The organism is [Phormidium] sp. LEGE 05292, from assembly GCF_015207735.1.
Taxonomy (GTDB): domain Bacteria; phylum Cyanobacteriota; class Cyanobacteriia; order Cyanobacteriales; family Aerosakkonemataceae; genus Floridanema.
Genome location: NZ_JADEWG010000048.1, coordinates 1 through 43,079, shown reverse-complemented (window position 1 = coordinate 43,079; position 43,079 = coordinate 1). Strand labels below are relative to the sequence as shown.

The following is a 43,079-nucleotide window of genomic DNA, read 5'->3' as shown; positions in this document are numbered from 1 at the left end:
GAGATGGGGAGATGGGGAGATGGGGGAAAATAATTCAACCAACTATTCTTCAACTCTCCCTACCTCCCTACCTTCTGCCTTCTGCTATGAGTTGTCTCATAACTCAATACTCATAAATTAATGCTCAAAACTAACTGCTTTACCTTGTCTGGGCTTGGGTTGGTTGCTGTAAAGTTCTTAAATAAATTATGAGAACAACTGTCACAAATTATAAGAAATGTTAAGCAGATTGTTGTTCAATGATTGCTGATTGGCGGAAGAACAAGGTTTATAGCAGGGTCTATCTGTAGAGAGATGCTGGTGAGAAGAGGGACTTTTAAATTTAATGGTTTATCAGCATATTCATTTGGAAATTTTTCAGGGTTTTGTAGGAACATAAATGGCAACAGGTGAATGTAAAGTTTGTTGAACGATCGCTCATCTTCACCAAAACTTTAATATATACTGAAAACCACCTAGTAAAGAAACTGGGTTGCACAGTACGAGATTTCAGCCAAGTCCAATAATTTGAGATTACTCAAGGAGAGATGGGTATGGTTTTAGCAAAAAGCCTCAACTCAACCAAGTCTTATTCATTTGGCACAATTAAAAGCTTTTTAATTTGGACGTTTACGTTATCGGTTTGCTTGCTGGTAGTAGGTTTTCCGATTGTGATGTTGATGGTGGTTGTGGGATCGGTGTTGTCGATCGCTTTGCAATCAATCATGCCCGTTAGTGCTGTTTTGTTAGTTGCTGGCGGTTTAATTGGTTTGAATGTGTTAACAATTATTGCTGGTGCAGCAATGCTTTCTTTTAAAGGAGTGAATCCCCAAGATGTATCTTGGTTAAATTGGTTGCGTGGTGATGAAAATCCAAGTCATAGTTCTGTGTATGCAGCTTGTCCTTTGACTTGTGATATAGAGTCTTCCATCTAAGGACCCTAGCTAGCCGTTTCTTATAGCGGTTCTATGGCCCGGTAGCAGCCGGGTTTTTTCATGGGAAATTTTAAGTTTTGAGTTTTGACAAAGGTGAAGGGGAGAAGTTTTGAGCTTTGACTTGAGGCAAGGAGCCGAAGGTGAAAGGTGTAAATTGGAAGGCAGTTAATAAAGTCAAGAGTTAGTTTGGTAATTGTTATAAAATATTACGATCGGGTAGTTTACCCGATGTAATTAGCTTGGGATTTTTATGCCTGAAACTATCTACAAAGTCTGTATTATTTTAGGAACGCGACCAGAAGCGATTAAATTAGCTCCGGTTATTCAACAGTTTAAGCGATCGCCTGCTTTTGAGACACAAGTGGTGTTAACAGGTCAGCATCGAGAGATGGTGGCACAAGTGATGCGCTTGTTTAAAATTGATGCCGATCGCGATTTAGAAATTATGCAGCATCAGCAAACGCTGACGGATATTACTTGTCGCAGTTTATCAGGATTAGAAAGTTTATTTACAGAAGTACAACCGGATTTGGCGATCGTTCAAGGAGATACTACTACTGCTTTTGCTGCTGCGTTAGCTGCATTTTATCAAAAGATTCCTGTCGGTCATGTAGAAGCGGGATTGAGAACGGATGATTTATTTAATCCCTACCCAGAAGAAGCGAATCGGCGGTTAATTTCCCAAATTACTCAATTACATTTTGCGCCGACTGCTTTAGCAGTGGAAAATTTGCGACGTTCGGGAGTGGTAGGCGAAATTCACCAAACTGGGAATACAGTAATTGATGCGTTATTAACTGTAGCTAAGCAAAACCCTACTTGTAATATCCCGAATTTGGATTGGCAGAAATATCGCACTTTATTAGCCACAGTTCATCGCCGGGAAAATTGGGGTGAACCATTAAGAGATATTGCGAAAGGTTTCTTGTTAATTTTAAATAAGTTTCCTGATACAGCTTTATTATTACCGTTACATCGTAATCCGACTGTTCGAGAACCTTTAAAAGAAATTTTGGGGAATCATCCGCGAGTTTTTCTGACAGAACCTTTGGATTATACAGAATTAGTGGCTGCGATTCAGGGTTGTTATTTGTTATTAACTGATTCTGGCGGACTTCAGGAAGAAGCACCGAGTTTAGGGAAACCAGTTTTAGTTTTAAGAGAGACTACGGAACGTCCAGAGGCGATCGCAGCTGGAACAGCTAAGTTAGTTGGTACTAATCCCGATCGTATCCTTTCCACTACTACTGAATTATTATGCGATCGGGAGTCTTACCAAACAATGGCAACAGCCGTTAATCCCTTTGGTGATGGTCATGCCGCAGAACGTATTTTACAAATAGTCGAAAATTACTGTCAAACAATATCAAGACTAAATTGCTACAACAATTTTAATTAAACAGCTTAATTAAAATTGTTGGTACTTTTGCCAAAGAATGGCGATCGCAGATCTGATTGCTGAACCAATTGGAGAAAGACGAATTTCAGGTGCAGCACTTTTTTCCCACTGGATGAGCTGTTTTTGAAATGTTTGTTCTTGTTTGGCGCGACGCAGAATTGCTTGACCAATAATTTTATTTTGAATTTCTTCAGTAGAAATGCCTTTTACATTGAGAAAATTCACCAACCTTTGAATACTTTCAAATAATTTTTCTGGTGGTTGAGACATAATTATAATTTCAATTTGTTGCAATACTTCGCGGTACAAACTAATGTTTTCTTGGTTCATTGGTTTTGGTTCTATTTTTGTTATTACTGGAGTACTTGTTGTTACCAGTTCCTCGTTTTTGAGTTCAATTATATTTAGTAAGCCAAGAATTTTTTGACGTTTAATTTGAAGTTTTTGTAACATATTAAAGTAAATTTCTGCTAAACGCGATCGCATCTTTTGGTTATTTACGGGGCGATTACAACTAATCTTTAATAGATAAGCACCTGCTACTGATTCAAAAGATTTAATAATGAATTTTAAATTAGGAAAATCTTGTTCAAGTTTAGCTATTGAAAAAATCAATGCTTCCCAATTTGGTGGTTCTTTAAAGTTAATTTTGATTTGGGAACTATCTTCAAGATATTGTTGTGCTAACTCTCCGGGTTTTAGATTGCGTCCGACGGGATAGCGATCGGTTGGGCTTTTAGTAGCATAATTAAATTGAGTAAAAACATAATCACAATCAATTTGGGAAAGGTCTACATCTTCTAACTGCCAATTATAAATACAACAGCCTGTCATTTGCGATCGATCTAAATTCACCCGAATCAAACTGCTTTCCAAGAACAAACACCCTGTTAAATCAGTTTCACTCAAATTTGTATCGCTCAAATAAGCACCGCTAAGATCGGCTCTTTTCAAGTTAGATCCGCGAAAATTTGCTTCACTTAAATCTGCCCGTAACATTAATACATCTTCCAAAGTAGCCCTTAATAAATAAGCTTTTCTAAAACTAGTTTTTAATAGATAAGAACCAGCTAAATTAGCCCGACTTAAGTCTGCATTATTCAGACAAGCGTCACTCAAATCTGCACCAGTTAGAATTACCCGATGTAAATCTGCTTCGCTCAAATCTGCACCACGCAAACAAACGCCGTTTAAGTTAGCTTCAGTTAAATTAGTTCCAATTAAAGTTGCATCTCGTAAATCGGCTAATTCTAAATTAGCTTCGCGCAAATTTGCCGCATTTAAGTTAGCATTAATTAACTGGGTTTTTCGCAAATTTGCTTCCATTAATTCAGCTTGAATTAATTGCGTTTGAACTAATTTGGCTTGTTCCAAATTACTTTGATCTAGTTTCGCGCCTTGGAAATTTGCGCTAGTGAGATCTGCTTGTTCTAATATTGCCCAATTTAAATCGCAATTTTGTAAATTAGCAAAATGTAAATCTGCTTTAGTTAAGTTTACACCACTTAAAATTGCTTGACTAAGATTAGCATTAGTAAAAGTAACATGGCGCAGGTCTGCTTGGCGAAGACAAGCGTTAGCTAATTGAGCGCGATTAAAAAATGACCAGCTGAGATTAGCACCTGTAAGATTAGCGCCTGTAAGGTTGATGTCTTGTAAGTTGATACCTGTAAGAATAGCTCCACTTAAATCGACACCAGCAAAATCGCGTTCTCCCTGTTTATAGCGAGTGAGAAATTCCTGTATTTCCATTGCTTCTCTTGAAAAAGGAAGGGTTTCTAGCTTTGTTTATTTAATTTTCTGAAGGAAATTCTCTCAGAAATTTGAAAATACAAAGCCAAAAACTTTCCTAGTACCGTAGGTCAACTTTAGTCTAGCCGTATTCCTTTGTTTTATTGATGTAGGGTCTTATACCTAATCTTAAGGAATTAGTTGCAACCTGAACCTTCAGACCCTTTCCCCTTTTCCCCTGTCCCTCTGCTACCTAGATTAGCAATTAAACAAACAGCTTAACTAGTGCAGCACAATAGAAATGATTGAGCAGTTGAAAACACTTAAAAAGCTGGACGGAAAAGCCTTTTTCTCTTCTGCCTTAGAGCCTTCTTGTACTAGGGTAGCCAAACAGGACGAACTCCTGTGATGGGGAGTTCTTCTGGCTGGGCAGTGGTTGATGCTTCGGTGGTATTAATTGAAGAGATTGGTAGTAACCATAAACGACTTGTTACAATGGCTGCATTGTCATCTGTTCGCACTGCGTCAGAGATTCCGGCTGCGGGTTGAGGTGTGATTAATGGTTGATCGAATAATATTGCAATTCCGTCAGGTGACAAATTCATTTGCACTTGTCGCTGATTAGGGGAGAATTCTAATAGCTTTTTAGTTTCTCCGGTTTTGAGGTTAATGGCGGCAATATATGGTTGTTCTTGATATTGTTCACCGGAGACAAGTTTGGTAAAAAGACAATAAAGGGTTTGGTTTGTGGGGTCGAATTTAGCATTTAATATTGAACCATTAATGCGTTGTAATTCTTTTTCTGTTCCTTGAGTATTGACGAGAAATAGCGATCGCGTAAAGTCTTGATTAAATTTTACTGTGGCAGCGGCTAAACCATCTCTTGAAAAAGTTAAAATTGAGCCATATTTGGGCAGAAAATCTAATGGTTGAGCTTGGGAACCTGTTAAGGGAACGATCGCTAATCCTTCGCCTTGAGTAACAGCTAAAGCTTTGCTATCTGGAGTAATTAAAAAGTCGCCTCCGGGTTTTCCTGGTAAGGGTTTTGGTGTAGAATTAGGTTGTAAAGTCCAGATGCCAAACTCGCCTGGGTTGCGCCGACTTACCAGTTGCATCACGATAGTTTGCCCATCAGGAGATAAGTCGAATTTCAAAATTTGATAATCTTTATTGTCTAAAACTAACTTTAGTTTACCTGCTGGTTCTTGAGAGACTGGTTGTTGCTCTGGGGAATTAGTATGAATACCTGTTGTTACTTCATAAAGTTGTTGTTGTAGAGCTCCTTGACGTTGGGAGTTGCGATCGTTTGCGAGAAATAATATGCGATCGCCTTGGGGATAGAATTTAAAATCTGATACTACTAAATCTTTTGGAGTTAAAACAATTGGTTTAGGTTCGGCAGCACTGAGATTAACTAACATTAATTGCCCGGAATTTTCTCCTTCTACACCTATATAAGCGAAGGCGCGATCGCGGGTGCGAAATTTTGCATTAAATGGTTGTAAAATTGCTCCGTTTTTTCCAGAGTTACTATATTTATCAGTAGCTTTTTGTAAAGTTAGTTGATACTCTGTACCATAAGGAGCAGGGGAAATTAAAGTGTAAACTAACCTGCGACCCGCCCAACTAAATTTTCCTGGTAAAGGTGGATTAATTTGTAAATTTTTTTCCACGCTGGCCCGATCCATTGGACGAGTAAAGGTAATCACAAAACGGTCATTTTCTACACCAATTTGTTTATCTTGCCAGGTGAAACTTCTGACGCGAGGTACTGAATGATCTCCCTGAAAAAGGAGAATAGCAATTGCTATCGTCAGTCCCACCATAAGTGTAATGGCAATGCGATCGAGGGATTGAATTGATTTGAATTTGATCGTTCGATTGATCATGAGTAATTGGTGATGGAGGACAATACAAGAAGGCAGAAGGCAGAAGTAAAAAAAGCTAATACAGAGCTGTTACTTATTTTTAACTCTCTAGTTATTTCTCTGATGTTGCACTAAATTTTCCGTCTAATAATTGTAAGGATTTTTCGGTTCGGGAATTGGAGTTATCGAATTAGCGTTAATAACTAACTGACGTTTACCTGATAGAGTTTCTGTGATCATCTCACCTTGTACATTTAACCAGGTATCAGGAGCAAAAGTGCTACGAGATGAGGTCAGTTTAACTGGTAAACCTACTGGATAAGCATCTGCGGCACAGCAGGTAATAACAAATCGAGATATTAATAGATAATTATCTGGCAGTTGCGGGGGATGGATGACAAATCCTTCTACTTTTGCTTTTTGTCCAGTATAAGCATCTGGTTCTGGATAAACATTTAAAGTTCTCACCCAGTCTATTAGAGTACGTTGTTCGGGATGTTTGGCGGTTTTAAATTCTTTAGGTTGAGCGCGAGTCATTAACAGAGTGTCAGTAACTCCTCGTTGTAAAGCGATTTGGCTAGTGAATATCCGAGGAGAAATAAAAAACCCTAAAATTGCTGCTGTGATTAGGATGATACTGCTTACACCAGGCGGAAATAGAGTAATATGCTGCTCTGATTGTGGGGGAATATAATTTTTCCGAGAGTAGGGTCTTTGTTTGAGATATGGTTTGAGCATTAACCATGCTTTACAGCCACCGATCGTCAATAACCCAAAGCCACCGCAAATTGTTAACCAAAAATAATCGGGGTGAATGAGCAAACCAAGTTGGTCTGTGAACCAATATTTTAACAGCAAAATACCCCAAGCAATAATGCCGATTACATCTAGCCAAGATACTAGAGATTGATTGATTTTCAGTTTTTTCTTGAATGTGAAAGCCATCGGGGAACAAGTGATAGTGAATGGGACAAGATTAGTAAAACAAAGCAGTTGGTTCCAAGGAAATAAATTTTCTACAAAGGTGTTTCACTGTTTAGTTATTTCTGCCACGCTGCATTAGTTGACGATCTAGGTTAATGGTCTTTTATCAGTTATGAGTTTTTAGTAAATCATTTGATAAATCAAGGTAAACAGGAATGTCAGTTGCGCTGCTAAAGCAAAGATATAAATTACGGCTCTTCCCTTAAAGATTGACAACATTAAGCCAATGCCTTTGAGGTCAATCATTGGCCCAAAAATTAAAAATGCGAGTAGGGAAGCGGGGGTAAATGCTGTGGCGAAGGAGAGGGCAAAAAATGAGTCTACTGTAGAGCATATAGAAACTACTGCGGCTAATACCATCATGGCGATGATGGAAGTAATAGGCCCTTGTCCTAAGCTGAGGATTAATTCGCGGGGAACTGCGACTTGAATGGTTGCTGCGATCGCACTTCCCACGATCAAAACTGCTCCAAGTTCGCGCAATTCTTGGACGCTATTCTCTAAAAACAAACCTAGCCGATATTTGATGGATTTTAAGGATTTGGTAGTACCGACACTAGCAGTCATCGGTAATGTAGCTGCATCCATGCGAATAGCTTGACCGGAACCGGAAATTAAGAAGGTTCCTGACTGCAATAAAGCTGGGACAGATTCTTCCTGCGGTGACATCTGTGACCAAAAACCTTGACGTTTTTTGGTCGGGGTAGGCATCGCGTTGGCAACCGATGTTTGCAGTAAAGGTCGCAAGTCTGCTTGAGTGCTAAATACCCAGCCAATAATGGTAGCGATCGCTAAGGAAAGGACGACGCGCAGGACAACAATTTCTGGTTGGTCGCGGAAAGCTGTCCAAGTTGCCCAAATTACAATGGGGTTAACGGTAGGTGCTGCTAGAAGAAAACCGATCGCTACTGATGCGGGTACTCCTTGGGTGATTAAGCGTCTAGCTACGGGTACGTTACCACACTCACAAACTGGAAACAGGAAACCGATTAAACTGCCAACGAAAGCACCCAATAGCGGGTGACGAGGTAAAGCATTTGCCAGCTTGCGTTCGTCAACGAACAGCAGTAGCAAACCAGAGAACAATACTCCCAGTAGTAGAAAGGGCAGAGCTTCTACTAGCAAGCTGAGAAATAGGGTAAAACCATTGTGCAATTGATTCATTAGGTTCCAGGCGGAGGGCGTTGTTTACCAGTGGAGATTGTCAAGATATTTTAACTAATTGATCCTTATTATCAAAACGGTATATCTGCTGACAACAGCAATATAGTGGTAAATAGAGATTGTTGCCAGGGGAGAGGGCTGATTAAAGGCGTTTCTAAGCTAAAGATGAACATGGTGGTTTTCTGGCTGTGATTGGTTTAAGTGTAAATCTTCACCCTTAAGAGGGATCTATTGTTCTGCCTAAAGGTAGATAGTACTTTTATGAGTGACTACTGTCACGAAAATACATTGACGCTAGTCACTGGAAATTATTACCTTAGTTTGTGTAGCGATCTGAAAAAATTTTTACATTTAGAACGATATGTCGCAATTAGCTGAACTGAACTGTAGGTCTTCAAGGTTGATTGAACTCAGTTTTGAGCAATTAAAGCTATTTGAGCCTGTAATGGCACAATATAAGCATTTAGGTTTGGAATTTCAAGGGGCGATCGCCCTAAAACCATCTAATCCAGAGTTTTTTACCCAGTCTGGTAGTTTGGTGCTGATGCCGCAGGGAAATAAAATGCTGATAACGACCACTTTTAAACATCCCGTTGCTTCAGTTCAGGCTCTAGTGTGTGGTAGTGGTTCGATCGTTTTAACTACTTACGACTTTAATGGCAAGTTGCTCGATCGGATCACTCAGTCAGCTGAGATTCCGCAAACTGTGCTATCTACTACACAAACAAAACCTCACTCTAACTGGTTAAAATCAAAGCAAAGAGGCATTACTAAAGTGGAAATACACTCTTGTACTCCGTTTATTTTGTCAAATTTTTGCTTTCAGGGTATGGCTTAAACAAGTCTTGGTTTTTTCAATGGGTGCTTCTACTTAATTATTCATTTGTTTGATTAGTCAATTATCAGGTATTAATTTATCCAATTTTTTTATTTAGCATTCTCAGATCTAACTATTAGTTTAAGTATTTCTAGTGTGATTTTTAATTTACACAGCGAAGTCTTCGGGGTGCGATCGCTATATCCTACACTCTTCATTAAACGAACAGCAGATTCATCAATAATAAATAAATTTTTTGCGTATTATTTTAATAACTGCATATTTACAGCCAAATAATATATCTGAGATTTAATTTTAGGTTAAGAAAAGTTTGTCTTCAATTTAAATTTTGATTTAGCTAAAAATTTAACAAATCTATTTTTAATTTCCGAAATTGCGGTGCTAAATTAGATACAATCTATTATTAAAATTTTTCTGTTGCCCTATAGAGATATTTGCTCATGTTTACATTACAACATTTAACTGACGAAATACCACATTTATCATCATTAGGAATGGAGAACTTGTCTTTAGATTCTACTCTCCAAGAGCTATTGCTATATGATTTGAGTATCGAAAGCAGTCAACCAGGAAAAGAAGTAGCAAAAGCTTTAGAGGTGAATCCGTTGCTACCAGGAGTTATTGTGTTAGAAAAAGGTCAGCTTTTGGGGATGATTTCCCGACGCAAGTTCTTAGAATGTCTGAGCCGACCTTATGGGTTAGAAATATTTATGAAAAGGCCAATCAAATCTTTATATTTATTAGTTCCTAACCATACTTTAGTTGTTCCTTGTTATACGTTAATTGTTGAGACAGCTAAACGGTGTTTGCAGCGTTCTCCAGAGTTAGTTGATGAACCAATAGTAGTGGAAATTGAGCCGCAAGTTTATCGTTTATTAGATATTCATCAATTATTGGTTGCTCAATCCCGCATTCATGAACTAGCAACTAACTTAATCAATGAACAAACTAAATCACAACTCTTGCAAACAGAAAAAATGGCAAGTTTGGGACAAATGGTAGCGGGAGTAGCTCATGAAATTTTAAATCCGGTTAATTTTATTGCTGGAAATTTAGAATATTTAGCCAACTATAGTCAAGATTTTATTGATTTAATTACAGCTTATGAAACAGAAGTAAATCCTATACCTGAAAGTGTCAATAACTTACGACAAGAGATAGAAATTGACTTTTTAAAAGATGATGTACAGCAAATTGTTAATAGTATGCGGTTAGGTACAGAAAGATTAGTAAAAATAGTTAATAGTTTGCGTAATTTTTCTCATATCGGGGATGGACAACAAAAAGCTATAGATATCCATGAATGCTTAGAAAGTACGTTATTAATTTTACATAATCGCATCAAGTACAGCATCGAATTAGTAAAAAATTATGGTAAATTACCGCCTGTTAGCTGTTATTCTGGGCAGTTAAGTCAAGTATTTGTCAACATTATTAACAATGCTATTGATGCGTTAATGGAAAAAGTGTCTATTGCGCCTAAGACCTGGCAAGCACAGATTACAGTTAGTACAGAAGTTGTAGAAGCTGAAGGTAGATTATGGGCAGTCGTTCGCATTAGTGATAATGGTTCAGGTATTCCTTTGGAAATACAGGGACGGATTTTTGAAACTTTTTTTACCACTAAGCCAGTAGGTAAAGGAACTGGGTTAGGATTGGCTATTAGCCATCAAATAATTACCCAAAACCATCGGGGTAAGTTGAATGTGCGATCGCAAAGTAACAAATTAGAAGACTTTTCCTCCAGTATTAGTACTCAGTTCGAGATTATGCTGCCATTAGCTTAATAAAGCAGGCGAGATCAAGCAAAGTAAATATGTTAAAACTCTATGATTTATCGGTAGTTAAAATATGTGAAAGTGGTAGGCTATTGGATGAACTAATGATAGCTTGTCATTAGAGTTATTTAACTTTCATTAGAGATTGTGTCAAAAGAATTTATTTCGTTTCCTTATTTATCTGAAGCAGATAATCAGGATCTCTCTATAGACTCCACCTTGGGGGCATTACCACTATATTCATTTACTGCCGATGTCAACTGTCTTTCGGCTGAGGTTGTGGAACTTTTCGAGAAACATAACAAATTGCCGGGAGTTATCTTATTAGATCGAGGCAAGTTTGTCGGTATGATTTCACGGTTGCGCCTGCTAGAAACTATAATTTTATCTGAAAAACAAGATTTGTTTCTCAAAAAAACACTACAATTTCTTTACAACTACGCTCGCACTGATGTTTTAATTCTTCCTGAGACTACGCCAATTTTAGTAGCAGCACAAATGGCACTGCGGCGATCGTCGGAACTTTTAGGAGAACCGATCGTCGTCCAATCAGAAACGCAGAACCATCAATTATTAGATATTCATGAGTTAAATATTGCTCATTGGCAAATTCGAGGCATTGAAACTCAAGTACGCTACGAAAGGACACAGGTGCAATTAATTCAAAGTGAAAAAATGGCTAATTTAGGGCGTTTGGTGGATGGAGTAGCCCACGAAATTTTAGATCCTGTAGGTTTTATTTGGGGAAACTTAAGCCATATTTCCACTTACACCGAAAGCTTTTTGCAGTTAATTTCCGCTTATGAAAAGTGTTTACCAGAAGCACCAAAAGAAATCACAGAATTAAAAGAAGAGATAGAATTTGACTTTTTACAACAAGACTTACCCAGAGCGATTAACAGTGTCAAAGGTGGTGCAGAACGATTAAAAAAGTTAGTCAGTAGTTTACAAAATTTTTGTCACATAGATGAGGTTTATCCTAAACCTGCTGATTTACACGCTATGTTAGATAGTATAGTTTTATTATTAAAAAGCCGCTTAAAAAGTGAAATTGAAATTATTAAAGAATACGGCGATTTACCACCAGTAACTTGTTTTGTAGGACAACTAAATCAGGTATTTATGAATATTCTTAGTAATGCTGTAGATAATTTATTGAATCAAGCGGCTTATCAAGAGTTTACAAAAGAATTGCGTGGCGACAGACAAAAATTTGTTACGCATAAACCATATATTGTAATTAAAACAACAGTTTTTTCTCCTCAATCTGGATCTAATGCTGAATCTTTAGAATCGCGTTGGATTTCAATTATTATTGGAGATAACGGCCCTAGTTTATCGCCTAGTGCGCTGAAGCAGATTTTAGATTCTTTTTCAGTAAAGAAACGTGCAGAAAAGGAAACTAGCTTAGCAGTTAGTTACCAAATTATTACTGCTAAACATGGGGGAAATTTGTTAATTCGTACACCAGACAGGGAAAATAATTTAAATTCAGAACTATTTTCTAATATGGGCAGAGAGTTTGAAATTCTCCTGCCTCTAGTCTAAAGTTATCAAATACAGGTAGTCCGAGAGCATTAGTCTAAACTTCAGTTATTAAAAATCATTAAATATTCAACAAACATGAAAAAATGTTTTATACTGATAATAAAACCGTTACTTAATTTTGCAAAATTTAACATGAAAAAATTTAAGCATAAATATTTTCAATTACCTATAATTATTAGCTCATTTTAGGTAATTTCTTGAGGTTAAAAAATGAGTTTTATAAACAGAGTCAATGAGCGAAAAATAGCAGAATCAGTAGTGAAAGAACGCAAATTGTCAGTAGAAAGTCTGATTAATAATATACCTGGGGCCATCTATCGGCGGCTATATGATAGTTATTGGACAATGGAATTTATTAGTGATGCGATCGCAGATATTGCTGGCTACTCCGCGCTTGATTTTATAGATAATCAAATTAGAAGTTTTGCTAGTATTATTTATCCTATCGATCGGGAAATTATAGAGCAAAGTATTTACAAAAGTATTAATTGTAAAAAACCTTATATTTTAGAGTATAGAATTATTCATGCAAATGGCAGTATTAAATGGGTATATGAAAAAGGACAGGCAATTCTGGCTAACTTAGGGGACGTTGAATATTTAGACGGAGCAATTTTTGATATTACCGATCGCAAAATAGCAGAATTATCCCTGCAAGAAAGTGAGTATCGTTATTACACGCTGACTAAAACCTCGCCAGTAGGAATATTTCGCCTTGACTTACAGGGAAACTGTTTATACGCCAATCAAAAATGGTGTGAAATAGCAGGAATTACCTTAGAAGAAGCATTAGAAAAAGACTGGATAACAACTATATACTCTGATGACAGAGAGCGATTTTTTCAAGAATTTAACCTGGTAACAAGTAACAAAACATCCTTTAAATTAGAGTTTCGTTTACAGCGAAGTGACAGCAAAATTATTTGGGTATTAGGGCAGATTGTCGCAGAAAAGGATAGTGAAGGTAAAATTTTAGGTTATGTAGGAAGTTTGACAGACATTAGTGAAAATAAACAAATTGAAGAAGAACTTAGGTATAGGGAAGCAAAAATTAAAGCTTTGCTGGATGCGATTCCAGATTTAGTAATTTGCCTGAAAAAAGATGGCACACTTTTAGAACATCAAACTGGGAAAAATAGTTCAATGCCGCTGTTATCTGATATGAAAGTTGGGAATAATATTTACACAATATTACCAGCACGATTAGGGCAACAGTTCATGATTAATATAGAAAAAACTCTTAATACAAAAGAGATGCAAACTTGGGAGTATCAAATATTAATTCATGGTAATTGGCGGTTTCGTGAATGTAGAATGATGGCAAGTGGTAAAGATGAAGTAATAGCAATTATCCGCGATGTTACAGAAAGCAAAATAGTAGAAATTGCATTGCATGAACACCAAAAAGAATTAAAAACATTAATAGAAAATGTCCCGGATATTATTGCTAGATTCGATCGCCAATTACGCCATCTATACGCTAATACTGCCGTTGAAAAAGTAACAGGAATGGCTCCAAAAGTTTTTCTAGGCAAAACTAATCGTGAATTAGGAATGCCCAGGCAATTAGTAAATTATTGGGAAAAATGTATGGAGTATGTATTTGCTAAAGGCAAGGCATCTGAAATAGAATTTGAATACAATACTCCCACAGGAATTAGGTACTATCACGCTAGAATTGTCCCGGAATTTTCCGAGCAAGGGGCAGTTGAAACTATATTAGCAGTGACTCGCGATGTTACCAAACAAAAACTAACAGAAAAAGCTTTAGAACAATCAGAACAAAAATTTTCACTACATATACAAAATAGTCCTGTAGCTGTAATTGAATATAACTTAAATTTTACAATTGTCGAATGGAATCCGGCTGCTGAAAAAATTTTTGGATATACTAAAAATGAAATTATTGGCTATCCTGGTTGGAGACTTATACCAGAAAATGAGCGAGCTTTGGTAGGTGAAATTTGGCATAACTTACTCAACCAAACAGGAGGGTATCGCTCCACTAATAAAAATATTACTAAAGATGGCAAAATTATTATTTGTGAATGGTATAACACTCCTTTAATTGCCGAAAATGGTGACTATATAGGTGTCACTTGTTTGGCAGAAGATATTACCGATCGCGTCCAAGCGGAATTAAGTTTACGCCAGCAAATAGAAAGAGAAAAACTATTATTAACTATTACCCAAAGAATTCATGAATCGTTAAACTTAGAAGAAATTTTAAATACTGGGGTGAGAGAAGTTCGGGAATTAATTAATAGCGATCGAGTTCTAATTTATCGTATTTGGGCTGACGGAACAGGCTGTGTAGTGACAGAAGCAGTAGTTCCTGATTGTGAAACAATTTTAGGCAGAACTTTTCCTGTAGAAGTGTTTCCCTTAGAATATCATCGGCTTTATTCCCAAGGCAGATTTTATGCGATGAGCGATCGCGATTCTGCAAAAATACCAGCTTGTTTAGTAGAATTTCTATACGAATTATCAGTAAGAGCTAAATTAGTAGTGCCATTAATGGCTGGAGAAAATCTTTGGGGATTATTAATTGCTCATCACTGTAGAGACGTGCGGGATTGGCAACCTTCAGAAATCAGTTTGTTGCAACAATTAGCTACTCAATTAGGTATTGCCATTCAACAAGCTTTATTAGTAGAACAAATGGAATTAGCTAATGCTGAATTAAAGCGATTAGCTTGTTTAGATGGCTTAACTCAAGTAGCAAATCGCCGTCACTTCAATGAATATTTAGAAAGGGAATGGCGACGAATGATTAGAGAGCAAAATCCCATAGCTTTAATTTTATGTGATATTGATTATTTCAAACTTTATAATGATACTTATGGGCATTTAGCCGGAGATTCATGCTTGCAGCAAGTTGCTGATGCGATTCAACGTGCAGTCCAACGTCCGGCTGATTTAGTTGCACGTTACGGTGGCGAAGAATTTGCTGTAATTCTCCCTAATACTAACACTGAAGGCGCATTAACTGTAGCAGAAAAAATCCGCACTTATGTAGCAGCATTGCAGATTTCTCATCAGGAATCTCAAACTAGTAAATATGTCACTTTAAGTCTAGGTGTAGCTGTGACTATACCTTGCTTGGAATTTTCATATCAAGAATTAATTAGAAGGGCGGATTTGGGACTTTATGAGGCTAAGTCTCAGGGACGCGATCGCATTATATTAAAAAGTTTTGGTTAATCATATCAATTAATTTTCTTCCGTAAACTCCCATGCTGATTGAAAAAATTCATATTCGCACAACATGGCATAATGATAGATTGGTTCAGCTGTTTCTTTAGTTTCCACATAGCGATCGACTAACGTTTCTAGTGATATTGTTAACGGTACAAATTCCGAGGAACTATAAGTGCGAATCCAGTCAGCATACTGATGTTCAGGAATCCCATTTTTCGCTAATTCTTGCCCTAAAAAAGCATACAATCGCATACAAGGAGCCATTGCTACCGCTGTTAAACCTGCGGCATTATTCCAAGCAGTAGCTAATAGGAAATCTGTATAACGGCGAGTAGCTGGAGAAGGAGAAACTTTTTGCAAATTTACTCCCCATTGTGTAGCATAATTCTGATGTAATTTTAGTTCTTCTAAAACTCCACCAGCTAAGTTGTGAAAAACTAGGAAACTCTCCAAATTAGGCGATCGTACTGCGGCTATACAATAAGCTCTTGCAAAAGCTTCTAAGAAAAAAGCATCCTGTCCAACATAATAACCAAATCGATTTTTCGGTAATGTACCTGTAGCAATTCCCTGCACAAATGGATGTACTAAACAGGCTTGTGCTAAATCTTGATTGGCTTGCCATAATTCTTGAGAAAGAGTCATATTTTTTTTTAACCACAAAGGACGCAAAGGACGCGAAAGAAAAAGATAAGGTTTTGATAATGATTTTAATATTTTTGTACCCGATCGCAATTTTTCCCTTTAAAATTTTAGTGTAAGTTTGGCTATAAACAAGGAGAACAAAGTGCCAAAATGGAAACTTGTCACAGAATTTACGTTTGATAGCGCCCATTATATCAAAGATTATGATGGCCCTTGTGGTCGGATGCACGGACATACTTATAAAGTGCGAATGGAAGCCACATCGTCGAAACTTCACTCATCAGAATTTTGTCCTCATCCAGTAATGGTAGCTGATTTTCGGACTTTACGTTGGGCGAAAAAAGATATTACGAAAGGCGGGTTAGATCATGGGATTTTGAATGAAGTAATGCCAGAAGGTTACGAAACTACGGCAGAAATGATCGCTAAGTTTATTTATGACCAAACTAAGCAAAGATTGCCAGAAGATGTGCAATTAAAAGTAGCTGTATCTGAAACTGCTAATTCTTGGGTTGAATACGAAGATGAGTAAAGTTTTGGCAAATTAACCAGAGTAGGTTGCCGACTTGCCATTGATGACCATAACCTTGTAAATTTTTAAATGTTGGAGCGATCGCAAAACTTAGCCAAATTTAAACCAAAATCAAACATGACAAAATTACAAGCTTTAATTTTTGATGTAGATGGAACTTTAGCTGATACAGAACGAGATGGTCATCGAATTGCATTCAATCAAGCTTTTGCTGAACAGGGTTTTGATTGGCATTGGTCGGAATCATTATATGGTGAATTATTGACTATTGCAGGCGGAAAAGAAAGGATTCAATATTATTTAGAGCAACATCATCCAGATTTTCTGCCTCCATCTGAATGGTCAGAATTTTTGGCAAGTTTGCACAAACTGAAAACAAAATATTACCGAAAATTGCTAACATCTGCGGCAATTCCTCTACGACCTGGAGTAAAACGATTAATTAAAGAAGCAAAAGAACAAGGTTTGCGTTTAGCTATTGCCACCACTAGTGCTTTACCAAATGCAACAGCTTTGTTAGAACAAACTCTCGACCCTGATTGGTTTGAAGTTATTGCTGCTGGCGATATTGTTCCAGCGAAAAAACCAGCGCCAGATGTCTATAATTATGTATTAGATAAAATGGGATTAGCCGCTAATGAATGCTTAGTTTTTGAAGATTCATTTCATGGTTTACAAGCGTCTATTGGCGCAGGTTTAAAAACTATTGTTACTGTTAATAATTATACTAAAGATCAAGATTTTAGTGCTGCTTGTTTGGTGGTAAATCATTTAGGCGAGTTGGATTTACCATGCGAATTTTTAGCAGGAAATATTCCATCAGTGACAGCTAATTATGTAGATTTGGCATTATTAGATCTTTTGCATAGTGATAGCTCAAGTTACTAGGTATGTTGTTGCGCCTCAGCGATCTTTTACAAACAGTCAAGAGTAAAGAAAGATCTTGCACTCCTGAGCAGAGCCTCTGTTTTTCGTTCCCAGGTTCAACCTGGGAACGAGACTAAGGAGGTTCTACTTCCCCCTAACCAGGAATTGCACCATTAAGTTTAGTTTTCAGGTCTGTCCAACTAACTCCGGCTAAGTTGGGAAGCACTACATGAGCAGCTTTTACTCGTTCAGAAGGGCCAAGTCCTACTGCATACATTCCCGCTGCTAAAGCTGCTTCAATACCTGCGGCTGCGTCTTCGACAACTAGGCAATTTTCTGGGGGAATTCCGATTAGTTTGGCGGCGTGTAAAAACAGGTCGGGTGCAGGTTTGGGACTTTGGACGCTGTAGCCATCTGCGATCGCATCTATGCGATTAGCAATTCCTAATTTTTCCACAACTGGACGAGCATTTTTACTAGCTGAACCAATAGCTATTTTAATCCCCGCTTGCTTCAATTCATCTAGTAAATTTAAAGCTCCCGGCAACAAATCGGCAGGAGAAATATTCTCAATTGATTCCACATAATAACCGTTTTTGCGCTCCATCATTTCCAGTAATTTATCTTCCGAAAATGGTTGATCTCCGGCAATTAATAACAGAGATTCTCGCCGGGATATACCTCTTAGTGCTTCGTTTGCTTCTCGATTAAAAGGCAATCCTTCTTCATCTGCTAATCTTTGCCAAGCACGATAATGAAATTCTGCGGTATCAGTGAGAACTCCATCTAAATCGAAAATTACACCTTGAATATCGGGAATTTTATTCATAGCAACAGAGGAACTATTTGGAGAAACTAAATCAAATTCATGCCAATTATCCTGCCAATGTATTTTAAATTTTAAGCGGTTCCAACCAGGGGGTAATTGTGGCTGCGCTACAGGGCCATTTTCTGCAAATTGAACCCCACCAAAACCTAAAACTACAGCTTGCCAAATACCTCCAGCACTAGCGCCATGAATGCCATCATTAGCATTACCTCGGACATCTTCTAAATCTACTAAAGCTGCCTGCATAAATCGCTCATAAGCTTCTTCATTTTTACCTAAATCTGAAGCTAAAATTGCGTGAATTGCAGGCCCTAAAGATGAACCGTAAGTTATATCTGTGCGAGGTGCGTAGTAATCCCAATTTTGCTGCAATGTTTCTTGAGTGTAGGGAATTTCTTTTGATTGGCGCATCAAGTAAAGCAGCATTAAAACATCTGGTTGCTTGAGGACTTGTCGCCTATTTGCTCCTTCAATACTCAAAATTGCTTGCATTGATTTAGTTCGAGGTTCGTAATCTTCTAAATTAATATCTTCTAGCTTAAAGAATCCTTCAAATTGTTCAATCAATGCGCTGGAATCGTCATAGAGAATCCAAAGATTAGTAGCAATATCTTGCCAACGCGATCGCCTTTCCGCAGTTAGTTTTAGTTTAGCTTTCAATTCGGCAAAGCGATCGGGAAAACTACTACTTAACCAATCATAAACTATCAACGCTTTTTCTAAATGCCATTGCGCCATGCGATTAGTAAAAACATTATTGCTGACGTGCTCGTGATACTCATCAGCACCGATTACTTCCCGAATTTCATACCGCTCTTCTTTGGTATTCCACTCAACTCTACTCATCCAAAAAATGGCAGTATCGAGAATAATTTCGGCTCCATAATCTCGCATCCATTCATCATCGCCTGTCGCTTTCCAGTAATACCAAACTGCATAAGCAACATCAGCACTAATGTGAATTTCTCTATCCCGACACCAAATTCTAATTTCTTCACCATAAGGTTGATTAGGAAGTGCCCAACGTGGCGTTACTTCATCTCCACTATCAGCACTTTCCCAAGCATACATTGCTCCTTTATATCCATAATGTGCTGCTTTGCGTCTGGCTCCATTTAATGTGTAATAACGATAGGTTAATAAGTTACGCGCAATCTTTGGTTGGGTAAAAGTAAAGAAAGGCAAAATAAAGATTTCTGTGTCCCAAAAAACATGACCCCGATATCCAAAACCGGAGAGAGTTTTTGCAGGAATACTCACTTTATCATCATAACTAGGCGCACTAATTAGTAGTTGGAATAAGTTGTAACGTACAGCTAATTGCGCTCTAGTATCTCCTTCAATTACAATATCGCTTTGATGCCAAACTTCTCGCCAAGCTGCTTCATTGGCATTTAATAATGTTACGTAGTTAGGTAACTGAGTGAGTTTATTGTGTGCTGATTCTACAGGTGTTTGTGTATCCCGTGATGTGAAAATTGTCATCAGTTTTTCTACTATGACATTGGTTCCGGGAGTGGCGATAAAAGTTGAGCTTATTGTTGGATATCCTGGTGCATTAGTAACTTGTAAGGCAGCATCTATTCCCGAAATTGCCATTTTAAATGCTATGGCTAGATCAATTCTTGAAGCACGAGTACGAGAGTTTAACCAAGTTCCTTGGTCAGTTTTTCCTTGATTAATTAATTCCCAATGATTGTATCCTTGATTTTCCGGATAGCCGTTGATGCTAGCCTGGATTTCTACAGTTACTTCTGAGTCTAAAGGTGTGATTTCAAAGCGCAATGCTAGAACATTTTGCTCTGCTAAACTAGCGAAACGTTCCCAAGAAAGGTCAACAGTTTTGTTACTAGGACTGCGCCAACGTACTCGGCGAGCGAGGGTACCGCGACGTAAATCTAATTGTCTTTGATAATTGAGGATTTGCCCTTGATCTAAGCGAAAGCGATCGCCATCTATAATTACTAAAAATGGCAGCCAATCAGGACAATTAGCCAGTTCAGTATAGACGATCGGAACATCATCATAAACACCGTGAATTAATGTTGATGGTGATGAACGCGGATAGCCTTCTTCAAAACTACCCCTAGTACCCAAATAACCATTGCCAATAGTAAAAACAGTTTCTCTAGAATGTAACTGTTCAGGCTCAAACTGGTTTTCGGTTAAAGTCCAGTCTGTGTAAATTAATGATTGAGTTGGTCGAGCTATATCCATCGGTGCTGGTGTTAGTTTCTGTAAGTATTAGTTTTTGATTTTAGATGAGTAATTCGAGATTGACATCATAGGGAGTTCTTTAATGATTCTGATTTTAAATATTAACTGGGAAAACAACTTCACACTGAAGTAAGGTTGAAGCATTCAGACACATAATCTAGACTTTGAGTAGATAAATTGTGACCGGAACGCTTAACCTCTACCCTTAAAAAAACGTTAAGCTTTTTTGCTCAGAAATTCCTCCCCCTATTTTCATAGATCAATGTTTCTGATGCTGCTCCAGGATAATTTCTGCTCTAGGTTTGTAAATTAAAAAGAAGATCGCTTCTAAGTAACGCAGTAGAGTTCCTTTGCTATTACGAGAGACGTAGTTCCAAAATTGGGAGATTTTGGCGATCGACAAAAGTTTTGTAGTATGCGATTGCCAGTTAAATTCATTACGCACCCTCTGAATCGCTTTTTCTGATACTTCTTGCCAGTATTGAGGATTTTCGGCACAACGGTCGAGAAAATTAATAATTTTTTCCGCAGTTCCCGGCAAATCTGTAGGATTGATTAAGAATCCACTTTCGCCATCTTGAATAATTTCTAGCGCACCGCCAAACTGTGTGGCAAAGGTTGGTAAACCAGAAATCATGGCTTCTAAAATCGTCATTCCGAAGGCTTCAAACCGAGCAAAATGAACAAATATACCTTGAGCATCTGCGATCAATCTATAAACTTCCCCTAACTCCGCATTTGGTAAACGCATCCCTAACCAACGAATACAACCATGAAGCTGATATTGATGAATAATTTCATGTAATCTTTCGATTTCTCTAGCTTCTTCCGGGTTAGTAGCTTCATAACTATGCAGCTTGCTAGTAACTAAGATTAAATTGCAACGTTCTTGCAACTCTTTACTCATGCCAAAACACTCTGCCAACCCCGCTAAATTCTTAATAGAATTAATCGGTGCTAACGCAAAAATTGGTCTTTTATCGGGGTTTTCTAAATGCCCTAAAACTTGTGAATCTTCGCTAGTAAAAAGTAATTCTTTAATCTTTTTACTTTGTTCACTTGAACGATTTTCCGATTGATTGTAGGGGAAAAAGAATTTTTCATCAACTCCAGGAACTAATACATTAAACTTGGGACTAAATAAATTAGCTCCATTTACCACATGATACAAATGTGGCATAGTAAAACAATTGTAAGACTCGTACTGCCCTATAGTATCGGGTGTTCCGACGATTTCTTGGAAGGAAGAAGTAATAATAAAGTCAGCAGCATTCATGCTAATTAAATCAGCCGTAAACTGCGCCGAAAAATGATACTCTTCTTCTAAATCTTGCCAGTACAAGTTACTAAATAAGTATTTGGGTTTTTCTAAAGAATGAGCGATATTGCATTGGGTGACACCTAAACGACTTGCCAACAAGAAAGCGACTAAATTCCCATCGCTGTAATTACCAATAATTAAATTGGGTTTTCCTCCCATCTCTTTGAGTAATTCTTGTTCCGAGTCTAAAGCAAAAGTTTCTAAATATGGCCAAATTTCAAACTTTCTAATCCAGTTTTGCGTAACTTTTGGGTTGAATTCCCGGAAAGGAACGCGCAATATCCAAGCATTTTCTGTTCCAGCAAGTTTTTCTAACCGTAAGTTACATTTTGTCCCTTCACAATTAGGAATCAATCTGGTTAAGATAATTACTTGCGGTTTAATTCCTAAACATTCTAAACCCGCTTGTTTAATCTCTTCTGCTAATCGGTTTTCTAAATTTCTCGCTTGATTAAGTACATAAACAACTTGACCTGCGGTTTCTGGTCTTCCAAGTACTTCTTCTTGACCTACCCAACCGTGAATGGAAATTAATACTACTCGAAAAACAGCCGGAATTCGGGCGACAAATGCTTCTAAAATAGCTGGATCGGGGGTGTCAATTAATCGCTGTAGAAGGGCGAAAGTTTCGCGTACACGGGATGCTGTATTTCCCCAACCTGGTTCAAAACCTAGTGCTTGTAATTCGGCATGAAATTTCTCATAAGGTTCTTCAGATGGTCTTTCAGCAATTAAATTTAAAGCTTGTTTGACTTGCTCTAATAATTCGGTTCCTGATTTGATTTGTTCGTTGATTAGTAAAGGGATATCATCGTATTGATGCCTTTGCAAAACTTCCCACAAAGCTTCTATCCAATAGGTAGGATTAGTTGTTATTTGACTATGCAAAGATCGATGTAAAACTGCTAAACCTTGACCAATATTTCTGGCATCACTAACTTCTGGAGAATTTTGATAAAAGGGGGCGAAGTCAAGTTCTAAAATGCGCGGTTGGTAACTGTTCACTAAACGATCGCGCACATCCAATAAAACTTTTTGATCTTCCTGTTCCCAAGTACTTAAATCTCTAGCGAATCGCCAAGCTTGTTGACTAGCGATTTTGGGACGAACTAAAAACCAAATCTGGTCATCTTCTAAAATTATTTCATGCGTGTAGTTAATTAGCTGTCCTAAAGAAGAAGAATGGAAAAAATAAGCTGGTTTTTCTGATTGGTGGCAGTAATCAGCAAAAGTTTGTAAAATCTCATTTCTGAGGAAATAATTTTTACCAGAGGTGCTTAAAGCGTTCACCAACTGTTCTAGGTCTGTTTTTTGCTCGCTGTTTAAGACAGCCTGAACCATTTCATACATAGTAATTACCCGGTTGAAGGCTGAAGCTTCTAACATTTTTAAATAGACTTACAAATAATTTAAACCTTAAAAGCGAATTTGCGATCGCGCTTTAGGCAGATTAAACATAGATTAATTATTTTTTAAGATTTACCCTCCAAAAAAAATAGTTTTAGTAGAGCTTGTTCAATTTAACCCTGTATTTTTAATTACCAAGTTATAAGTAATGAATTATATAAAACTACAATTGATTTTGCTCTCTTTATCTTAAACAGTCGAGTATTATTCTTATTTAAGCTATATTATTTATGGTTATAGTTAATCTGTTCGTCTAATGTCAACTAATCTAATATCACCTACCTCATCGGATTTTTTAGAGACTTTAACTAAAGCGGCTGCTTTGGGGCAAAAAAGCGCTCGCCCTCCCGCAGCAGAAGTAGTTCAAGCCTTATTAGAAACGGAAAAATTTACCAAACAACAACGAATAAATTACCCTTTAGAATCTTTAATCGGTTCTTGGCGACTGCATTTTGTGGTATCACCGAAAAAGTCGCGTCAGCGATCGGGAGTTAAAATGGGAAATGGGTTTTATGTACCAAAGTTTGTCAAAGCTCAAATTTCCCTTTCTCCTGCCGAAACAGATAGTAATCTCAATCCAAATCAGTTAAAAATTGCCAATCAATTGCACGTTGGCACGATCTCATTTAAGTTTAACGGGCCAGCCAAGTATTTAGGCAAGAAAAACCTTTTAGCTTTTGAATTTACCCAATTTCAACTAGGGTTTTTGGGCTTGACTATTTATAGTGGCGGCTTTCGTGGTGGGGAAAAGAAAAACCAGGAATTTGAGCAAAAACATATCCGAGATTTACCTTTTTTTGCATTCTTCGCCATTAATGAAAAGTACATTGCGGCGCGGGGTAGAGGCGGCGGTTTAGCAATTTGGGTAAAAGAAGTTTGAGGTTAATTTAGGACTTGGAGAGCAGAGAAAACAGATTAAAAATGAAAGCAAAAAATTTGCTAAATTGGATTCAGAAAACAGGGCGTTTTTTCATATTATGTTGCCTACTGTTTTTTTCAATTGTACCTCAAGCTTGGGCGGCGGATTTAGGGAATGGCGAAAAAGTGTTTCAAGCTAATTGTGTAGGTTGTCATGTTAATGGTGGGAACATCATTCGCCGAGGAAAAAACTTGAAGTTAAAAGCTTTGCAAAAAAATGGTTATGGTGATGTAGGAGCGATCGCATCCATTGTCACCAACGGTAAAGCCAATATGTCAGCATATAAAGACCGTTTAACTCAACAAGAAATCGAAAATGTAGCAGCTTACGTCTTAGAACAAGCCCAAAAAGGTTGGCAGAAATAAGCTGTCTTGCAGGGGAACAGGGGGGACAAGGGGACAAGGGGACAAGGGGACAAGGAGAATTTTTACTTCTACCTTGGAGTCTTCTGCCTTCTGCCCTCTGCCTTCTGCCTTTCTTAAGCTGCTTGAGATGGATTTAAAAACCGAGTGGCAAATTTCATCACATCGCCAAGGTCTACATCACTATATTTATCGGCATCTAAAAACGCATTTAAAACCTGATTTCTACCTCCTTGAATTCCTGGTTTACTTGCTCCCATATTCAGTAAACTGATGACACAAGAAATCAGTATAGGTAAAGCGGTTTGAATTTGCTCGGCGCTTAATTTACTTGTTTGAGCGATCGATTGAATCATTTGCTGTTGTACTTGAGGCGGAATTAAAGATGGCAACGCCGATACATTACCACCAGTACCAATAGCTTGATTCATGAGACTTTCTAAATCGCCATCTGCTAGCGATCGTTTTTGTTGTAGTACTGGGCGGAGTAAACTGCCTAAATTTGACACTATGCTTTGCATTTGAGAAGCATCTACTCCGCGATTTGCTGACAATTGATTTACAGTGTTGACAACGTATTCTATCTGAGAAACACTACCTTGCTGGTTAGGATTGTTGATTGAGCTCAAAATCTCAAAGAAGAGTCCCATTGTTTTGTTTCCTGACTTTAATAATTGACTAAATTTTGAGGAGTTGCTGATGATAGTTCGGTTTATTAGATATCTTGCTCCAGTAAGGAGGTAGAACCTCCCAACCCTCGTTACCAGGTTCAACCTGGTAACGAGAAATAGAGGCTCCGCCTCCTAGTGCAAGATCTGGGTCTACACAATGTCCGGTTTTAGACCGATAGCCATTTAGATTTACCTTCTAGAGGTACGCGAACATGGAAAGAGCGAATTAAACGCAACCAGCGACCATCTTCGGTATAGTAACCGACTTCTGCGATGTAGTCGCGATCGCTCACCGGAACACTAACGTGCCGATCCTGTTGTGTTTCTTCGCACACATACTCTTGAGTGTTGTGAGGTTGCTGATAGTCAATATCCAAATTAGTGGCATCATGAACCCGCAGCATAAACTTTTTCCCACCTTGTTGCCGGAGAGCTTCCTGATAATCTTCACTAATTTCCCAGTAAGCGTAAGCATCCTTTGCATTAAAAGGTACGAGGATAATCCGACATTCGCGTTTGAGCGGAGGTTGACCATTTGTGTAAGTATTGTTATCTTGAGAACTCTGTAAAGCGGTTGTTGCAGCTGTTCCCAATCCCACAACTGCGGCTGTACCTCCATTAAGTGTTGCAGTCTTGGCTAAATCTTCAGTTAAATTGGTGGCTGTTTCGCTGGAATCTGTCAATAAATTGGTTGTTACTTTGGCAATATTGCTTACTCCATCCGAAATAACTTGCATTGCATTACCGATAAAACCGGATGATGTGTTTGCGGGTGCGCTTGTAACGCCGTTAGACTTTGCAGAAACCGCTTCTTTTGGTGGACTAACAATTCGCAGGGAAGCAGAACGAGCCAATTTTAGCCATTGACCATCTTTAGTAATGTAGCCTATTTCTGCTATGTAATCGCGATCGCGCTGTGGAATCACAACCTGTAAATTCGCAAATTTGGAATTACATTCATATTCCTGCAAACTATTGGCTGGTTGTCGATCGAAGTCAATACCTGTAATGTCGTAAATTCTCAATAGCAGTTGTTTCCCAGACCTTTGCAACTCTGCTTGTTCTACTTCGGAAATTTCCCAGTAAACATCTGCATTTTTCATGTCACGAACTATTAACCACAAATGATTTTCTGTTGTGGTGAAAGTTGGTGTGTTAACTAAGGAAGTTGCATCTGTACCATTGGTAATAATTCCGTTATCTTTGACTTCGCTGTTGATATGCACTAGTGGAGAACGGGCAATTTTTAGCCATTGTCCATCATCTGTTATGTAACCTAACTCAGCTACATAATCGCGATCGCTCTGCGGAAGTGCAACATATAAATCTGACTTTTCTTCAACACACTCATAATCCCGCACACAATGAGCTTGTTGTGTATCTAAGTCAATGCCTCCAGTGGTGTCATAAAGTCGCAAAACTAACTTTTTATCAACTATTTGTTGTAGTTCTGCCTGTTTTTCTCTGGAAATTTCCCAGGAAGCAAAAGCATCTTGAGAGTTTCTCTGGACTAGAATTAACCGACTTTCTTGAGTAACTGGAGTTTCTGAGGATTGTGATTGAACGATCGTATTAGCTAACCCAACTCCAGCAGCGGCAGCGGCGACTCCTAATGCACCTGTAGTAACACCAGAAATTCCGTTACCTTGGACTTTGCCGTTGATTCGCACTGGTGAAGAACGGGCAATTTTTAGCCATTGTCCATAGTCGGTAACGTAACCAATCTCGGCAGTGTAATCGCGTTCACCCTGCGGAATGGCAATTTGTAAACCTGAGCTTTGTTCGTCGCAGTCGAATTCCCACTCACTATCAGCTGGTTGAGTATCTAAGTCAATGTCTCCCGTAGTGTCATAAAGTCGCAAGACTAGTTTGTTCCCACCTAGTTCTTGTAGTTCTGTCTGTTTTTCAGAAGAAATTTCCCAGGAAGCATAAGCATCTTGAGAGTTTCTTTGGACTAGAGTTAACTTACTTTCTGGAGTGAGGGGAGTTTCAGAGGTTTGTGTAGGAACGATCGTATCAGCTAACCCAACTCCAGCAGCAGAATTTCCGTTATGTTGGACTTCGCTGTTGATTCGCACTGGTGAAGAACGAGCAATTTTTAGCCATTGTCCATAGTCGGTAATGTAACCGATCTCGGCGGTGTAATCACGTTCGCTCTGGGGAATGGCAATTTCTAAATTTGAGGTTTGTTCGTCGCAGTCAAATTCCCACTCACTATAGACTGATTGCGTATCTAAATCAAAGCCGCCAGTGGTGTCATAAAGTCGTAAGACTAGTTTGTTCCCACCCAGTTCTCGTAGTTCTGTCTGTTTTTCTGGAGTAATTTCCCAGCAAGCATGAGCTTTTTGGGAATTTTCCGGGACTATAATTAACCTATTTGCTTGAATGACGGGAGTTACAGAGGTTTTTGTGGGAACGATCGGATCAACTAACCCAACTCCAGCAGCAGCAACATTTCCGTTACCTTGAACTTCGCTGTTAATTCGCACTGTTGAAGAACGGGCAATCTTTAGCCATTGTCCATAGTCGGTAATGTAACCGATTTCGGCGGTGTAATCGCGTTCGCTTTGCGGAATGGCAATCTGTAAATCTGAACTTTGTTCGTCGCAGTCAAATTCCCACTCACTATGGGCTGATTGAGTATTTAAGTCAATACCGCCAGTGGTGTCATAAAGTCGTAAGACTAATTTTTGCCCACCCAGTTGTTGTATTTCTGTGTGTTTTTCTGGAGAAATTTCCCAGCAAGCATGAACATTTTGGGAATTTTCCGGGACTAGAATTAACCGATTTTCGTGAAGGACGAGAGTTTCAGCAGTTTCTTTTGTAGTTAGCGCATCTGCTAACCCAACTCCAGCAGCGGCAGCGGTTTCTGCTGCTGTTTCGGGGATACTGCTATCTGTTGGTTCACCTGCTGGAACTCTAACATGAAGAGAACGAATCACTTTTAGCCAGCGATCATCACTTGTGAGATAACCGAGTTCGACGATATAATCACGTTCGGGAAGTGCGATCGGCAAATGTAAATCCTGCTGCTGTTCGCTACAGTCAAACTCCTTAACGCTGTGAGGTGTTTGATGATCCATGTCAATACTGGTGACATCATAAAGACGCAGCTTCATTTTTTCCCCACCTTGTTGCCGCATCTCTTCCTTCACTCGATCGGGAATTTCCCAATAGGCGTAAGCATCCTGACTATTCCGAAGTGTCAGAATAATTCGGCTTTTCGGAGTTTTTGCTGGAACTACAGGCGGAACAACAACAGGCGCAGCACCTTTGCCACCTCGACCTTTGAACAACCACCAAAGTAACCCACCGAAAAGAGGCAGCAGCAACAACCAAAGCCAAGGCGCAATTCCACTCTTTGACTCATCAGTGGCAACTGCGTTTTTAGCAGGTTTGGGTTTTGCTGCTGGTGGAGATGAAACTTTATCAGTAACAGCGGTTGGAGGTTTGGGTTTTGCTGCTGGTGGAGATGAAGCATTTGGAGTGACGGCGGCTGGAGGTTTGGCGGGTGTCGTCCCATTAATGGCTACTATTGCCCCAGAAACTCTACCAGCTTCGATTAACTTTTGGTTTTGCGAAGATGTGGCATTACCCAAAAATGCGAGTATCGCTGGAGTTGCGTTCGATTTCTTGTAAACGTAGATCAGGGGTTGAGAGAAGGGATAGCGAGGATTGTTCGGTAGAACATTGTGCATCTGGACAATTCGCACTTTGGGATTGTTGACAACCTGATCGGAAATTGCGTACCCAATTCCAGTTTTTCCCAGATTCCTAATTACTGCTTCGGTGCTATCTTTAGCAACTGTTTTGTGGTTTGAGCTAATTTTAAAGCCGTCTGTTCGGAAAATGTTGTATGTAAATAATCCTTGACGAGTGTCGCTACTCGTTGGGCGATCGATTATGCGAATTTTCCCTGGTTTTCCACCAACTTGTGACCAGTTGGAGATTTCACCATTATAAATTTTGGCAAACTGTTGGGCTGTAATACTTTTCTGAAATTGGTTATTCCGCCCAACTATGATGGCGATTTTGTTGCGAGTTACAGGAACAGCAACTAATCCTTGGGCTTTTTCTTCTTTGGTCAAGGGGCGACCAATGGCAGCTATATCTATTTTTCCTTCTTTTAACGCTTTGAGTGCAGCATCAGTTCCTTGATAAGAAAGTTTAATTTTTGTCCCCGGATATTTAGTTTCAAAATTTTTCTCCAAGGCTTTATTAATCTCGCTCATGCTGGTGGAACCATCGATCCGTAATGATTTGCCACGAGGAAGTTCCTTGGGCATTGGAAAAGAAGTCTCATTAGATGATTGTGCTAGCAGGGGACGGGCTGTAGAATTGGCTGCGATCGGAGCGGCAGCTGCCAAAGCTAGCGTTATTGCTAGTGTTGCTAATGGTTTTTGTTGTTTACCAGGCACTTTTTTAACCCTTTGTATACTAGAAAACTTTACAGCGAACAACCGAAATTAAACATGATTTTAACCTGTAAGTTAATATCTTTTGATCGATCGGTTTTTGTCAACTCTAATCTAGTTAATATTTATCAACCAATGGGTTGCCAACACTAAAAGAAATTTCTTACCCAGGATTTTTCAGAGAACCGGGGTTTTTTGCCTAATTCCTAAAGTACTTAATTGTAACGACTTATACTATTAAATGGTTGGTTGTTATAGCCTTTTACAGAAGGGTTCCAGGAAGGGCAAAGCCTAAAGGTTAAAATTTATTTCTCATTTCTCCCTATTTCCCCACTTATCTATTAACTCAAGTTGCTAGTTACAAGTCTGGCTCTTTCTTAGCCCCCCTTATTAAGGGGGGTTGGGGGGATCTAAGGCTGGTAATCACAGTCTTAGATCCCCCCACTACCCCCCTTACTCAAGGGGGGAACTCCGAAAGAATTAATAACTAGCAACTTGCGTTATTATTTCTTGTAGTGCGGTAAACACCACTCTCAATAGTGTGGTTTTCCTACTGATTTTAGTTGTATAACTAGGCATGATCGAATTAATTGAATTCTTGAGTGGGTTTAAACCTGCACACAAAAAATGAACGCACAATTTGAAACAATTGAAAATCAAGCACCAACTGTAATTGTTGAACCAAACACTGTTGAAGAAGTGGAAACAGCTACTGAAAATCAGGAAAAAGTGCGGGTTGAAGAAGTCAAATTTAACCGCGATACCGTAGCTGATTTCTACAAAAATGTGGTTGGTAAAACAGAGAATCGTTACTTGATAGTTAAAAATAAGCAAGGTCGAGTTTTGACCGAAATTCCTCTGTTAGTTGGTGTTCCTGGATTAGTTGTGGGTACAGTTGTATTTCCTTTTGCTGCGGCGGTAGTAGCTGTAGCAGCAACAGTAGCTAACCTAACTGTTGCGATCGAACGAAAGCAGTAAAATCTCCTTTAGGTAGGTATTTAAAATTTCACGGCGCTTGTTCCTCTTTGGTTGTAGGAAGGCGCTGTTTGTTTATGATAGAAGAACGGCAGAAGGTAGAAAGGCAGAAGCAGAAAAATATTATTCTAATCGTCTTGAGCTTTGCTCTGAAAAAATCCAAACTCATAGTTAAATTTTTCTAGGTAATGGAACAAATTCAAGCTATTTTTTACTTAAAACAAACCGATCCGATATTGGCTAAAGTAATTGAGCAAATTGGTACTGATAGTTTAGAGTTGACTTACTATCAAGAAAACTTAGATTTACTCACTTCACTTTCCCAAGCAATTATTTTTCAACAGATTTCTACTAAAGTAGCAACAAAAATCTTTCAAAGGTTTTTGTTATTATATCAACAGTCCGATCGCCAATTAACAGCGCAAGCCATTCTCGAAACTCCAGAAGAGATACTTCGCAGTGTGGGAATTTCTCGCCCTAAAGTTACTTATTTAAAAGATTTAGCTTTAAAAATTGAGCAAGGATTACCGACGTTACCAGAATTAGTATTAATGGAAGATGAGGCGGTAATTGAAAGTTTGACGCAAGTTAAAGGTATAGGAAAATGGACAGCACAAATGTTTTTAATTTTCCATTTGCAACGACTTGATGTATTACCAGTTAATGATTTGGGTATCCGTAGTGCGATCGCCAAACTATACAACTTAGACACATTACCAGATCCCAAAACCATCGAGAAATTAGCCCAAAAATGGCAACCTTATCGTAGTCTCGCTTGTCGCTACTTGTGGCGTAGTTTGGCAATTAGCGATCGACTTTCTTAGAACCGATCGTAATCTACATCTAAACATTTAAGTAATCTATATCATTCAAAAGTTACATCTTCGTATAGTGCTGCTAAACTTCCTTCAAAACCAACACTTTTCAATTGAAATATTTGCTGTTCAGGTGTATAAAACTGTAACACCCAAAGCCCTTCACTATTGCGGCGAAAGCATTCAACTCGCTGACGTTTGGTGTTAATCAAAACATATTCTTGCAGACTTTCTAGCTGTTGGTAATCTACAAATTTATCGCCTCTGTCGAAAGCTTCTGTAGAGTCCGATAAAACTTCTACAATTAAGCAGGGAAATCGTTTATGATTTGGTGTTTGCTTGTCTCGTTCATCGCAAGTCACCATAACATCAGGGTAATAAAAGCAATTTAAAGATTCAATTCGCGCTTTCATATCAGCAATATAAACGCGACAACCTGAACCTCGAACATGATTGCGGAGAAGTGCAGCCAGGTTAAGGGCAATAGTAACATGAGAATCGCTTGCCCCTGCCATAGCATAAATTTGCCCATCAATATATTCATGTTTGATCGGGCTTTGTTCCTCCATTTCGAGGTATTCTTTAGGCGTGAAATAAGAGGGTTGTGGTGAAGCAATCATGATAACACCTTTTAGTTGTATTTATCTGCGTTTATCTGCGTTTATCTGCGGTTAAAATTTTCTTCTATTCTTGCATCAAAGCTTGAAACCTTGCATCATTCCGAATTAGATCCCCCTAAATCCCCCTTATTAAGCAGGGGGACTTTGAATGCTGTATTCCCCTTATTAAGCAGGGGGACTTTGAATGCTGTATTCCCCTTATTAAGCAGGGGGACTTTGAAAACAGTTCCCCCCTTATTAAGGGGGGTTAGGGGGGATCAAACATACAAACTCGCCACATATTTCCCATAACCATTATAAGGAAGAGTCTCCTTTCTTTCCCAAGAAAAACCCGGCCCTTTACCTACAAATTTCTCCGTCGCTTGTGACCAACGGGGATGAGGTTTTGTCGGATTTACATTCGCCTCAAAATCATATTCATCCGGTACTAAAGTATTCCAATAAGTAGCAGGTTGCTTTTCCAAAAACTCAATTTTTACAATTGATTTTGCCCCCTTAAACCCGTACTTCCAAGGCAACACTGCCCGAATTGGCGCACCATGTTGATCTGGCAATAAATGACCGTAAATCCCAACAGCAAAAAACGCCAGATCGTTCGCCATTTCTTCAATTCGCAAACCTTCTTGGTAAGGCCAAGGTAACTTTTTCACCAAACTTACCAGCGAGCCATGAGTAACTTTGGGATCGTAATAAGAACTAAATCGGACAAATTTTGCTTGGGAAGTTGGTTCAACTGCGGCGATAATATCTCGCATCGGAAAACCAATCCAAGGAATTACCATTGACCAAGCTTCTACACAGCGAAAACGGTAGATTCTTTCTTGTAAATTAAACTTTTTCTGTAAATCATCTAAGTCATAAGTGCGGGGATTTTTAACTAATCCTGTTACTTCAACTTTCCAAGTATCAGTAGGTAAAGCTTGGGCGGCTTGCCAAATCGATTTACCACTGCCAAACTCATAGAAATTGTTATATTGTCCAGCTAATTTTTCGTCGGTAATTGGTCGATCGACCTGAGCAAACGCCGGATTTAGTTTAACTCCAGTTAACTTAGGTTTATTTAGCGTTTTGTCCAACTCAACATTTTCTGATGAGGAAGACTGCTCACAACCAACAATAGGCAAAATACTTGCACCTAAACCAGCCCCTACCAGGGTTTTGAGAAAGCGTCGCCGATTATAAAAAGCGGCTTCTGGTGTTACTTCATTTTCAGGAATTTCCCAGGATTTTGGCACGCGAATAATCGGCATTTTAAATTAACTCCTCATGTTTAACTTTCTAAGTTTTATTGTAGTAAAGCTTCAAATTCTTGATAACCGCGAATTGAGTCAAAATAAGCATCAGTTAGAGCTAGTTGGAGATATTTTTTGGGGTAAAGATCGATCGCTCTTTCTAAACTTTCCACTGCTAACTCAACCTTTCTCAGTTTGGCACAACAACAAGCTTTATAGTACAACGCACTAGCATCTTTTGGTTGCAATTCTAATGCTTTATTGTAACTTGCGATCGCACTTTGATATCTTCCCAAACAACGCAGTGCATCTCCTCGGCGCAACCAACACCAAAAATCTTGGGGTTTAGTTTTTAGAGCTTTATTGTAACTAGAAATCGCCTCTTTATCGCGCCCCAAATATCGCAAACAATCACCACGCCAATACCAACACCAATAATCATCAGCTCTGATATTCATTGCTTGCTCATAAGATGCGATCGCCTCATCAAACCGATGCAATTCTCGCAAAACATGACCGCGATTATAAAAAGACCAATAATCATTTGGCTTCAATTCTAAAGCTTGGTTATAGGAATCAAGTGCCTCGGCAAAACGTTCAACTTTGCGTAGTGCATGACCCCGCCAATACCAAACCCAGTAATCTTTGGTATACAATTTCAATGCTTCATTGTAAGATGCGATCGCCTCTTCATAACGACCCAAATCATCTAAAGCATTTCCCCTTTGATACCATGCTCGATAATCTCTCGGTTGCCGTTCTATAGCCCTCTCATAACTAGCAACCGCATCGTAGTATCTGCCCATAACTCGTAACTTATTACCTCGCCTATACCATGAGCGATAGTCATCTGGCCTACATTCTAAAGCTTTATTATGACTACCAATAACCTCTTCAAATGTACTCAAGCTAATCATAATAAACACTGAAGTAAGCACGACACTCTACTTGAGTATACGAAATTTTTTATTAATATAATCAACAAAAATTAAAAAGCCAGAAGTCAGCACTACGCCAACTCCCGACTTATTCACAACACTTAAAATTCAGTTGCAAAATTTATTACTGAGCTTGACCACTGTTGTTAACATTTCCACTGTTGAGCATTGCACCCCAAGTTTGTGGCCCAACAATACCATCAACAGGCAAGTTTTGTGATTGTTGGAATTGTCTCACAGCAGCCTGAGTCTGAGACCCATAAACCCCATCCGGTGCATTTCTATATAAACCTTGTTGACTCAACAAAGCCTGCACATCTCTAACAGCTTGACCTTGGCTACCTACTCTCAAGATAGGAGCTTGATTTGGAGAGTATTGACTCAGAGGAGATGTGCCATCTGTCGAAGGTGTAGAGGGTAAGGTAATTGTAGAAGGAGAATTGTTTTGTGATGGCTGAACTGTAGATGGAGAGGCAGGTGCAGCGTTATTTTGATTTGGCTGAGTTGGTGACTGATTCAATTGATTTTGATCCATCTGATTCATTTGATTTGAATCAGTAGTTTGTGCTTTTGCTTCCAGCCCACCAAATAAAAGTCCCGCAGCAGAAATCGCAGATATTACACCAATGGATAAAAGATTGGATTTCAACAGTTTAGTAGCCATAAATTATTTACTCCTTGCTGAATTCTTTCGGAAAGTTTGTTTTTCTATGTTTCCAGGTTAGACAAGTATGAAAGGCAGATCATAATGCCGAAGTTAGAGATAATTAATAAAATTTATATTACCTAAGAAAGAAGTAGAATTATTTTCTGCAATTTGACAGATGATCGGTCAAATAAATAGTCAAGTCATCATTTTTCTAGTTAGCAAACTTAAAATATTTGTTGTTAAAGATGAGCTAAATGCTATATTCTATAACTGTGAAGGAAATGTGACAGAAAACCTAGCTAATCAAACTGTTTTCTTATGATTTTGCGACAATTGGCAATATTTGTACTGGCTTTTACTCTTTATTTCTCGGCTTTACCAGCACAAGCAGCCACCAAATACGCCCCTCCTTTATCATTTAGTAATGCCCAACTTCCCGGTCGAGATTTTTCCGGGCAAACATTACCAGCAGCAGAATTTTCCAACGCCAATCTCTTCCAAACAAACTTTGCTAATGCTGACTTACGTGGTGCAGTGATGAGCGCGTCTGTAATGAACAAAGCAAACTTACACGCCGCCGACTTAACTTATGCAATGCTCGATCAAGCTAATCTCACCGACGCAGATTTAAGTGATGCTGTCTTAGTTGAATCGATTTTGTTACGTTCCACTTTTCAAAATACCAATATCGCTGGTGCAGACTTTACAGATGCGCTTTTAGATGGAGGACAAATCAGAGAATTGTGTCAAGTAGCAACCGGGGTAAATCCTCAAACTGGCGTATCTACCCGTGAGTCTTTAGGTTGTCGTTGAAGCTGGCTGATTTAATTTTTAAACGCTCTAATTTACTCGCGGGAACTGCTACAGAATTTGCCGGATAAGGGCTGGCAAAACTCACTTCTAAGTGAGGTGATGTTGGTCTAACAATCTTATATTCAAAATTAGCGAGAAATTCATAAATATCTCGAATTTTATGCTGTTTGTCACTATAAAATAACTCAAGTGTTTCAAAATAAATCAGTGGACGAAACTTTTCCAAAGTTGCCTTACCACCTAAAAGTACATCATATTCCATTCCTTCGACATCAATTTTAATTACATCGATTCTGCTAATATTTTCCTGCAATACCCACTCATCCAAAGAGATGATTTCTACCGGAACACCATAACTAATATGCAGCGAACCATTACCTCTGTAATTCTCATCTTCATGGTAAAAAAGTTGACTTTTGGTTAATCCTAAACCCAAAGGTACAACCTCAATACAATCCTTCAATTGCGGATTTACATCTATATTTGCTTGTAAGCGAGAACGAATCGTTACCCCAGGTTCAAAAGCATAGATTTTTCCATCACTAATTACACTCGCAGCTACCAAAGTTAAAGCGCCACAATTAGCACCTACATCTAAAAAAACATCCCCCGGACGGATAACTTTATGTAAAAAATTAGTGGTTACTATGTCATAAACACCACCAAGCCAAATTGAAGCTTCGATCGGATAAGTAGTATCAACATAAAAATTATAAAGACCGCAATAATTTTTCACTAAATAACGTTGACCTTTCGGTAAAATAGTAGCGAATTTTCCTGCACCTCTACCTGTTAACAAAGAAATTATCTTGACGATCGAGCGGTAAATATTACTAACTATAAATAGCCAAATTTGTTTCATAATGGTGATTAGGTATTGGGTGATGGAATTACCAAAGACCGATGATTAGCGATCGAGAAAATAATAGCAATGAACAGAATAAAACGGGTTGGCGTAATTGGTGGAGGGCAGTTAGCTTGGATGATGGCAGATGCAGCCAAAGCATTAGATATTGAACTAATAGTGCAAACTCCCCAAGCAACAGACCCAGCAGCTGCAATAGCATCAGAAACTATTTTGGCACCAATAGACGACGCAGCTGCTACAGCATTGATGGCAAAAAAATGTGATGTAATTACATTCGAGAATGAGTTTATCAACCTGGAAGCTTTGATGTCCCTACAATCTCAAGGTACTTGCTTTCGTCCCAGGTTAGAAGTTTTAGCACCTTTACTCGACAAATATCATCAACGTTGCTATCTCAAAGATATTGGATTGCCAGTTCCTAAATTTGTGGCGCTTGAAGGGGCGGCGGTGACAGAGGAGAGAATTACAAGAATGACAGGCATCTTGCCTGTCCTACAAGACTGGACACAGGAATTTCCGGTGGTTTTGAAGGCGCGACGACATGGGTATGATGGTCAGGGAACATTCATTTTAAAAGATCAACAGTCTTTGGAAGAGATTTTGCAGAAAATTGGAAAAACTCCGGTTTTATTGGAAGAATACGTTCCCTTTAGTAAAGAATTAGCAGTAATCGCAGCACGTTCTGTTGAGGGAGAAATTGTTACTTATCCAGTTGTAGAAACTCAACAAGAAGACCAAGTTTGTCGGCGGGTGTTAGCGCCAGCAAATATCGATCGAGCAGTACAATTACAAGTTGAAGCGATCGCACACACTCTCTTAAACAGCTTACAAGCGATCGGTTTATTCGGGATCGAACTCTTCCTCACCACCGAAGGCAAAATCTTAGTCAACGAAATCGCCCCCCGCACACACAACTCCGGGCACTTCACCATCGATGCCAGCTACACCTCCCAATTTGAAATGCACCTCCGAAGCGTCAGCGGTTTACCTTTAGGCAATCCCGCCTTAAAATGCGACGCAGCAGTAATGGTCAACCTTTTGGGATACGAACATTCCCACAGCGACTACCAAGAAAAACGCCAAAAACTCGCCCAAATCCCCAATTGCCACGTCCTCTGGTATGGAAAAACCGAATCCCGCCCCGGCAGAAAACTCGGTCACGTCACCATACTGTTAAATAATAGCGATCGATCGTCAACCACCACCCAACAACAACTCCAACAACTCGCCCAACAAGTAGAATCCATTTGGTACGAAAGGTGATTGGGGACTAGGGACTGGGGACTGGGAAGAAGAGGTGGGGAGATGGGGAGGTAGGGAGATAGGGGGAATTGAAGAGGTAGTTAGTTAAATTATCTTCCCTAGTCACCCAGTACCCAGTACCCAGTCCCTAGTCCCCAGTACCCACTACCTACTACCGAATTTGAAAATAGAGTATAGAATAAGAAACAGGTTACTCTGCGGCGTTGGTGACTGCCAATAATGTTTTGTGATCTATGCTTTTTCAATAAGGGAGTCTAGAGAGAGCTTAGCGGCAGTAGACCGAGCTTTGTTACTCGGAAACTTTTAAGCTAGAGCCAAAGACACCCACCTGGATTTAAGTCCAGGTCAAAAACTGAGGCAAAACGGCGTTGCGGAAACCCATAAGAATCAATTACCTCTGTCTGTAGACAGGGGTAATTTGTTATTGGGGTGATGGGGGACTGGGGACTGGGAACAAGGGGACAAGGGGACAACTTAAAACTTTTTCCCTAACTCAAAACTCAAAACTCAAAACTTCCCCAGTCCCCAGTCCCTAGTCCCTCAGCTTTCTCAAAAATTGTCAGGAAAATAGTACAAATTTGTCCCTTCTATTCCTTCAGAAAGAGTTACCATTAAGTGAAAACGAATGGTATACCGGATTTGAGATTAAGCGCTACTTCTCAATTGCCGAAAGTGTCAGACTTCTCAGCTGATGTGTTCAGGCTAAATAATGGGCTGACGGTGATTCATCAGTACATTCCGGCTACACCCGTAGCTGTGGTAGACGTTTGGGTGCGTGCAGGTGCGACTAGAGAGCCAGAACAATGGTCTGGAATGGCTCACTTTCTAGAACACATGATTTTTAAAGGCACGGAACAAGTTCCTCCAGGGATGTTCGATCAAGTGGTGGAATACTGGGGCGGTACTACCAATGCGGCTACTAGTCATGATTATGCTCATTTCTACATCACTACAGCTGTTCCATACTTGGAAGATACTTTGCCTTATCTGGCAGAACTGTTATTAAATGCTTCCATTCCTGATGATGAGTTTATTCGGGAAAGAGATGTAGTTTTGGAGGAAATTCACCAATCTCAGGATAATCCTGATTGGTGGGCTTTCCAGGTCATGATGGAGACTGTTTACCAAAACCATCCTTATAGTCGTCCGGTTTTGGGTACAGAAGAGATATTATTACAGCACTCACCAGAAGCAATGCGCTGTTTCCATGCTTGCCATTATCAACCGGAAAATATGACGGTGGTGATTGTGGGTGGTGTGCCTCAAGGCATGGCGTTAGAGTTGGTGAATAATTCGTTTAGTGGTTTTAAGGCGCGGTCTAGTTGTCCGCCACTCTCAGCTAATATTTTGTCACCGATTAAAGAAGTTCGTCGCCAAGAACTGTTTTTGGACAGAATCGAAGAGTCTCGTTTATTGATGGCGTGGACAGGGCCAGGAGTAGAACAAGTTCGCACGGCTTATGGATTGGATCTAATTTCGGTGCTTTTGGCAGAAGGGCGCTGTTCTCGATTGGTGACTAAGTTACGGGAAGAAGAACAGTTAGTGCATGGAATTTCTGGTAATTTTTCGTTACAGCAGGATTCGAGTTTGTTTACAATTACCGCTCATTTGGAAGCGGAAAATATAGAAAAAGTGGAAGCGTCGATTAGTAAACATTTGTTGGAGTTACAAACAGAATTAATTTCGGAGATAGAATTGGCACGGTGTAAACGTTTGTTGTGTAATGATTATGCGTTTTCTACGGAATCGCCCGGTCAGCTAGCTGGATTGTATGGTTACTATAATACGATCGCACAAGCCGAAGTAGCAGTAACCTATCCCCAGCAAATTCAAGGAATTACGGCTGAAGACGTGCAACAAATAGCCAGAGAATTTCTGTCACCTCATCATTATGTTGTAACGGAGTTAAAACCTTACGGGCAATAAGAAATGTAAGATAGAAAATACTCAGTAGCCAACTGGCATTTTTTCCCTGTATTTTCCTGGGAAATCTTCTTCTGAAATTGCTCAATTACCAATTTTATAATTAGCTAATGAATCCCGAAGATAGAATGGAAGATTCTTTTAATCCAGGTGTCAGCAGTTCTTCGTTACCAGAACGAACAATGCAGCGAATAGTAACCAACAATGGTATTGTGGTACTGGCGTTAGAAAATCCAGCAGCAGATATTATTGCCACACGCATTTTTATAAAAGCTGGTAGTCGCTGCGAACCAAGATATCAAGCTGGTTTATCACATTTATTATCATCAGTAATTACTAAAGGAACTGAGCAATTATCTGCTGCGGAAATTGCTGAACGGGTAGAATCTTTGGGTGCGAGTTTGGGCGCAGATACAACTACAGATTATTTTTTACTCAGCATGAAGACTGTTTCGGCTGATTTTCCCGAAATGTTGGAATTGGCAGGTGAATTGTTGCGATCGCCTACTTTCCCACAAGCTGAAGTAGAATTAGAACGACGCATGACTTTGCAAGCAATTAAATCGCAACAAGAACAACCTTTTACGGTGGCTTTTGAACAACTGCGACAAGCAATGTATCAAGACCATCCTTATGCTTTATCAACTTTGGGAACTGTAGAAACGGTCGCTAATTTAGGTCGAGGTGAATTAGATAGATTTCATCATACTTATTTTCGCCCAGATAACACAATAATTTGTATTGTCGGTCGGATTAGTCCAGAAGAAGTAGTTAACCAAATAGAAAAAGTATTCGGTGATTGGGAAATACCAAGTACACCAATTCCTAGCTTAGTATTACCAGAAATTCTGCCTTATCCTCACCCCAAGATTACACCAATTCCCACCAAACAATCAATTGTGATGTTGGGTTATTTAACTCCATCTGTGAATAGTCCTGATTATGCAGCTTTGAAGTTAATTAATACTTATTTGGGAAATGGTCTTTCTAGTCGTTTGTTTGTGGAATTGCGCGAAAAAAGGGGTTTAGCTTACGAAGTTTCCGCTTTTTATCCGACTCGTTTAGATGCTTCTCAGTTTGCGGTTTATATGGGAACTGGGCCGGAAAATACCGAAGTAGCTTTATATAGTTTAAGGACAGAAGTAGAACGTTTGTGCAAAATTCCGCTTAAACCTGATGAACTGCAAGCGGCGAAAAATAAACTTTTAGGTCAATATGCTTTGGGTAAACAAACTAATGCTCAAATTGCTCAAGTTTTTGGTTGGTACGAAACTTTAGGTTTGGGTGTGGGATTCGATCGCCTTTTTCCCAAAGCAGTTGCAGTTGTAACTACTGAAGAAATTCAGGAAGTGGCAAATCGATATTTTATTGAACCATACATTTCTCTAGTTGGCCCGGAATCTGCGGTAGCAGGACTGATAGAATCTAGTTGGTAAAATTTAGTGCCAAAAATAAATAGCTTTTATCAGTATCGAGGAGTGAAAATTGCAGATGTTAGGATGGGCTAGTACAAGAAGGCAGAAGGCAGAAGGCAGAAGGCAGAAGGAAACAAGATTTGTACAATCAGGTTTTTACCTTTTTTCAACTGATTGGTTATTTCTACTTGGTTGCGCTAGGATTTCGATGTTTTTATTTCCGGTCTCCTTTTTGATGTGGTATCCTGATTCAGAGGCGATCGCACAGGAAAAAGTAGCTAATAGATATAACTCGGAAGTAAGAATAGCAGCATCTTCGGAGAAACAATCTACCACAGAAGAGTCTACAACTGATAGTAACAACACGGAAAGTTCTGCATCAACAATTGCCAATTTACCAACCCTGAAAATCGGAATGCGAAGTCCCGAAGTATTTTGGGTACAAAAACGGTTGCAAGCGATCGGATTTTTTCAAGGTTCTGTAGACGGGATTTTTGGCAAAGATACTCAAGCTGCGGTTATAGCTGCACAAGAAAAGTATGGACTAAAACCTGATGGAATTGTTGGTGCTGCTACTTGGCAATTAATTTTACGTAACTTCTAAATCGCTGTAGAGACGTTTTATGAAATGTCTCTACAATATGTTTTTTCGGCTTTTTTTCCCAGTACCCAGTCCCGAATCACCAGTACCCAATCCCTATCTTCAATCCCCAATCTTCACCTTTTGATAGAAAGACGATCCTCACTTTCGATAGAGCCAGACTCTCCAACCCAAAGGTTATTCTCAATATGAAAAAGATTTTGATGAGTTCTGGTAAAAATCATGTATAACGACAACGATAAACGCACATCATACAATCGAGAAGTTAGTCACGACCCTAACCAAAATCATTACAGGGAAGTACCAACAAACACCGAAACTATTAACAATAGACTGCCAGAAGAATACAGAGACGGTTATGTTCATGGTCGAGTTGCTGAACATCGCTATAACGAAAATCGTCAAGTAGACCGCGATAATAATAATGCTGCTCGTGGTTTGATATTAGGAATTGTTTTGAGTTCTTTGCTTGCTATTCCTGCTTTAGCTTACTATTTTTGGAATCGGCAAAATCAAGAACCCGTAGTTACACCTAATCCCGCACCTGCACCAATAATTGTTCCCTCTCCTTCTCCACAACCAGAAAAAACCATTATTCAAAGAGAAAGAGTAATTGAAAGGAATCCTGAAGTGCAAGTAGTTCCGGTACCCCAAGGTCAAGCACCTACTACACCTGCACCAAATATTAATATCGAACAGCCTGCACCTACACCAAATATTAATATCGAACAGCCTGCACCTGCACCACAACCAACACCAAACGTTAATATCACTGTTCCACCTACTTCTGGAGAGCAGCAGTCTCCTAAGACGACAGAACAATCATCTAAGAATTCTTCGTCTGGAACTGCAACTCAAGAATTACCTTCTATTCAAAGTTCTCCATCTCCAGAAGTCAGCGGTAATACTAACTCTGATGTTGGAGATCAAAGCAACACCACAACACCTGGTAACAATGCTTCTCCATCTGCTACTGGTGATAGCAGTCCTGCTGGACAATAAAAGTAAAATTAAAATTCTCCGCATCCCCTCAAAATTTGAGGGGATTTTTATTTAAATTAAGGCAATTTGCTACTTATTAAGTCTTTCGGAGTTCCCCCGCTGATGTTAATAATTCAAGTTGCTAGTTACAAGTCTGGATCTTTCTTAGCCCCCCTTATTAAGGGGGGTTGGGGGGATCTAAACCTAGTAATCACAGCCTTAGATCCCCCCTTCCGCCCCCCTTAATAAGGGCAGGGCTAATTCATTTTCAACGGAGAAATTGATTTGTGAAGGAGAGATAATGCAAACAACGGAAAAATCATCTTTCCCCTTGTCCCCTTGTCTCCTTGTCCCCTTGTCCCCCCATCCGGTTAAT

The 43,079-nt window shown here is 39.1% G+C and carries 32 protein-coding genes and 1 other RNA gene; 19 read left to right on the top strand and 14 right to left on the bottom strand.

Annotation, left to right across the window (positions count from 1 at the left end; genetic code table 11):
- The first annotated feature begins 533 nt into the window (after window positions 1–533).
- Window positions 534–914 (top strand): hypothetical protein, encoded by a 381-nt coding sequence (locus IQ264_RS15315; RefSeq protein WP_193981656.1) that lies wholly within the window; start codon window positions 534–536, stop codon window positions 912–914.
- 250 nt (window positions 915–1,164) lie between these two features.
- Entirely contained in the window at window positions 1,165–2,313 is a 1,149-nt protein-coding gene (gene wecB / locus IQ264_RS15310; protein ID WP_193981655.1) for a non-hydrolyzing UDP-N-acetylglucosamine 2-epimerase, read from the top strand.
- A 9-nt stretch (window positions 2,314–2,322) separates the two neighbouring features.
- Here wecB and IQ264_RS15305 read toward each other — a convergent pair whose 3' ends face one another.
- The 4 genes from IQ264_RS15305 to IQ264_RS15290 all read right to left on the bottom strand — a co-directional run bounded on the left by IQ264_RS15305 (window position 2,323) and on the right by IQ264_RS15290 (window position 8,060).
- On the bottom strand, window positions 2,323–4,065 hold the full coding sequence (locus IQ264_RS15305; protein WP_193981654.1) for a pentapeptide repeat-containing protein: 1,743 nt from the start codon (window positions 4,063–4,065) through the stop codon (window positions 2,323–2,325).
- A 356-nt stretch (window positions 4,066–4,421) separates the two neighbouring features.
- Complete coding sequence (locus tag IQ264_RS15300) at window positions 4,422–5,933, bottom strand: Ig-like domain-containing protein (protein WP_193981653.1); 1,512 nt, start codon at window positions 5,931–5,933, stop codon at window positions 4,422–4,424.
- Between the two features lie 123 nt (window positions 5,934–6,056).
- The gene (locus tag IQ264_RS15295) at window positions 6,057–6,857 is read right to left on the bottom strand and encodes a TIGR03943 family putative permease subunit (RefSeq protein ID WP_193981652.1); all 801 of its coding nucleotides are present in this window, start codon (window positions 6,855–6,857) and stop codon (window positions 6,057–6,059) included.
- A gap of 159 nt (window positions 6,858–7,016) precedes the next feature.
- Window positions 7,017–8,060: a permease gene (locus IQ264_RS15290; protein WP_193981651.1), complete on the bottom strand. Its 1,044-nt coding sequence runs from the start codon at window positions 8,058–8,060 to the stop codon at window positions 7,017–7,019.
- A gap of 361 nt (window positions 8,061–8,421) precedes the next feature.
- Between IQ264_RS15290 and IQ264_RS15285 the strand changes: the two genes are divergently transcribed.
- The 4 genes from IQ264_RS15285 to IQ264_RS15270 all read left to right on the top strand — a co-directional run bounded on the left by IQ264_RS15285 (window position 8,422) and on the right by IQ264_RS15270 (window position 15,428).
- A complete protein-coding gene (locus tag IQ264_RS15285) occupies window positions 8,422–8,898 on the top strand; it encodes a hypothetical protein (protein WP_193981650.1) in 477 nt (158 codons plus the stop codon).
- Window positions 8,899–9,338: 440 nt separating this feature from the next.
- On the top strand, window positions 9,339–10,685 hold the full coding sequence (locus IQ264_RS15280) for a sensor histidine kinase (protein ID WP_193981649.1): 1,347 nt from the start codon (window positions 9,339–9,341) through the stop codon (window positions 10,683–10,685).
- 138 nt (window positions 10,686–10,823) lie between these two features.
- The gene (locus IQ264_RS15275; protein WP_193981648.1) at window positions 10,824–12,224 is read left to right on the top strand and encodes an ATP-binding protein; all 1,401 of its coding nucleotides are present in this window, start codon (window positions 10,824–10,826) and stop codon (window positions 12,222–12,224) included.
- Between the two features lie 210 nt (window positions 12,225–12,434).
- Window positions 12,435–15,428, top strand: coding sequence for a PAS domain S-box protein (locus IQ264_RS15270; RefSeq protein ID WP_193981647.1), 2,994 nt, complete (start codon window positions 12,435–12,437; stop codon window positions 15,426–15,428).
- A 9-nt stretch (window positions 15,429–15,437) separates the two neighbouring features.
- On the opposite strand, the gene IQ264_RS15265 is transcribed toward IQ264_RS15270, so the two are convergent.
- Window positions 15,438–16,070, bottom strand: coding sequence for a TenA family protein (locus IQ264_RS15265; protein WP_193981646.1), 633 nt, complete (start codon window positions 16,068–16,070; stop codon window positions 15,438–15,440).
- A 142-nt stretch (window positions 16,071–16,212) separates the two neighbouring features.
- Here IQ264_RS15265 and IQ264_RS15260 point away from each other — a divergent pair, with 142 nt between their 5' ends.
- Together IQ264_RS15260 and IQ264_RS15255 are read left to right on the top strand one after the other, a co-directional pair.
- On the top strand, window positions 16,213–16,602 hold the full coding sequence (locus IQ264_RS15260) for a 6-pyruvoyl trahydropterin synthase family protein (RefSeq protein ID WP_193981645.1): 390 nt from the start codon (window positions 16,213–16,215) through the stop codon (window positions 16,600–16,602).
- A 117-nt stretch (window positions 16,603–16,719) separates the two neighbouring features.
- Window positions 16,720–17,490 carry an HAD family hydrolase gene (locus IQ264_RS15255; protein ID WP_193981644.1) on the top strand — a complete coding sequence of 257 codons (771 nt, stop codon included), beginning with the start codon at window positions 16,720–16,722 and terminating at the stop codon, window positions 17,488–17,490.
- Window positions 17,491–17,623: 133 nt separating this feature from the next.
- Here the strand turns inward: IQ264_RS15255 and pgmB are convergent, their stop codons facing one another.
- Together pgmB and IQ264_RS15245 are read right to left on the bottom strand one after the other, a co-directional pair.
- Window positions 17,624–20,515 (bottom strand): beta-phosphoglucomutase, encoded by a 2,892-nt coding sequence (gene pgmB, locus IQ264_RS15250; protein WP_193981643.1) that lies wholly within the window; start codon window positions 20,513–20,515, stop codon window positions 17,624–17,626.
- Between the two features lie 259 nt (window positions 20,516–20,774).
- Window positions 20,775–23,186, bottom strand: a complete 2,412-nt coding sequence (locus IQ264_RS15245; protein WP_193981660.1) for a sucrose synthase — start codon at window positions 23,184–23,186, stop codon at window positions 20,775–20,777.
- Between the two features lie 313 nt (window positions 23,187–23,499).
- On the opposite strand from IQ264_RS15245, the gene IQ264_RS15240 reads away from it, so the two are divergent.
- Window positions 23,500–24,123 carry a hypothetical protein gene (locus tag IQ264_RS15240; protein ID WP_193981642.1) on the top strand — a complete coding sequence of 208 codons (624 nt, stop codon included), beginning with the start codon at window positions 23,500–23,502 and terminating at the stop codon, window positions 24,121–24,123.
- 41 nt (window positions 24,124–24,164) lie between these two features.
- The gene (locus IQ264_RS15235; RefSeq protein WP_193981641.1) at window positions 24,165–24,527 is read left to right on the top strand and encodes a c-type cytochrome; all 363 of its coding nucleotides are present in this window, start codon (window positions 24,165–24,167) and stop codon (window positions 24,525–24,527) included.
- A 113-nt stretch (window positions 24,528–24,640) separates the two neighbouring features.
- On the opposite strand, the gene IQ264_RS15230 is transcribed toward IQ264_RS15235, so the two are convergent.
- On the bottom strand, window positions 24,641–25,174 hold the full coding sequence (locus IQ264_RS15230) for a DUF937 domain-containing protein (RefSeq protein WP_193981640.1): 534 nt from the start codon (window positions 25,172–25,174) through the stop codon (window positions 24,641–24,643).
- 188 nt (window positions 25,175–25,362) lie between these two features.
- A complete protein-coding gene (locus tag IQ264_RS15225) occupies window positions 25,363–29,613 on the bottom strand; it encodes a DUF4912 domain-containing protein (protein ID WP_193981639.1) in 4,251 nt (1,416 codons plus the stop codon).
- Between the two features lie 624 nt (window positions 29,614–30,237).
- Here IQ264_RS15225 and IQ264_RS15220 point away from each other — a divergent pair.
- A complete protein-coding gene (locus IQ264_RS15220; protein WP_193981638.1) occupies window positions 30,238–30,588 on the top strand; it encodes a DUF4342 domain-containing protein in 351 nt (116 codons plus the stop codon).
- Between the two features lie 185 nt (window positions 30,589–30,773).
- Window positions 30,774–31,409 carry a DNA-3-methyladenine glycosylase family protein gene (locus IQ264_RS15215; RefSeq protein ID WP_193981637.1) on the top strand — a complete coding sequence of 212 codons (636 nt, stop codon included), beginning with the start codon at window positions 30,774–30,776 and terminating at the stop codon, window positions 31,407–31,409.
- A 41-nt stretch (window positions 31,410–31,450) separates the two neighbouring features.
- Here IQ264_RS15215 and IQ264_RS15210 read toward each other — a convergent pair whose 3' ends face one another.
- From IQ264_RS15210 to IQ264_RS15195, 4 genes are all read right to left on the bottom strand, one after another.
- Window positions 31,451–32,020, bottom strand: a complete 570-nt coding sequence (locus IQ264_RS15210) for a Uma2 family endonuclease (RefSeq protein WP_193981636.1) — start codon at window positions 32,018–32,020, stop codon at window positions 31,451–31,453.
- Window positions 32,021–32,277: 257 nt separating this feature from the next.
- Window positions 32,278–33,270, bottom strand: a complete 993-nt coding sequence (msrP, locus tag IQ264_RS15205; RefSeq protein WP_193981635.1) for a protein-methionine-sulfoxide reductase catalytic subunit MsrP — start codon at window positions 33,268–33,270, stop codon at window positions 32,278–32,280.
- Window positions 33,271–33,305: 35 nt separating this feature from the next.
- Window positions 33,306–34,169 carry a tetratricopeptide repeat protein gene (locus IQ264_RS15200; protein WP_193981634.1) on the bottom strand — a complete coding sequence of 288 codons (864 nt, stop codon included), beginning with the start codon at window positions 34,167–34,169 and terminating at the stop codon, window positions 33,306–33,308.
- 145 nt (window positions 34,170–34,314) lie between these two features.
- Window positions 34,315–34,854 carry a peptidoglycan-binding domain-containing protein gene (locus IQ264_RS15195; RefSeq protein ID WP_193981633.1) on the bottom strand — a complete coding sequence of 180 codons (540 nt, stop codon included), beginning with the start codon at window positions 34,852–34,854 and terminating at the stop codon, window positions 34,315–34,317.
- Window positions 34,855–35,157: 303 nt separating this feature from the next.
- Here IQ264_RS15195 and IQ264_RS15190 point away from each other — a divergent pair, with 303 nt between their 5' ends.
- Entirely contained in the window at window positions 35,158–35,652 is a 495-nt protein-coding gene (locus IQ264_RS15190; RefSeq protein WP_193981632.1) for a pentapeptide repeat-containing protein, read from the top strand.
- Here the strand turns inward: IQ264_RS15190 and IQ264_RS15185 are convergent.
- Window positions 35,624–36,514 (bottom strand): FkbM family methyltransferase, encoded by an 891-nt coding sequence (locus tag IQ264_RS15185; RefSeq protein WP_193981631.1) that lies wholly within the window; start codon window positions 36,512–36,514, stop codon window positions 35,624–35,626. The genes IQ264_RS15190 and IQ264_RS15185 overlap by 29 nt on opposite strands.
- Before the next feature lie 69 nt (window positions 36,515–36,583).
- On the opposite strand from IQ264_RS15185, the gene IQ264_RS15180 reads away from it, so the two are divergent.
- The 6 genes from IQ264_RS15180 to IQ264_RS15155 all read left to right on the top strand — a co-directional run bounded on the left by IQ264_RS15180 (window position 36,584) and on the right by IQ264_RS15155 (window position 42,724).
- Entirely contained in the window at window positions 36,584–37,783 is a 1,200-nt protein-coding gene (locus tag IQ264_RS15180; RefSeq protein WP_228061561.1) for a 5-(carboxyamino)imidazole ribonucleotide synthase, read from the top strand.
- Between the two features lie 189 nt (window positions 37,784–37,972).
- Window positions 37,973–38,164: non-coding RNA, 6S RNA (ssrS, locus tag IQ264_RS15175), on the top strand.
- Window positions 38,165–38,398: 234 nt separating this feature from the next.
- The gene (locus IQ264_RS15170) at window positions 38,399–39,709 is read left to right on the top strand and encodes a M16 family metallopeptidase (RefSeq protein WP_413470352.1); all 1,311 of its coding nucleotides are present in this window, start codon (window positions 38,399–38,401) and stop codon (window positions 39,707–39,709) included.
- Between the two features lie 125 nt (window positions 39,710–39,834).
- Window positions 39,835–41,142: a M16 family metallopeptidase gene (locus tag IQ264_RS15165; RefSeq protein WP_193981657.1), complete on the top strand. Its 1,308-nt coding sequence runs from the start codon at window positions 39,835–39,837 to the stop codon at window positions 41,140–41,142.
- 187 nt (window positions 41,143–41,329) lie between these two features.
- Window positions 41,330–41,725: a peptidoglycan-binding domain-containing protein gene (locus IQ264_RS15160; RefSeq protein ID WP_228061560.1), complete on the top strand. Its 396-nt coding sequence runs from the start codon at window positions 41,330–41,332 to the stop codon at window positions 41,723–41,725.
- A 219-nt stretch (window positions 41,726–41,944) separates the two neighbouring features.
- Window positions 41,945–42,724 (top strand): hypothetical protein, encoded by a 780-nt coding sequence (locus IQ264_RS15155; RefSeq protein ID WP_193981629.1) that lies wholly within the window; start codon window positions 41,945–41,947, stop codon window positions 42,722–42,724.
- The last annotated feature ends 355 nt before the right edge of the window (window positions 42,725–43,079 follow it).

What these genes read in the sequence shown, in the direction of transcription:
- IQ264_RS15270 (WP_193981647.1), top strand. Translation starts at nt 12,435, where the DNA reads ATGAGTTTTATAAACAGAGTCAATGAGCGAAAAATAGCAGAATCAGTA.
- IQ264_RS15300 (WP_193981653.1), bottom strand. Translation starts at nt 5,933, where the DNA reads ATGATCAATCGAACGATCAAATTCAAATCAATTCAATCCCTCGATCGC.
- msrP (WP_193981635.1), bottom strand. Translation starts at nt 33,270, where the DNA reads ATGCCGATTATTCGCGTGCCAAAATCCTGGGAAATTCCTGAAAATGAA.
- IQ264_RS15290 (WP_193981651.1), bottom strand. Translation starts at nt 8,060, where the DNA reads ATGAATCAATTGCACAATGGTTTTACCCTATTTCTCAGCTTGCTAGTA.
- IQ264_RS15165 (WP_193981657.1), top strand. Translation starts at nt 39,835, where the DNA reads ATGGAAGATTCTTTTAATCCAGGTGTCAGCAGTTCTTCGTTACCAGAA.
- IQ264_RS15180 (WP_228061561.1), top strand. Translation starts at nt 36,584, where the DNA reads ATGAACAGAATAAAACGGGTTGGCGTAATTGGTGGAGGGCAGTTAGCT.
- IQ264_RS15185 (WP_193981631.1), bottom strand. Translation starts at nt 36,514, where the DNA reads ATGAAACAAATTTGGCTATTTATAGTTAGTAATATTTACCGCTCGATC.
- IQ264_RS15280 (WP_193981649.1), top strand. Translation starts at nt 9,339, where the DNA reads ATGTTTACATTACAACATTTAACTGACGAAATACCACATTTATCATCA.
- IQ264_RS15265 (WP_193981646.1), bottom strand. Translation starts at nt 16,070, where the DNA reads ATGACTCTTTCTCAAGAATTATGGCAAGCCAATCAAGATTTAGCACAA.
- IQ264_RS15245 (WP_193981660.1), bottom strand. Translation starts at nt 23,186, where the DNA reads ATGTATGAAATGGTTCAGGCTGTCTTAAACAGCGAGCAAAAAACAGAC.
- IQ264_RS15220 (WP_193981638.1), top strand. Translation starts at nt 30,238, where the DNA reads ATGAACGCACAATTTGAAACAATTGAAAATCAAGCACCAACTGTAATT.
- IQ264_RS15160 (WP_228061560.1), top strand. Translation starts at nt 41,330, where the DNA reads ATGTTTTTATTTCCGGTCTCCTTTTTGATGTGGTATCCTGATTCAGAG.
- wecB (WP_193981655.1), top strand. Translation starts at nt 1,165, where the DNA reads ATGCCTGAAACTATCTACAAAGTCTGTATTATTTTAGGAACGCGACCA.
- IQ264_RS15285 (WP_193981650.1), top strand. Translation starts at nt 8,422, where the DNA reads ATGTCGCAATTAGCTGAACTGAACTGTAGGTCTTCAAGGTTGATTGAA.
- IQ264_RS15255 (WP_193981644.1), top strand. Translation starts at nt 16,720, where the DNA reads ATGACAAAATTACAAGCTTTAATTTTTGATGTAGATGGAACTTTAGCT.
- IQ264_RS15215 (WP_193981637.1), top strand. Translation starts at nt 30,774, where the DNA reads ATGGAACAAATTCAAGCTATTTTTTACTTAAAACAAACCGATCCGATA.
- IQ264_RS15305 (WP_193981654.1), bottom strand. Translation starts at nt 4,065, where the DNA reads ATGGAAATACAGGAATTTCTCACTCGCTATAAACAGGGAGAACGCGAT.
- IQ264_RS15315 (WP_193981656.1), top strand. Translation starts at nt 534, where the DNA reads ATGGTTTTAGCAAAAAGCCTCAACTCAACCAAGTCTTATTCATTTGGC.
- IQ264_RS15295 (WP_193981652.1), bottom strand. Translation starts at nt 6,857, where the DNA reads ATGGCTTTCACATTCAAGAAAAAACTGAAAATCAATCAATCTCTAGTA.
- IQ264_RS15210 (WP_193981636.1), bottom strand. Translation starts at nt 32,020, where the DNA reads ATGATTGCTTCACCACAACCCTCTTATTTCACGCCTAAAGAATACCTC.
- pgmB (WP_193981643.1), bottom strand. Translation starts at nt 20,515, where the DNA reads ATGGATATAGCTCGACCAACTCAATCATTAATTTACACAGACTGGACT.
- IQ264_RS15155 (WP_193981629.1), top strand. Translation starts at nt 41,945, where the DNA reads ATGTATAACGACAACGATAAACGCACATCATACAATCGAGAAGTTAGT.
- IQ264_RS15230 (WP_193981640.1), bottom strand. Translation starts at nt 25,174, where the DNA reads ATGGGACTCTTCTTTGAGATTTTGAGCTCAATCAACAATCCTAACCAG.
- IQ264_RS15190 (WP_193981632.1), top strand. Translation starts at nt 35,158, where the DNA reads ATGATTTTGCGACAATTGGCAATATTTGTACTGGCTTTTACTCTTTAT.
- IQ264_RS15235 (WP_193981641.1), top strand. Translation starts at nt 24,165, where the DNA reads ATGAAAGCAAAAAATTTGCTAAATTGGATTCAGAAAACAGGGCGTTTT.
- IQ264_RS15200 (WP_193981634.1), bottom strand. Translation starts at nt 34,169, where the DNA reads ATGATTAGCTTGAGTACATTTGAAGAGGTTATTGGTAGTCATAATAAA.
- IQ264_RS15195 (WP_193981633.1), bottom strand. Translation starts at nt 34,854, where the DNA reads ATGGCTACTAAACTGTTGAAATCCAATCTTTTATCCATTGGTGTAATA.
- IQ264_RS15240 (WP_193981642.1), top strand. Translation starts at nt 23,500, where the DNA reads ATGTCAACTAATCTAATATCACCTACCTCATCGGATTTTTTAGAGACT.